Raw genomic sequence first — 55680 nt, forward strand, 5'->3', positions numbered from 1 at the left:
GAGTTTCGGCGGCCATAGCGCGAGGGAAACGCCCGGACACATTCCGAACCCGGAAGCTAAGACTCGCAGCGCCGATGGTACTGCAGGGGCGACCCTGTGGGAGAGTAGGACACCGCCGGACATACTTTGAGGAGTGGCCACCCACTGCGTTCAACAGCGAACGCCGGCGGGTGGCCATTCCGCGTTTAACGCGCCGGTCCGAGCCCGGCAGTACGGTTGAGTCCACGACGGCTCCCCACACGACAGGAAGATTCGTGAGCGATTCGACGCAGCACGGCCCGGGCGACGAGCGTCCCCGGAACGACCGACGACCACGGGACACCGACCAGGGCCGGAACGAGCGGAAGCAGCCCTACCGTCAGCGCCCCGATCGCGACGGCGAGCGACGCGATTCGGATCGGCGTCCGCAGCGCGACGGTGAGCGGAAGCCGTACGGGTCGCGTCCGCAGCGCGATGGTGAGCGCAAGCCGTACGGGTCGCGTCCGCAGCGCGACGGCGAGCGGAAGCCGTATGGTTCGCGTCCGGACCGTGATGGTGAGCGCAAGCCGTACGGGTCGCGTCCGGACCGGGATGGTGAGCGGAAGCCGTACGGGTCGCGTCCGGACCGCGACGGTGAGCGGAAGCCGTACGGGTCGCGTCCGGACCGCGACGGTGAGCGGAAGCCGTACGGGTCGCGTCCGCAGCGCGACGGTGAGCGGAAGCCGTACGGTTCGCGTCCTGACCGCGATGGTGAGCGGAAGCCGTACGGGTCCCGTCCGCAGCGCGACGGCGAGCGGAAGCCGTACGGCTCGCGTCCGCAGCGCGACGGCGAGCGTAAGCCGTACGGCTCGCGTCCGCAGCGTGATGGTGACCGCAGGTCGTCTGACCGGTCGGCTGACCATCGCCCGCGGGAGGATGCCGGCGTCCGTCCCGAGCGGTATGGTGCCGCCGAGCTGCAGGTGCGTCCGCGGCATGACGACCCGGAGGTGCCCGAGCGCATCCAGCCGAAGGACCTCGACCGGAGCGCCCGCGCGGAGCTCAAGACGCTGACGAAGGAGAACGCCGACTGGGTCGCGCGTCACCTGGTCGCGGCGGCGGAGGTCCTCGAGGACGACCCCGCGCTCGCGCATCGGCATGCTCTCTCGGCGTCTCGCCGGGCCGGGCGCATCGCGATCGTCCGTGAGACGCTCGCGATCACCGCCTACGCGACCGGCGACTTCGCGCTCGCACTGCGAGAGCTCCGGACGTATCGCCGCATCTCCGGCAGCGACGAGCAACTGCCGCTCATGGTCGACAGCGAGCGCGGCGTCGGCCGGCCGGATCGCGCGCTCGAGCTCGGCCGCTCCGTCGACCGTTCCACGCTGCCGGCATCCGTGCAGGTGGCCCTCGCGATCGCCATGTCGGGAGCCCGACTCGACCTCGGGCAGCCCGAGCTGGCCCTCGCCGAGCTCGAGATCCCGCAGCTGGACCCCGACCGAGCCTTCTCGTACAGCCCGGCGCTGTTCTCGGCGTACGCCGAGGTGCTGGAGGAACTCGGCCGTGCCGACGACGCGGCCGCCTGGCGGGATCGCGCCCGCCGCGCCGAGGCGGCCCTGGCCGGCGAAGGGCTCGACCTCATCGAGGTGTTCGACCTCGAGGGCACCGAGCCGAGCGGCGTCGACGTTCCGGCGCCGCCGTCCGTGGAGTCCGACGAGCCGGCCGCGGGTGCTGAGGCGGAGTCCGAGGCCGGAGACCCCGCCGACGCGATCGAGCCCGAGGTGGCGGCGGTCCTCGCCGAGACGGCCGACCTCGAGGCGGTTGACGCATCGGACGAGCCCGACGAGGCGGAGCCCGAGCGCGCATGAGTCCCGTGTTCGCGCGGCGCCGCGAGGGCGCCTCGCCGCTCGAGGGCGCCGACGCGATCTTCGCCGATCTCGACGGCGTCGTCTACGCCGGCCCGCACGCCATTCCCCACGCGGTCGACAGCCTCAACCGCGCCGCGGAGTCCCGTCCGGTGGCCTACCTCACCAACAACGCCTCGCGGACCGACGCGCAGGTGGCGGCGCACCTGACGTCGCTCGGGCTCCACGCGACCCCCGACGCGGTCGTGACCTCGCCGCAGGCGGCGATGCGGCTGCTCGCGGCATCCGTCGCCCCCGGCGGCCTCGTGCTCGTGGTCGGCGGGGACGGCATCGTCGCGGAGCTCGAGCGCGGCGGCTACCGCGTCACGCGGTCCGCCGACGACGGCCCCGACGCCGTCATGCAGGGATTCCACCCCGACGTCGGCTGGCGCCAGCTCGCCGAGGCGACGTTCGCGCTGAACGCGCACGGCGGCCCGGGGGAGCCCGGCGGCATCCCGTGGATCGCCACGAACATGGACTGGACGATCCCCGTCGAGCGCGGCGTCGCTCCCGGCAACGGCACGCTGGTCTCGGCCGTGCACACCGCGGCAGGCCGCTTCCCCGAGGTCGCCGGCAAGCCCGAGACGCCGATCTTCGACGTCGCGCGCGATCGCTTCGGAGCGTCCAACCCGCTCATGGTGGGCGACCGGCTGGACACCGACATCCGCGGGGCGAACCGCGCCGGGATCGCGTCGGCGGTCGTGCTCACGGGCATCGACCGGGCCAAGCAGGTGCTCGCCGCGGATGCCGCGAGCCGGCCGGACTTCATCCTCGGCGACCTCCGCGGCCTGCACGAGCCGTACCCCGAGATCCAGCGGCGACGCGGCGCCGTCAGCGTGGGCCGGGCGTCGGTGCGCGTCACCGGACGCACGGTGGAGATCGAGCGCGACGGCGACGACCCGCTCGACCTGCTGCGTGCCGCGTGCCACGCCATCTGGGAGTGCGGCACGGCCATCCATGCACTCCAGGTGCCCGAGCGGCTCTACCGCTGACCTCGCGCCGGCCCGCTGATCGTTCCGTGTCGGCGACCGCCGTGTGGGCGGCGCCGGGTACCGTGGAAGGGTGAGCACCGCAGACCTGGAGCGCGACGCGTCCGAGCACGACCCCGACGCCGTCGAGGCGACGGCCGATGCGCTCGAGGGGATCGAGGCCGCGCCGCTCGAGGAGCGCGCGGGCGGCTACGACGCACTGGCCGAGCGGCTCCGCGCCGAACTCGAGCGGTCCGACCCGGCGCGCGCCGCGGGATGACGGGCGGCGGTGAGAGGCTCGACGCCGCGCTCGCGGCGCGCGGGCTCGCGCGGTCGCGCACGCACGCCGCCGTGCTCATCGCCGACGGCGTGGTGAGCGTCGACGGCCGACCGGTCACGAAGGCGGCCCACCGGGTGGGCGATGATGCGGTGCTCGAGGTCGCGGCATCCGACCACTACGTCAGCCGCGCCGCGCACAAGCTCATCGCCGCGCTCGACGCGTTCGGCGTCGACCCCGCCGGTCGCGTCGTGCTCGACGCCGGCGCATCGACGGGCGGGTTCAGCCAGGTGCTGCTGGAGCGCGGGGCGAGGACCGTGCTCGCCGTCGACGTCGGCCACGGGCAGCTCTCGCCGCAACTGGCCGGCACACCCGGACTCGTCGCCGTCGAGGGATGCAACGTGCGCCACCTCGACCCCGAGACGCTGGCGCGGCTCACCGGCGTCGACGAGCGACCGACCCTCGTCGTCGCCGATCTCTCGTTCATCTCCCTCGCGACCGTGCTCCCGGCGCTCCGCGACACCGCTGACCCGACGGGGGAGTTCGTGCTGCTCGTCAAGCCGCAGTTCGAAGTCGGTCGCAGCAACACGCGAGAGGGCGTCGTCCGCGACCCGGCCGCGCGTGAGGACGCCGTCATGGGCGTGCTCTGGGCCGCCCACGACCTCGGCCTGAGGACCGCCGGCGTGCGCTCCTCCCCAATCGCGGGGACGCACGGGAATCGCGAGGTGCTCGTGCTCCTCAGCCCGACCCGAGGCGGCGATCCGTCAGAATGGTCCGGTCGGGTCAGAGAAGCGACGGGAGGCGTCACGGCGTGAGCGATGCACGGCATTTCCTCGTGGTGTCGCACACGGGCCGGCAGGCCGCCCTCGAGGCGACGGCCGACGTGTGCGGGCAGCTGGTCGCCGCCGGCGCCGTCCCGGTCATCGCCGCCGAGCAGTGGCACGACGTGCTCCGCCAGCTCCCCGAGCTCGAGGGGATGGTGCGTCGTCTCGAGGAGGTGTCGCCCAGGCACCTCGAGCTCGTCATCGTCCTCGGCGGCGACGGCACCATCCTGCGGGCCGCCGAACTCACGCGCGAGCACCCGGTGCCCCTCCTCGGTGTCAATCTCGGGCATGTCGGGTTCCTCGCCGAGAGCGAGCGCGACGACCTCGGCTACACCGTCGGCCGAGCGGTCGCGCGCGATTACACGGTCGAGGAGCGCATGACGCTCTCGGTCCGGGCGAAGGTCGGCGACGACGTCGTCTACGAGGGCTGGGCCCTCAACGAGGCGACCGTCGAGAAGGCCGAGCGCGAGCGGATGCTCGAGGTGGTCATCGAGGTCGACCGGCGCCCGCTGTCGTCGTTCGGCTGCGACGGTGTGGTCATGTCCACGCCCACCGGCTCGACCGCCTACTCCTTCTCGGCCGGCGGACCGGTCGTGTGGCCGGCCGTCGAGGCGCTGCTGCTCGTACCGCTCAGCGCCCATGCGCTCTTCGCCCGACCCCTCGTGGTCGGGCCGGATTCGTCGCTCGCGGTCGAGGTGCTCCAACGCACCGAGGCGTCCGCCGTGATCTGGTGCGACGGGCGACGCATGTTCGAGCTGCCGGCGGGTGCCCGCGTCATCGTGCGCCGTTCGCCCGTGCCCGTGCGGTTGGCACGCCTGCACCAGGCTCCGTTCACCGACCGGCTCGTCAACAAGTTCCAGCTCCCCGTCACGGGGTGGAGGGGGCCGGTCGCCGGTGATTGAGGAACTCGCCATCCGCGACCTCGGCGTGATCGCCGAGGCGACGCTGCCGCTCGGACCGGGCTTCACCGCCGTCACGGGCGAGACCGGAGCGGGCAAGACGATGGTCGTGACGGCACTCGGGCTGCTCCTCGGCGCCCGCGCCGACGCCGCCACCGTCCGGGCCGGCGCCAAGCAGGCGTGGGTCGAGGGGCGCTGGCTCCTCGAGGACCCCGAGACCGTCGCCGAGCGCGTCGCCGACGCCGGCGGCGACCTCGACGGGGGAGAGCTGCTCCTCGGCCGCTCCGTTTCCGCCGAGGGCCGCAGCCGCGCCATCGTGGGCGGACGCAGTGCACCCGTCGGGGTGCTCGGCGAGCTCGCCGACCACCTCGTCGTCGTGCACGGGCAGGCCGACCAGCAGCGTCTCCGCTCGACCGCCGCCCAGCGCGACGCGCTCGACCGGTTCGCCGGCGCCGATCTCGCTGCCGCACTCGAGGCGTATCGCACCGCCTACCGGACCTGGCGATCCGACGCGGACGAGCTCGCGCGCCTCCGCGAGGAGCATGACGCGCGTGCCCGCGAAGCCGAGGAACTCCGCATCGCCCTCGAGGAGATCGAGACGGCCGATCCGCAGCCCGGCGAGGACGCGGCGCTGGCGGAGCGAGCGGACCGGCTGACGAACCTCGAGGACCTGCGACTCGCCGCCGCCCAGGCGCACGAGCTCATCTCCGCCGAAGCACCGGCCGACGACACGCCGGACGCCGTGACCCTCGTCGAAGCGGCCCGCCGCCACGTCGACCGCGTCGTCTCCCACGATCCCGCGCTCGCGCCGATCGCGGAGGCGGTCGCCGGGGCCGGCTTCGCACTCGCGGATGCCGCGGCCGAGCTGTCCGGCTACCTCGCGGGCCTCGACGCCGACGGCGCGGCCGAGCTCGAGACCGTCCAGGAGCGTCGGGCCGTGCTCGCGAGCCTCATGCGCCGGCACGGGTCGCTCGACGAGGTGCTCGCCTTCCGCCATGACGGCGGACTGCGTCTCGTCGAGCTCGACGGCGACGACGACCGCATCGCCGAGCTCGAGCAGGCCGTCGAGCGACGTGCCGCCGAGGTCGGCGAGCTCGCCGACCGGGTCAGCGCGCTCCGGGAGTCGGCGGCCGAGCGGCTCGCGGGCGCCGTGACCGCCGAGCTCGCCGCGCTCGCGATGCCCGACGCCGAACTCACCGTGTCCGTCGACCGCACGGACGAGCCGGGCCCCAACGGCCGCGACCAGGTGTCGATCCTGCTCCGCCCGCACCCCGGCGCCCAGCCGCGTCCGGTCGCGAAGGGCGCGTCCGGCGGCGAGCTCTCCCGCGTCATGCTCGCGATCGAGGTCGTCATCGCCGGCGCCGACCCGGTACCCACCTTCGTCTTCGACGAGGTCGATGCGGGCGTCGGCGGTGCTGCGGCCATCGAGATCGGCCGCCGGCTCGCGCGGCTCGCCGAGCGGGCGCAGGTCATCGTGGTCACCCACCTGGCGCAGGTCGCGGCGTTCGCCACCAACCACCTGAGCGTCGTGAAGGGCACCGACGGCCGCGTCACCGCCTCGAGCGTGCGCCAGCTGCACGGCGCGGACCGCGAGGCGGAGATGGCCCGCCTGCTCTCCGGCCTCGCCGACTCCGAGAGCGGACTCGCCCACGCGCGCGAACTCCTCGAGATCGCCGACGCGGCGGCCTGACCTTCGATCCGCCCCACGGCGGGCACAGGTCGGAGCGGGCCCGCCAGCGGCATCCGTCATCGCGCTTGCCCCGGCGACACGCCCGGACCGCCCGATCGAGCCGAGCGGACTCCGCATGTCGGGGCATTCCCAGCCGGGAGTCGCATAGACTGGGAGCCCGTGGTGGATGATCGCGGCGCAGACATTTCGAACACTGACCTCACGAACGACGTGACCAAGCACATCTTCGTGACCGGCGGTGTCGTTTCCTCATTGGGCAAGGGACTCACGGCGGCCAGCCTGGGCAACCTCCTCACGGCCCGGGGCCTGCGGGTGGTGATGCAGAAGCTCGACCCCTACCTCAACGTCGATCCGGGCACCATGAACCCGTTCCAGCACGGCGAGGTGTTCGTCACCGACGACGGCGCCGAGACCGACCTCGACATCGGGCACTACGAGCGCTTCCTCGACATCAACCTGTCGCAGGCCGCGAACGTGACGACCGGGCAGATCTACTCCACCGTCATCGCCAAGGAGCGCCGCGGCGAGTACCTCGGCGACACCGTGCAGGTCATCCCGCACATCACCGACGAGATCAAGCGCCGCATGCGCCTCCAGGCGACCGAGACGCCCAAGCCGGACGTGATCATCACCGAGATCGGCGGCACCGTCGGCGACATCGAGTCGCAGCCCTTCATCGAGTCCGCGCGCCAGGTGCGCCACGAACTCGGACGCAAGAACGTGTTCTTCGTGCACGTCTCGCTGGTGCCGTTCATGGGTGCGTCGGGCGAGCAGAAGACCAAGCCCACGCAGCACTCGGTGGCCGCGCTGCGCTCCATCGGCATCCAGCCCGACGCGCTCGTGCTGCGCAGCGACCGCCCGGTGACCGAGGGGAACAAGCGCAAGATCGCGCTCATGTGCGACGTCGACGAGGCGGCGGTCGTGAACGCCGTGGACGTGCCATCCATCTACGACATCCCGACGATGCTGCACGACCAGGGGCTCGACGCCTACCTCATCGAGGCGCTCGGCCTGGGCGACCAGGCGGGCGACGTCGACTGGTCCGGATGGCGCGACCTGCTCGAGGTCGTGCACGACCCGAAGCACGAGGTCACCATCGGACTCGTCGGCAAGTACATCGACCTCCCCGACGCGTACCTGTCGGTGACCGAGGCGCTCCGCGCGGGCGGCTTCGCGAACGAGACCAAGGTGCGGATCGAGTGGATCCCGTCCGACGAATGCCGCACGCCCGAGGGCGCCAAGGAACGCCTCGCCCACCTCGACGGGATCCTCGTGCCCGGCGGGTTCGGCGTCCGCGGCATCGAGGGCAAGCTCGGCGCGCTCCACTTCGCGCGCGAGAACGGCATCCCGACGCTCGGGCTCTGCCTCGGCCTGCAGTGCATGGTCATCGAGTACTCCCGCAACGTGGCCGGCCTCCCCGGCGCGTCGTCGAGCGAGTTCGACCCCGACACCGAGTTCCCCGTCATCGCCACGATGGAGGAGCAGGTCGAGATCATCGCGGGCGGCGACCTGGGCGGCACCATGCGCCTCGGCCTCTACCCCGCGAAGCTCGACGAGGGCTCGATCGTCGCCGAGCTGTACGGCTCGACCGACGTGTCCGAGCGCCACCGCCACCGCTACGAGGTGAACAACGCCTACCGCGACCGGATCGCCGAAGCCGGCCTCGTCTTCTCCGGCATGTCGCCCGACCGGCACCTCGTCGAGTTCGTCGAGCTGCCCCGCGAGACGCACCCGTTCTACGTCGCGACGCAGGCCCACCCCGAGCTCCGGAGCCGCCCGAACGACGCGCACCCGCTCTTCCGCGGGCTCGTCGCCGCGGCCCTCGAGCGTCAGCAGGCCAGCCTCCTGTTCGACGTCGAGAATGCCTGAGTCGCAGCCGGCCGACGAGTTCGTCGACCTGCCGCTCCTCGACCGGGAGACCGTGTTCGAGGGGCGGATCTGGGACGTGCGCCGCGACGCCTTCGCCTACGGCGACGACGCGACGCGCATCGAACGCGAGTACGTCGACCACCCCGGTGCGGTCGCCGTGCTCGTGCTCGACGACGAGGAGCGCGTCCTGCTCATCAAGCAGTACCGCCACCCGGTCCGCGCGCGCGACTGGGAGATCCCCGCGGGCCTGCTCGACGTGCAGCACGAGCCCGCGCTCGAGGCCGCGCAGCGCGAACTCGCGGAGGAGGCCGACCTCGTGGCATCCGACTGGGCGGTGCTGGCGGACTACTTCACGACCCCCGGCGGCAGCAGCGAGGCGATCCGCATCTTCCTCGCCCGAGAGGTGCGCGCCACCGACGCCCCGTTCGACCGCGAGCACGAGGAGGCGGACATGGAGCTGCGCTGGGTGCCGCTCGACGACTGCGTCGACGCCGTGCTCGCGCGGCGGCTCGGCAACCCGTCGCTCACCATCGGCGTGCTCGCCGCGGCCGCGGCCCGCGACCGCGGGTGGCGGAGCCTCGCCCCCGCCGACGCGCCGTGGCCGGCCCACCCCGCCAACCGACCGGAGGCCTAGTGGACTCGCGCGCGGTCGACGACTACCTGCGGCACCTCACCGTGGAACGCGGCCTGGCGCGCAACACGCTCGCCTCCTACCGGCGCGACCTCGCGATCTACGAGGCGTGGCTCGACTCGGCCGGCATCGAGGGCCCCGAGCGAGCCACCGAAGCCGACCTGTCGGCGTTCCTCCGCCACCTGAGCGCTGAACGCGAGCCGCGCCTGGCCGTGTCGTCGATCGCGCGGGTGCTCTCCGCGGTGCGGGGCCTGCACCGGTTCCTCGCCGAGGAGGGGCGCACGCCGACCGACCCGTCCCGGGAACTGCGGCCGCCGAAGCAGCCCACGCGGCTGCCCAAGGCGATCCCCGTCGAGCAGGTGGCCGCCATCATCGAGGCCGCGCGCGTCGGCGACGACGTGATCGCCCTGCGCGACGTCGCCCTGCTCGAACTGCTCTACGCGACCGGCGCACGCGTGTCGGAGGCCACCGCGCTGAACGTCGACGACCTCGTCGACGACGAGGTCGTGCGGCTGTTCGGCAAGGGCGGCACGCAGCGCATCGTGCCCGTCGGCAGCTACGCCCGCCGTGCGATCGACGCCTACCTGGTCCGCTCCCGCCCCGTGCTCTCCGCGCGCGGCCCCGCCACGCCAGCGCTCTTCCTCGGCACGCGCGGTCGCCGCCTGTCGCGGCAGGCCGTATGGCAGGTGCTGCAGGATGCCGCGGACCGGGCCGGCGTCGCGGCATCCGTCTCACCCCACACGCTGCGGCACTCGTTCGCGACCCACCTCCTCGCGGGCGGCGCCGACGTGCGCGTGGTTCAGGAGCTGCTGGGACACGCCTCCGTGGCGACCACGCAGATCTACACGCTCGTCACGGCCGATACACTCCGGGAGATGTACACGACCGCGCACCCCCGCGCTCGTTAGAATCGACCAAGCATCGCAGCCGACAACGGGAGAGAGAACCGCACCGTGACCAAGGAGACCTACGACCCGGCGGACGGCACCGCCACGCTGGAGTCGGATCTCGGTCCCACCGGTCGGCCCCTCCGCCAGTTCGCCGAACCGCCGCACCTGGCCTCGCACGGCCCCGCGCGCATCATCGCGCTCTGCAACCAGAAGGGCGGCGTCGGCAAGACCACGACGACCATCAACCTCGGGGCCGCGCTCGCCGACTACGGCCGTCGCGTGCTCGCCATCGACTTCGACCCGCAGGGCGCGCTCTCGGCGGGCCTCGGCGTGCAGACGCACGACGTGCCGACGATCTACGACCTGCTGCTCTCGCGCAACGTCCAGCCGCGCGACGCGATCCAGGCGACCCGCGTCGACGGGCTCGACGTCATCCCGGCGAACATCGACCTGTCGGCCGCCGAGGTGCACCTCGTGACCGAGGTGGCCCGCGAGCAGATCCTCGCGAGCGTGCTCCGCAAGGTGTCGGGCGACTACGACGTCATCCTCATCGACTGCCAGCCGTCGCTCGGCCTGCTCACGGTGAACGCGCTCACCGCGAGCCACGGCGTGATCATCCCGCTCGAGTGCGAGTACTTCGCGCTGCGCGGCGTCGCGCTGCTCATCGAGACCATCGACAAGGTGCGCGACCGCCTCAACCCGGCGATCACGCTCGACGGCATCCTCGCGACCATGTACGACGCCCGCACGCTGCACTCGCGCGAGGTGCTCGAGCGCGTGGTCGAGGCGTTCGGCGACCAGGTGCTCGAGACCGTCATCACGCGCACGGTGAAGTTCCCCGACGCGACCGTCGCGGCGACGCCGATCACCGAGTTCGCGCCCGAGCACCCGGCCTCGCGCGCGTACCGGCAGCTCGCCCGGGAGCTGGTCGACCGTGGCGCGGTCGCCTGAGCCGAGCGCGGCGGCGATCGACGGCGCGGCGGGCGCCGCGATGACGGATGCCGCGGCGCCCGCGCCCGTCGACGGCGCCGCCGAGTCCGCGCCCGATGCCGGGTTCCGCGTGGCCCTGTCGAACTTCGAGGGCCCGTTCGACCTGCTGCTCTCGCTCATCGCCAAGCACGAGCTCGACATCACCGAGGTGTCGCTCTCGGCCGTGACGGACGAGTTCATCGCCTACCTGCGCGGCATCGAGACGAACGAGGACCTCGATCGCGCGAGCGAGTTCCTCGTCGTCGCGGCGACGCTGCTCGACCTGAAGGTCGCCGGGCTCCTGCCGCAGGGCGAGCTCGTCGATGCCGAGGACGTGGCCCTGCTCGAAGCGCGCGACCTGCTCTTCGCCCGCCTGCTGCAGTACCGCGCGTTCAAGGAGGCCGCGCGCTGGTTCGGCGGGCGGATCGAGGCGGAGTCGTTGCGGCACGCCCGCACGGTGCGGCTCGAGGAGCGGTTCCGCCAGCGCGAGCCCGAACTGCGCTGGACCCTCGGCGCCGACGACTTCGCCGCGCTCGCGATGCTCGCGCTCACGCCGCGCGAGATCCCCGTGGTGGGGCTCGACCACCTGCACGCACCGCTCGTGTCCATCCGCGAGCAGGCCGCCCACGTCGTCGCCGTGCTGCGGCGCGGCGACCCCGTCACGTTCCGGCAGCTGATCGCCGGCGTCGACCGCCCCGGCATCGTCGTCGCGCGGTTCCTCGCCGTGCTCGAGCTCTACCGCAACGCCGCCATCGGGTTCGAGCAGCTCGAACCGCTCGGCGAACTGACGCTGCGGTGGGCGGCCGGGGACGGCTGGTCCGACGACCGACTCGAGAGCCTGGGAGCCGACTATGACGACTGAGACCTCCGACGCGAGGGAGACCGCCGCGGTCGGCGAGGGACCGGAGGTGTCGGTGTCGACCCCGCTCGACGTGCCCGGCCAGCCACGGCTCGACCTCGACCGCGCCCTCGAGGCCATCCTGTTCATCGCCGACGAACCGCAGTCGCTCGTGCACCTCGCCGCGGCGGTCCAGCGTCCGCTCGCCGAGGTCCGTGCGGCGATCGCGCGGCTGCGCGCCGACTACGACGGGGGAGCCCCCTCGGGCGAGCCTCGCACCGACGCGGGGGAGTCGGCCCCGGCCGGCGGCATCCGTCGTGCCTTCGAACTGCGCGAGGTCGGCGGCGGGTGGCGCTTCTACGCGCGCGCCGAGTACGACCGCCTCATCACCGACGTCGTCACCGTCCAGACCTCGACCCGGTTGTCGCAGGCCGCGCTCGAGACGCTCGCGGTGATCGCCTACAAGCAGCCGATCTCCCGGTCGTCCATCGCGTCCATCCGCGCGGTCAACGTCGACTCCGTGGTGCGCACGCTGCTCGGCCGCGGCCTCATCACCGAGGTCGACACGGACGAGGAGACCGGCGCCATCCTGTACGGCACGACCGACGTGCTGCTGACGAACCTCGGCGTCTCGTCGCTCGACGAGCTGCCGCCGATCTCGCCGCTGCTCGACGGCGGCCAGGAGGGATTCGAACGTGACCACGCCTGACCAGCCCGGCGGCGCCCCCGAGGGGGTGCGGCTCCAGAAGGCGCTCGCTGCGGCGGGCGTCGCGAGCCGGCGCGTGGCCGAGCAGCTGATCGTCGAGGGTCGCGTGGAGGTCAACGGCCGCGTCGTGACCGAGCTCGGGTCGCGGATCGACCCGGTCGCCGACAAGGTCGCCGTCGACGGCACGGCGGTGCAGCTCGACCAGGAGAAGCGCTACTTCATGCTCAACAAGCCGCGCGGCGTCGTCTCGTCGATGCGCGACGAGCAGGGCCGGCCCGACCTCCGCACGTTCACCGACGCGCTCGACGTGCGCGTGTTCAACGTCGGCCGGCTCGACGGCGACACCAGCGGACTGCTGCTCCTCACCAACGACGGCGAGCTCGCCCACGTGCTCGCGCACCCGTCGTTCGGCGTCGAGAAGACCTACATCGCAAAGGTGAAGGGCCGGATGACCCCGCAGACGCTGCAGCAGCTGAAGCGCGGCATCGACCTCGAGGACGGCCCCATCCGCGCCGACCGGGCGAAGATCCTCCAGACGCAGGCCGGAGCCGGCCACACCATGGTCGAGGTGACCCTCCACTCCGGACGCAACCGCATCGTGCGCCGTATGCTCGACGCCGTCGGACACCCCGTCGTCGAGCTCGTGCGCCGCCAGTTCGGGCCGCTGCACCTCGGCACCCTGAAGTCGGGCGCCCTGCGCGAGTTGACTAGAGTCGAACTCGGCGCGCTGCTCACGATCGCGCGGGCCGCGGACGAGCAGCGGAAGGGGAACGGCTGAGGTGGTCGAGTCACGACTGGTCGGGCCGGTCCGCGTCGTCGGCACCGGCCTGCTGGGCACGAGCATCGCACTGGGACTCCGGGGCCGCGGCATCGACGTGATCCTCGCCGACGCGTCGCCGACGCACGTGGCGCTCGCCGTCGACCTCGGCGCGGGGCGCCCGGCCCTGCCCGACGATGCCCCGCAGCTCGTCGTCGTGGCCGTCCCGCCCGACGTCACGGCCCGCGTCGTGGCCGACGAGCTCGCCGCGTTCCCCGACGCGATCGTGACGGATGTCGCAAGCGTCAAGGCCGGCATCCTCGCCGAGCTCGAGTCGACCGGCGCCGACGTCGCCCGCTACATCGGCTCGCACCCCCTCGCCGGTCGCGAGCGCGGTGGGCCCCTCGCCGCCCGCGCCGACCTCTTCGCCGGACGACCCTGGGTCGTCGCCGCGCACGACGAGATCAGCTACCAGCGCGCGAGCGCCATCGACGACCTCATCCTCGACCTCGGTGCGACGCTCGTCGAGATGACCCCGGAGGAGCATGACCGCGGCGTCGCGCTCATCTCCCACGTGCCGCAGGTCGTCGCGACGATCATGGCGCGGCGGTTCATCGACGCGCCGAACGCCGCGCTCGGGCTCGCCGGACAGGGCGTGCGCGACGTGACCCGCATCGCGGCGAGCGACCCCGACCTGTGGGTGCAGATCCTCGGCGCCAACGCCGGGTCCGTCCGCGACATCCTGCTGGCCTACCGCGACGACCTCGACCGGTTCATCGAGGCGCTCGCCGACCCTGCCGCGCCCGGCGCCCGCCGCCGCGTCGCCGAGGAGCTCACGGGCGGCAACACGGGTGTCGAGCGCCTGCCCGGCAAGCACGGCACCGACAAGCGCTTCACGACCGTCATCGTCATGGTCGACGACCGGCCCGGCCAGCTCGCCCGGCTGCTCGCCGAGGTCGGCGAGATCGGCGTGAACCTCGAAGACCTCCGCCTCGAGCACTCGCCCGGCCGCCAGGTCGGCCTCGCGGAGATCGCGGTCGTGCCCGAAGCGGCCGACCGACTCACCACCGAGCTGGCCGCACGCGGCTGGCGGATCGCAGGATAGAACGTGCCCCACCCACCCCAGTCCACCCACCCCGTCGAATACCCCGTCGTCGTCGCCATCGACGGCCCCGCCGGCAGCGGCAAGTCCAGCGTCTCGAAGGAGGTCGCGCGCCGGCTCGGCTGGGGGTTCCTCGACACCGGTGCGGCCTACCGGGCGCTCGCCTGGCACGCGAGCGCGTCGGGCGTCGACACGGATGACGCGGCATCCGTCGTCTCGTGCCTCGACTCGTTCGACTACCGCATCGGCACCGACCCGCACGGGTACGCCGTGCACGTCGGCGACACGGACGTGACCGAGGCGATCCGCGAGCCGGGGATCTCGGCCGTCGTGAGCGCGGTCGCGCGCGTGCCCGAGGTGCGAACGCACCTCATCGAGGTGTTCCGGGCGATCATGGCCGCCGAGGAGCGGCCGGGCATCGTCGTCGAGGGACGCGACATCACCACCGTCGTCGCCCCCGACGCCCCGGTCCGGATCCTGCTCACCGCCTCCGAGGCGGTGCGCATGGCGCGTCGTTCGGCCGAGCTCGTCGGCCACTCGGCCGCCGCGACCGGCGCCCAGTTGCGCGCCCGGGATGCCGCTGACTCGAAGGTCGTCGACTTCATGAACGCCGCGGAGGGCGTCACCACGGTGGACTCCACCGACCTCGACTTCGACGCGACCGTGGAGGCGGTGCTCGCCGTCATCCGCGATGCTCAGGTTCGTACTGGTTGAATAGACAGGTTGTGCGCTCGCGCGCGACCCCCGAGACCTTCCAGGAGCTGACATGACCGACCGCGACGACGAGTTCGACGCCCCCGACGACGATCTCGCCGAGCGCCTCGCCGGCGTCGACGAGGAACTCGCCGAGCAGCGCGCGGCCGCGCTCCGCTCGGGCCTCGAGGAGTACGACCTCGACGAGGAGGACCTCGACCTCCTCGAGCTGTCCGACGAGGGCGAGGAGGGCATCCGGTTCCTGCCGGCGCTGCCGGTCATCGCGATCGTGGGCCGCCCGAACGTCGGCAAGTCCGCGCTCGTGAACCGCATCCTCGGCCGCCGTGAGGCGGTCGTCGAGGACACTCCCGGCGTCACCCGCGACCGCGTCTCCTACAAGGGCGAGTGGCTCGACCGCCGGTTCACGCTCGTCGACACCGGCGGCTGGGAGCCGGACGCCAAGGGCATCGACGCGTCCGTGGCCGCCCAGGCCGAGGTCGCGATCGACCTCTCCGACGTGGTGCTGTTCGTCGTGGACGCCACCGTCGGCGCGACCGCGACCGACGAGCACGTGGTCCGGCTGCTCCGGAAGACCAAGAAGCCCGTGTTCCTCGTCGCCAACAAGGTCGACGACGCCCGGCAGGAGCCCGAGGCCGCCGCGCTCTGGAACCTCGGCCTCGGCGAGCCGTACCCCGTGTCGGCCCTGCACGGCCGCGGCGTCGCCGACCTGCTCGAGGAGGTCTTCACGGTCCTCCCGCAGGTCTCGGCCGTGGCGAAGGAGGAGTTCGGCGGTCCCCGCCGCGTGGCGATCCTCGGCCGGCCGAACGTCGGCAAGTCGAGCCTGCTCAACAAGGCCGCGCGCGAGGAGCGCGTGGTCGTGAACGAGCTCGCGGGCACGACGCGGGACCCGGTCGACGAGCAGATCGAGCTCGGCGGCAAGGTCTGGCGCTTCGTCGACACCGCCGGCATCCGCCGCCGGGTGCACCTGCAGCAGGGCGCCGACTTCTACGCATCGCTGCGCACGCAGGCGGCACTCGAGAAGGCCGAGGTCGCCGTGGTGCTGCTCGACGTCTCGCAGCCCATCTCGGAGCAGGACGTGCGCATCATCGACCTCGTGCTCGAGTCGGGCCGTGCGCTCGTGCTCGCCTACAACAAGTGGGACCTCCTCGACGACGACCGCCGCCGGTACCTCGAGCGCGAGATCGAGCAGGATCTGCACCACGTGGCGTGGGCGCCGCGGGTGAACATCTCGGCGAAGACGGGACGCCACCTCGAGAAGCTCGTGCCCGCCCTTGAGACGGCGCTCGAGTCGTGGGACACGCGCATCCCGACGGGCAAGTTCAACGCGTTCCTCACCGAGCTCACGCAGGAGCACCCGCACCCGGTGCGCGGCGGCAAGCAGCCCCGCATCCTGTTCGGCACGCAGGCCTCCACGCGCCCGCCGACGTTCGTGCTGTTCACGACCGGCTTCCTCGACCCGGGGTACCGCCGGTTCATCCAGCGCCGCCTGCGCGAGATCTACGGCTTCGTCGGCACGCCCATCGTCACGAACATGCGCGTGCGCGAGAAGCGCCAGCGCTAGGCGGCCTGCCGGCGAGCGGATGCCGCAGCGCCGAGGGTCCGCCCGCGTGGTCAGGCCGGCGCGGGGCGATGCGCTCCGAGCGCCGGGAGCGCCCACGCGCGCGTCCGGATCGCACGCGGGCGGCTGAACGCCGTGCGCACGCCGGTCGAGGCCAGGACCGAGTCGGGCAGTCGATCGGCCAGGTCCGGGAAGCCGCTCGCTGCGAGGAGTTCGTCGTCGAGCTGGAGGAGTTCCGCACGCTGGAGCGGCCACGGCGCATGCGTGTTCCGCGCCCACATCGTGCGGCCGAGGTGCCGCTCGTGGTGCCCCCACCGGTCGGTGAGGAAATGGGCGAGCGCCGCATCGGGCGCGTGCTCCGGGAGCGGTTCGCCCAGGCGCGCACGGATTCGGGTGGCCGGCCCGCCGGGGCCGTGACGGCGGCTCCGGAAGTCGAGCTCGAAGCCCGCGGCATCCGCTCGCCTCGTGACGCCGGCGCGTGCCCAGTGGTACGGCAGGCCGAAGCCGACCCGCGCGGCGATCACGGGCAGCAGGCGCCCGGCCTCGAGCGTGCGGAACACGACCCCGTGTCGACCCGACGCGTCGCGCGCGTACAGCCGCACGTTCACCTCGACGAACGTGCCGAGGCGGTGCAGCGGGGGCAGGGGCGGGAACCGGGTGTCGGCGAGCACGAACGGGATGAGCCCGACCCAGGTGGTGCCGTCGACGATGTCGGGTCGCGTGCCCTTCGGAAGGAACCGCTGCACGCGAGACGGCTCCACCCGCCAGTGCAGGAACAGTAGGTCGCGCCAGTGCTGCTCGACGACCACGCGTCCCGGCAGCGGGGGTGCGGTGCGCGGCAGTCCGTCCACGCAGTCCATCCTGCCGCGACCGCCCGTCCGGACGCGAGGGGGCGCGCCTGCGTAGGCTCAGGGCATGGCATCATCCGGCGGCGTGCTCGGCGACCGAGGGCTCGCGGTGCTCGCAGGCGTGCACCGCTGGGTCATCCGGGTCACCGGGGGCCGCCTCGGATGGCGCATCGGACGACTCGTCACCGTCGAACTCCACACGGTCGGACGCCGCACGGGGCGGCCGCGGACCACGATCCTCTCGGCGCCGATCGCCGAGCCGGACCGGGTGGTCCTGGTCGCGTCGAGGGGTGGAGACGACCGGCATCCGGCCTGGTACCTGAACCTCGTCGACCATCCCGACGTGGTCGTCGACTTCCGTGAGGGGAGCCGGCCCATGCGGGCGCGCACTGCGACGCCCGCGGAGAAGGCGGAGCTCTGGCCGCGGATCACCGCCGCCTATCCCGGCTACGAGCACTACCAGCGTCGTACCCGTCGCGAGATCCCGGTGGTGATCTGCGAACCCGTGCAGTGAGCGACCCCGTCCGACGGTTGACGGGACGAGCGCTGACCCCGAGCATGGGCGGATGGGGGAGCGCGACGAGGACGCGGGGACGGTCGTGCTGTGGGCGCTCGTCGACGTGCGGGACCGCCTCGAGGAGTACCGGCCCCTCGCGCTCGCGGACGAGCCGGACGCGCTGCACCAGATGCGCACGAGCGTGCGTCGCCTGCGCAGTCTGCTCGCCGCCTACGGGCCGGTGCTCGACGCCGGCGTGGTGACCGGGCTGCGGCGCCGGCTCCGCGAGCTCGGCCACGAGCTCGGCACCGTGCGCGACCTCGAGGTGCGCGTCCAGGTCGCCGAGGCCGCGCTCGCGGACGCCGACGAGGCGGGGCGCTTCGCGACTCCCGACGAACGGGCGCGCGTGCGCAGCATCCTGATCGACGACGAGACCGCCGCCCACGATCGTGCGCACGCGCGGTTCGCCGAGCGGCAGCGGTTGCCGCGGGCCGTCGCCAGGCTGGAGGAACTGGATCGCGTGCTGCGCGACCCGCCCCTCGTCGAGCGGGCGGGACGGCCGGCGCACCGCGAGCTCGCCCGGCTGCTCGACCGCGAGGCCCGTCGCGCGGCGAAACGGGCCCGTCGGCTGCCGGATGGCGCGGGAGCCGAGGACCTGCACGACCTGCGGAAGGCCGCTCGGCGGCTGCGCTACGCCGCGGAGGCGGTGACGCAGCCGCCCGTCGAGCTGTTCGGCGAGCGGGCCGTGGCGCTGGCCGAGGCGGGCGACGAGATCCACGACGTGCTCGGCGATCACCGCGACGAGCTGCTCTTCGCGGAGCACCTTCGGCGTGCGGCCGCGCATGAGGCGCACGCGGGTCGACCGGGCGACGCGCTCCACCGGCTCGCCGACGACGCCGACGCTCGCGCCGACCGCCACCTGGGGCGCCTGGCCGATGCGGTCGACGACCTGCTCGATGCGGCACGGAGGTGGCACGCGAAGCACGGGTAGCGGGTCGGGCTCCGACCGCTCACTCGGCGAGGCGCCGCTGCATCACGACCCGGTGCGGCTTGGGCCTCGCGACCTCGGTGAAGCCCGCCGCCTCGAACATCGAGACGGTGCCCGGGAACAGCTCGGCGGCGGGCGGCTTGTCGCGTTCGGCCGGGTCGACGGCGTAGGCCTCGACGATCCGTGCGCCGTGCTCGCGGGCGGTCTCGACGGCTGCAGCGGCGAGGGCGGTCGCGACGCCCTTCCGGCGGAAGCGTCGCGGGATGACGAAGCAGGAGACCGACCAGATCCCGGCGTCCGCGAAGTCCGGTTCGGTGGTGGCGGAGCCGACGGGGCTGTGCTGCAGGCGGACGAGTGCCGGGCGTGGTTCGACCGCGCACCATCCCACGGGGGTCGCACCGTCGTACGCCAGGAGGCCGGGACCCGGCCCGGGCTCGGCCAGTTGCGCGGCGAGCCGCTCGCGGAGCTCGGCCGGCGTCGCCTCCCGCCAGTCGGCACCGCGCACCTTGTACCACTGGCACCAGCAGCCGGCCGGGTCCCCGCGCGTGCCGAACACCGCCTCGACGTCGGCGAAGGGGACCGTGGCGGCGGGGACGATGCGCAGGCTCGTCGCCGGCGGCGCGTGGTCGTGGTCGGGTCGGTCCATGGGGTGACCGTATCGCCATGCGGCGACATCCGCCTACCGTAGTGAATGTGGGTAATGATGAAGTAACATCACGATATGACCCCCGGCCCCACCGTGCTCGACCGGCTGCTCGAGATCAGCGAACTCTTCCAGCGCGATCTCGCCCGCGAGTTCTCCGGCACGTCGCTGACCACGGCCCGCACCCGCGTCCTCTGGGACCTCGTGCATGCCGGGCCGTCCACGCAGCAGGCCCTCGCGACCCGCCTCGAGGTGAGCGCCCGCAACGTCACCGGCCTCGTCGACGCGCTCGAGCAGGCCGGCTACGTCGAACGCTCGCCGCACCCGACCGACCGCCGGGCGACGCTCGTGACGCTCACCCCGCCGGCCGAGGAACTCATGCGCGAGATGCAGCGCGACCACCACGAGCTGTCGGCGACCCTGCTCGAGGCCGTGCCGGCGGCCGACCGAGACGCGTTCCTCCGCGGCATCGACGCGGTCGCCGAACGCCTCCGGGGACTCGTCGCCGCCTCGGGTGCCGGCCGAACCGCAGCGCCGCCGATCGAGCCGGTCCCATGAGCGCCGACGTCCAGCCGGCCACCCGGCCGTCCGCCGCTCGTCGCCTCGGCGTCTTCGCGCTGCGCGCGCTGAAGCTCGAGCTCCGCATCTACGCGAGCATCGGTCGACTCGTCGCCCGCCGTCCCGCCGTCGCGCCCGGAGCCACCGGATTCGCCTACCACGCCCCGGTGTTCACGATCCTCATGGTGTTCATCGTGCTCTCGGCGGTCGAGATCCCGATCATCGACCTGATCGTGCACCGGTGGCCCGTCGTGCGCATCTCGTTCCTGATCCTCGGCATCTGGGGGCTCACCTGGATGATCGGCCTCCTCGCGGCCTACCTGATGCGCCCGCACACCGTCGGACCCGACGGGATCCGGGTGCGCGAAGGCCTCGAGATCGACCTGCCGCTGTCCTGGGACGACATCGCGTCCGTCGCGCTCGACCGACGCACCGACGAACCCAAGTCACCGCGGGTGACCGAGGCGGACGGCACCCGCATCCTGTCGCTCCGGATGCAGGACCGGACCGTGATCACCATCGAGCTCGAGCGGCCGACGGTCGTCGCCCTGCCCGGCACCGCGCCCAAGGGCGGCCGGCAGGCGGTCGACGAGGTTCGCATCTGGGTCGACGACCCGAGCGGGTTCATGGCCGCCGTGCGCCGGCACATCTGAGCGGACCACGGCCACCGCCGACCGGATGCCGCGGCGGTCCGCGTGTGCACGAGCACCCCCTCCGATGCCGCTATGATGGTCGAGTTGTCTTCTGCGGGAACGCGGAGGACATCGGGCTGTGGCGCAGCTTGGTAGCGCACTTGACTGGGGGTCAAGGGGTCGCAGGTTCAAATCCTGTCAGCCCGACCGGAGAGGCCCGGAACCACGCGGATCACGCGAGGTTCCGGGCCTTCGTCGTCCCTCCCGCGCCGCCCGGCACGGCGCCCGAGGCCGTACGGTGAAGGACATGGACACGGTGCTCGCGGTCGGCGCGGTCATCACCGACGCCGACGGTCGCGTGCTCCTCGTCCGGCGGGCGCACGAGCCGCAGCGCGGACGGTGGTCCGTCCCCGGCGGCCGCGTCGAACCGGGGGAGACGCTCGAGGCGGCGGCGGCGCGCGAAGCGCTCGAGGAGACCGGGCTGCGCGTCCTGGTGGGCCGGGAACTCTGGACGATCCGCGTCCCCGCCGGGACCGGCATCGAGTACGAGGTCCACGGCTTCGCCGCAGCCGTCCTCGGCGGGACGCTCGACCACGGCGACGACGCCGACGATGCGCGCTGGGTCCCGTCCGGCGACCTGCCGGGGATGCCGCTCACCACCGACCTGCTCGAGCTGCTGCGATCCGCGGGCATCGCCTCGATCGACGCTCCGGTGGCGGCCGACGCCCCGGCGACCGCGTCGCACGACGGGGACCGGCACTGATGGGGTTCACGCGCGCCGAGCTCGAGTCGTTCCGGGGCCGGAGCGTCGACGACCTCATGCCCGAGCGTCCCAGGCTCGTGTTCGTCGGCATCAACCCCGGCCTCTGGACCGCCGCCACCGGCACCCACTTCGCCCACCCCGGCAACCGGTTCTACCCCGCCCTCGTCGCGGCGGGCATCATCCCGCGGATGCCGCGCTTCGCCGATGGATTCACCGAGGAGGACCGGCGGATGTTCCTCGACGCCGGCATCGGCATCTCCAACCTCGTGCACCGGGCCACCGCCCGGGCCGACGAACTCGACCGCGCCGAGCTGCGCGCCGGAGCGGCGAGGCTCGCCGCCGACGTCGCTGCGTGGCATCCGCTCGTCGTCGCGATCGTCGGCCTCACCGCCTACCGGCAGGGTTTCGACCGGCCGAAGGCCACGGCGGGGCGGCAGGAGGAACGGCTCGCCGACGCCGAGCTCTGGGTGGTGCCCAACCCGAGCGGGCTCAACGCGCACGCGACGGTCGCCGACCTCGCGGCGGCGTACGCCGAACCGGCGAGCGCCGCGGGGATCGAGCTGCACCCTCCGGCGCGCTGAGCGCATCGTCGACCGGGCCGTCCGGGCGGCGTGGCGAAGGTCCTGCGGACGACACGGGAGCAGGAGCGCATAATGGATTGATGAATCCGTCAATCCATTAGGGGAGTGCATGTTCTCGGACGCCAGTCGCCCGCTGTACGAGGTCAAGGCCAACCTCTTCAAGGGCCTCGCGCACCCGCTCCGGGTGCGCGTGCTCGAGGTGCTCGCGTCATCCGCCGGCGAGACGCCCGTCTCCGACCTGCTCGAGGCGACCGGACTCGAGGCCTCCCACCTCTCGCAGCACCTCGCCGTCCTCCGCAACTACGGGCTCGTCACCGCCGAGCGCCGCGGCAACCAGGTGCGCTACCGGCTCGCCTACCCGCAGGTCGCCGACCTGCTGCGCGTCGCGCGGGCGCTGCTCGCCGAGGTGCTGCAGACCACCGAACGGCAGCTCCTCGAGCAGTCCGCGCTGCCCGACCTCGCTCCGCCCGAGACGGCCGACGCGACGACGAATGCCGCAGCGACCCGGGCCGGCGCATGACCGCCGCGCCCATGCCGCGCGCCGCACGCGCCATCCGCTCGCTGCTGCCCGGCGCCGCCGACTACCGCGACGTGCGTCGCACCTGGAAGGGCGACCTCGTGGCGGGGATCACGGTCGGCATCGTCGCGCTGCCGCTCGCCCTCGCCTTCGGCGTGAGCTCGGGCGCCGGGGCGGCGAGCGGCCTGGTCACCGCCATCGTCGCGGGCGTCGTCGCGGCCGTGTTCGGCGGATCGAACGTGCAGGTGTCAGGTCCGACCGGAGCGATGGTGGTCGTGCTCGCGCCCATCATCGCCGCGCACGGACTCGGCGCGCTCGCGATCGTCGGCGTGCTGGCCGGGCTCATGGTGCTCGCCGCCGGCATCCTCCGGCTCGGCCGGGCCGTCACGTTCATCCCCTGGCCGGTCATCGAGGGCTTCACCCTCGGCATCGCCGTCATCATCCTCCTGCAGCAGGTGCCCTCCGCGCTCGGCGTGCCCGCGACCGAGGGCGTCAACGCCATCGTCGGCGCCGTCGACGCGGTGACGCGCACGTCATGGCCGGATGCCGCGTGGGCCCTCGCCGTCGTCGCGGTCGTCGCCGCGGTCATGCTCGCCGCCCCGCGCATCCACCCGCTCGTACCCGGCTCGATCATCGCGATCGTCGTCGCGACCGTCATGACCACGCTCGCCGCCGCGCCCGTCGCCACGATCGGCGAACTGCCCTCCGGGCTGCCCGCGCCGGTGGTGCCGGCCATCGACCTCGAGACGCTCGGCGCGCTGCTGCTGCCCGCCGCGACCGTCGCGGCGCTCGCCGCCATCGAGTCGCTCCTCTCGGCGCGGGTCGCGGCGACCATCTCCGACACCGGTCCGTACGACGCCGACCGCGAGCTCGTCGGCCAGGGGCTCGCCTCGGTCGCGTCCGCGGTGTTCGGCGGCATGCCCGCGACGGGCGCGATCGCGCGCACCGCGGTGAACGTCCGCTCGGGTGGTCGGACGCGCCTCGCCGCGGTCCTCCATGCCGTGCTGCTCGCCGGGATCGTCGCGATCGGCGCGGCCGTCGTCGCCGCCATCCCGCTCGCGGCGCTCGCGGGCGTGCTCATGGTCACCGCCACCCGCATGATCTCGTTGGCGACCGTCCGCACCGTCATGGGAGCCACGCGGGCCGACGCGATGGTCTTCGTCGGCACCGCGATCGTGACCGTGAGCGTCGACCTGATCACCGCGGTCCTCGTCGGCATCGCCGTCGCCGCGTTCCTCGCCCTGCGCACGCTCGCCCGATCGAGCGGCGTGCACCGCGAAGAGCTGCCGGCTCCCGCGGAGGCCGGCGACGAGCGCATCGCGCTGTTCCGCCTCGAGGGTGCGCTGTTCTTCGGCGCGGCCGAGCGGATGCTGCAGCGGGTCGGCGCGCTGCGCGACGTCGACGTGGTCATCATCCGGATGTCGCAACTCCAACTGCTCGACGCCACGGGCGCCCAGGTGATCACCGAGCTCATCCACGCGCTCGAGCGGCGCGGGGTCACCGTGCTGGTGAAGGGCATCCAGGGCCGCCACCTCGAGCTCGCCACCCGAGTGGGCGTGATCGCCTCCCTCCGGCACCGCAACCACCTCTTCGACGACCTCGCCGCCGCCGTCGAGCACGCCCGCAGCCACGCCCGGCGCACCGCGGAGGCGCACGGCTGAGCGTCTCCGCGGGGCGTTCGGCAAGCCCCTGCCGCGGCATCCGGGGCTCGGGCACGATGGAGGCATGCCCGCCCCTGCGCCCACCGTCTCGGTCGTCATCCCCGTCAAGGACGATGCCGACGTGCTCAGGAGATGCCTCGCCGCACTCGCCGAACAGCAGGTCCGCCCGGACGAGATCGTCGTCGTGGACAACGGGTCGACCGACGACTCCGCCGACGTCGCCAGGGCAGCCGGGGCGCGGGTCGTCGCCGAGCCCGAGGCCGGGATCCCGGCCGCGTCGGCCCGCGGGTTCGATGAGGCGCGATGCGAGATCGTCGCACGGCTCGACGCCGACTCCGTGCCGCCGCCCGGCTGGATCGCGCACATCTCCTCGACGTTCGCCGACGACCCCGAGCTCACCGCCATCACGGGTCCCGCGACGTTCATCGACGGGCCCGTCCGGTGGCGCCGTCCACTCGCGCTGGCCTACCTCGGCAGCTACTTCGCCACGGTCACGCCCGCCCTCGGCCACGTGCCGCTCTTCGGCTCGAACTTCGCCGCTCGGCGATCCGCATGGCTGGAGGTGCGCGACCGGGTGCACCGCCACGACCCGCTCATGCACGACGACATGGACCTGTCGGTGCACCTCGGCCCGCGGCGCCGCATCCGCTACGACCACCGGCTCACGATGGGCGTCTCGATGCGAGCCCTCTCGGGCGACCGGATGCTGCGACTGCGGCGCGGCATGCACTCGATCGTGTCCCACTGGCCGGCCGAGTTCCCCTGGTACCGGTGGTACCGCCGCGCCGTGCGCCCGCGCAGCCGCCCGCGGCGCCCCGTCGTCCGCCCCTCGCGCTGACGTCGCCGGAGCGGCGGCGTACCATGGGAGGCACGCCGGCCGGGGCGCTCTGGAGGGAGCAGCACTGGTCACCTGGCATCCGATCCTCGCCGCCGACGAGCCCGAACCCGGCCGATGGCGCCTGGTCGACACGATGGGTCGCGAGTACGGTCGCGTCACGATCGTCCGCCTCGACGGCGACATCCGCTACCGGGCCGAGTTCGAGGGCCGACTGCTCGGTTGGTCGGCCACGCTCCGCAGCGCCTGCGAACGGGTGCACACGGCCTTCGTGCGCTCGCACGGCCCGGGGGAGTGGCAGGGATACCCGGACTTCTCGCACGCCGGAAGATGAACCGGATCCCACGTGTCCATGAGGAAATGTCGATACCTTTGACGACTTTCACAGGAAACGGGCACGACTCGTGGAGGAAGTCCGTGCAGACTGGCCGCTTCGCCACGGCGACCCCCCTTCACTGCACCGAGACGACAGGAACCTCGGCGCGCCGGCACAGCACGCGCGCGCCGACACGTGACATCTATGCGCAACGAGACGACTTCCCCCAACGCCCCCCAGCACCCCACTCCCGAAGACCTCGCGACGACGCGAACCCGCGTCCGACGCACGCGTCGCAACCGCCGGACGCTGCTCGCCTCCGGCGCGGTCGTGGCCGTCGGCGCGCTCGTCGGTTCCGGCTTCGCCCTGCAGGGCGCCGTCGCCGACGAGCACGCCCGCATCGCGGAGACCGCGGCGCTCGCCGAGGCCCACAACCGCGGCATCGAGCAGCTCGATGCCCACGGCGGCATCCTCCAGGCCCAGGCCGTGAAGTACGCGGAGGACACCCTCACCGTCGCCGGCGACACGCTCGCCGCCGCCGAGGGCAAGGCCGATGCTGCCGAGCTCGCGTCCACGGTCGCGACGCTCGAGCACTACACCTACCTCGCTCCGGAGCGCGTGTTCGAGCTCGTCGACGTCGCCACCGAGCACGCCGACCAGGTCAAGGCCGAGATCGCCGCGTTCGACAAGGCCGCCGCCGAGAAGGCCGCGGCCGAGAAGGCCGCCGCTGAGAAGGCCGCGGCTGAGAAGGCCGCCGCCGAGGCACAGGCGGAGCCGAGCACGCCGTCCTACCCGTCCGGCCCGGCGAACCCGAGCGGTGCGCAGGCGATCGCCCGCGACCTCATGTCGTCCATGTACGGCTGGGGCGACGACCAGTTCGGCTGCCTCGTCGACCTCTGGAACAAGGAGTCGGGCTGGAACGTCTACGCCACGAACCCCTCCAGCGGCGCGTACGGCATCCCGCAGGCCCTCCCCGGCGACAAGATGGCGACGGCCGGTGCCGACTGGCAGACCAGTGCCGCCACGCAGATCAAGTGGGGCCTGGGCTACATCTCCGGCCGCTACGGCACCCCCTGCGGCGCTTGGTCGCACTCGGTGTCGGTCGGCTGGTACTGATCCCCGCCACCCGGTTCGGCCCGGACCTTCGAAGGTCGACGGCCACCGGCTGAGCCCCCGTTCGAGCACCGCCCGCTCGTCCGCGTCCGACGCGGCGAGCGGGCGGTGCTCGTTTGCGCTGCGCGGGTCTCTGCGCCCGCGCCGCCGCCCGTGACGGATGGCCTCCGCACGGCGATCGCGCCGATCCCCGACGCGCCGGTCGACGGGGACCGAAGTCCCGCCGGGCCGCACCGGGCGATGCTAGCGTCCGCGCATGGGGTCGGCGTCGCCGGCCGCTCCGGCAGTGATGATCGGGGGACGCATGCTCCGGGACCGGTGGGCTCGGCGGGGGGATCCCGCCGACCGACGAGGGGAGCCGCTCGTCCCGGACGCCGCGTCCGCTGACTCGGTGCCGCGGGCGCCGCTGCCGCGCGCCACCGTCATCCTGCTCGGCCTCGCCGCCGCCGTCGTGGTCGTGTTCGGACTCGCCGCGGCCCGGAGCGTGGTGGCGCCCGTGGTGCTCGCGCTCGTCCTGACCATCTGCGTGCACCCGATCCGCCGCCGCCTCGAGCGGCGGGGCGTGCCCCGCGGCCTGGCGACGGGCAGTGCGATCGTCGCGGTGTTCGCGCTCCTGACCGGGTTCTTCGCAGCGCTGTTCGTCGCGCTCGCCCAGTTCACCGCACTGCTGCCGCAATACGCGGACCAGATCGAGGCGGGCGTCGCGGCCGTCGCCGACGCGCTCGAGTCGATCGGGTTCGGCGCCGCGCAGGCCGAGACCATCGTCGCCGGACTCGAGCCGTCACGGGCGATCGAGATCGCCACGGGCCTGCTCGGCGGCGTGACCGGCGTCGTGTTCTCGCTCGTGATCGTTCTCACCCTGCTGATCCTCATGGCGGTGGACGCGACCTACGGCCCGGCGATCCTGCGCCAGCTCGAGCCGCGACGGCCCGACCTCGTGGAGGCGCTGGCCGGATTCACCCGCAACGTGCGCCGCTACATGGTGGTCACGACCGGGCTCGGCGTCGTCCAGGGGCTCGTCAACTGGCTGGCCCTCGTCATCCTCCAAGTCCCCGGGGCGCTGCTCTGGGGGCTCCTGTCGTTCATCTGCAGCTTCATCCCGAACATCGGCTACTTCATCGCGATCATCCCGCCGATCGTGTTCGGGTTCCTCGCCGGGGGCTGGCCGACGGCCGTCGCCGTCATCGTCGTCTACGGCCTGGTCAACGCGGTCGTGCAGTCGATCATCCAGCCGAAGGTGGTCGGCGGCGCCGTCCGACTGAGCGAGACGATCACGTTCGTGTCGGTGCTGTTCTGGGCGCTCGTGCTCGGCCCGGTCGGGGCGATCCTGGCCGTGCCGCTCACCCTGCTCGCCCGCGCGGTGCTCATCGACGCCGACCCCGGCACCCGGTGGTGGCGGCCGGCCACCGGTGACGTGCACGAGACCAAGGAGCTCGCCTCCGAGATGTCCGCCGAGGCCCGTGCGGAGGGCCGCGCCGAACGTGCCGCGCGCGCCGGTCGTCGCCGCAGCCGGTGACCCCGGTCCGCCCCGGCGGATCCCCGCCCGCCCCGACGGGTCGGCGTCCGGATCCCGGACCCGTCGATAGCCTGTCGGGATGAGCGAGCGCACCGAATCCGCCCTCGAGCCCGCCCGCGGCGGCATCCGCGCCCGACTGACCCGGATGGTCGAGTGGGCGATGAGCACCAAGCCCGTCCGCGCGTTCCTGCGCTACCAGGAGGCGCACGGCCCGGCGCTGGCGGACTCGGTGACCTACCGCACGCTGTTCTCGGTGTTCGCGGGCGTGTACCTCGGGTTCGCGGTCGCCGGCATCTGGCTGGCGGGCAACCGCGACGCGATCGAGGCCCTCGTCGAGACGGTCGGCACCGTCATCCCGGGACTCGTGGGGGAGGGCGGGGTCATCGACCCCGACGACATCGTGCAGCCGCTCACCCTGAGCATCACCGGTGCGCTCGCGCTGCTCGGTCTGCTCGGCGCCGCGATCGGCGCGATCTCCTCCCTCGACGTGGCGCTCCGCGCGCTCACGGGCCGCCCGGAGCCCGAGCGGTTCTTCCTCTGGACGATCCTGCGCAACCTGGCGATCGCCATCGGGTTCGGCGTGCTGCTGGCGGTCGCCGCGCTGATCACCGTGGTCGGCACGGGCGCCCTCGGCGTCGCGCTCGACTGGCTCGGCCTGCCCGTCGGCGACGCCCTGCTCGACACCGGCTCGCGCACGCTCACGATCCTCGTCACCTTCGTCATCGACACGGTCGTGATCGCCGGCCTGTTCCGGGTGCTGTCCGGCCTGCGGCCGGGAGCCCGGACGCTGTGGGTCGGCGCGCTCATCGGCGGCGCGGGGCTCACCGTGCTGCAGGTGCTCTCGGGACTGTTCGTCGGCGGTGCCACGAACAACCCGCTGGTCGCCTCGTTCGGATCGATCATCGCGCTGCTCATCTGGCTGAACCTCTCCAGCCAGGTCGTGCTCCTCGCGAGCGCCTACATCGTCACCGGCGTGGACGACGAGACCGATCGCGTGGCGTCGCGCTACGGGGCCACGTCGGCCGCACTGCGGCGCCTCAAGCGCGCCGAACGACGCGCAGCGGATGCCGCGGCCGAGGTGGCGGCGGCCCGCGACGCGCTGCCGGGCGTGCACGATCCCGGCGCGCACGCCCGGCAGCGGCGTTCCTGAGGGTCGAGGGTCAGGGCCCGGCGATCCCGTCGCGGCGTCGGTCGGCGTCGAAGTCCGAGTCGGTGTACTCGCCCTCCTCCTCGATGACGACGGCGTCCGCGGCGGCGTCGTCCACGACCACCGCGTCTCCGTCGGCGTTCCAGTCGCCGTCGTTCACGCCGGCGTCGGCGTCCTTCGGGAGGACCGCATCGGCGGGCAGCTCGGAGTCGGTGTACTCGCCCTCGAACGGCTCATCGGATCGGATGTCGGCCATGCTCACTCCGTTCGTCGCGACCGTGGTCCCGCTCGGCGCGGCGGTCAAGGCACACGCTAGGCATCCACGGGCCCGGCGTCCACCCTGTTGACGCGTCGGCGCGGCGCGAGTAGTGCCCGGGCAGGCGGATCGCGCCGACGTCGACGCCGGGCGTCCCTCGACGCCCCGGGAGCGCGGGGTTAGGCTCCCCGCATGTGCAGGAACATCCACCCCCTCCACAACTTCGAGCCGGCGGCGACCGACGACGAGGTCCGGGCCGCCGCGTTGCAGTACGTCCGCAAGGTCAGCGGAGCCACCCGCCCGTCGAAGGCGAACCAGGCCGCGTTCGACGAGGCCGTCGACGCGATCGCGCACGCCACCCAGCACCTCCTCGATCATCTCGTCACCTCGGCGCCGCCGAAGGACCGCGAGGTCGAGGCGGCCAAGGCGAGGGCGCGCGCCGCCAAGCGGTACGCCACGGCGAGCGCCTGAGGCGTCGCGTCGGCGGCGAGGGGTAGCGTCGACCCATGGCCGGCGACGCGGTGACCCTGCACATCCCCGGACCCGACGGCGAGCGCGCCGTGCGGATCTCCAGTCCCTCGCGCGTGCTGTGGCCCGGTCCGGGCATCACGAAGCTCGAGCTGGCCGAGTACCTCGTCGCCGTCGGCGCGGCCTTCGTCGCCGCGAACGGCGGCCGGCCGGTCTCGCTCGAACGCTTCCCCGAGGGCGTCGACGGCGAACGCTTCTTCTCCAAGAACCCGCCCCGCGGCGTTCCGGAGTGGATGCGCGACGTCACCGTCGCCTACCCCAGCGGGCGCCGCCACCCGCAGCTCGTGATCGATGAACCGGCCGGAGCGGTGTGGGCCGCCCAGATGAACACCGTCGTCTTCCACCCATGGGCGTCGCGTGCCGAGGCGACCGACCTGCCCGACCAGCTGCGGGTCGACCTGGATCCCCAACCCGGCACGGGGTTCGCCCAGGCGGTGCCGGCGGCCCTCGCGATGCGCGACCTCCTCTCCGAGGTCGGACTCACCGCGTACGTGAAGACCTCCGGTAACCGCGGCATCCACGTCTTCGCGCCCATCGAGCCCGAGCACGAGTTCCTCGACGTGCGCCACGCCGTCATCGCACTCGCCCGCGAACTCGAGCGCCGGATGCCCGACGCGGTCACCACCGCGTGGTGGAAGGAGGAGCGCGGCGAACGCATCTTCCTCGACTTCAACCAGGCCAACCGCGACCGCACGATGGCGGGCGCCTACAGCCCGAGGCCCCTGCCCGACGCGACCGTGTCGTGCCCCCTCGACTGGGACGAGCTCGAGTCCACGGACCCGGGCGAACACACCATCCGCACCGTGCCCGCCCGCCTGGCGGAGCGGGGCGACCCGTGGGCCGACATGCACGCGGCCCCCGGGCGCATCGACACCCTCCTCGAGTGGTGGCAGCGCGACCTCGACGACGGACTGCCCGAGCTGCCGTTCCCGCCCGACTTCCCCAAGATGCCGGGAGAGCCCACGCGGGTCCAGCCGAGCCGCGCCCGCCGCGACGACGCCGACGACTGACGCCCCCGGTCCGCGGCGCGGCGCAGGTCACACGTGCGTCGGCGCGGTCCTCGTGTGCGGCACCCCGTGCACCGAGCGATGCAGCCGCTCCATGCGCGCGTCGAGTTCGGCGGCCGTCCGCGCGGCATCCGTCAACTGCTCGAGCAGGTCGCCCGGCACGCGTCGGTCGTACTTGTAGTAGATCTTGTGCTCGAGGCTCGCCCAGAAGTCCATCGCGATCGTCCGGATCTGCACCTCGACGGCGACGGCGTGCTCACCGGTCGAGAGGAACACGGGCACCTCGACGATGAGGTGCAGGCTCTGGTAGCCGTTCTCCTTCGGCTGCGCGATGTAGTCCTTCACCTGGAGCACGCGCACGTCCGCCTGCGCCGTCAGCAGCTCCGCGAGCCGGTACGCATCCGAGACGAAGCTGCACGTCACGCGCACGCCGGCGATGTCGGTGATCGTCTCGCGGATCCCGTCGAACGTCGGCTCCACGCCCTTGCGGCGCATCTTCTCCACCACGCTGTCGACCGACTTCAACCGGCTCGAGATGTGCTCGATGGGGTTGTACGCGTGCGCCTGGCTGAACTCCTCCCGCAGGATCGACAGCTTCGTGATCACCTCGTCCATGCCGAACTTGTACCGCTGCATGAACCGCTCGGTCTCGTCCCGCAGTGCTCGCATCTCGTCGAGCGTGCGACCGTCCAGCGCATCGAGCGACCGTTGCGCCCGGGGCGTCAGCATGGGGCCGGTGCGATGGGTGCGCGGGGTTCCGTCGAGCGGGGTCACGGATGCCACGGTAGGGCGCCGAGCTTCGGGTTCCCTATGGATCAGGTGCCCGTTCGCAGCGACGGGTCACCCCACCGCGTCGACGTACCGCCACCGGTCCTCGCGCACGAACCGGCTCACCTCCGACTGCGCGCCGCGCTCGCCGTCGACGACGTAGCGGGCCACGAACTCGACCAGGCCGTCGCGGTCGAGGGGACCGCCCCGCTCCGAGCGGACGATCTCGAGCGATCGCCACGTGATGTGCGGGTCGAGCTCGAGCGTGCGGGGGCGCGTCGACGGATGCCACGTGGCGAGCAGGTACGCCGCGTCGCCCACGGCGAACGCGGTGTACCGCGATCGCATGAGCTGCACGGCCGTCGGAGCCGCGGCCCGGCCGGAGAGGTACGGCCCGCAGCACTCGCCGAACGCGGCACCGCTCCGGCACGGGCACGCCGACGACGCGGCGGGCCGGTCGACGGGGGTCTGCGGAGGCATCACACCAGTGTGCCGCACCAGCCGCGCGCCGAGCTCGCGCGCCTTCGATCATGGGATGCCCAGCCGGAACCGAGGTTTCATCCAGATTCATAGGGAAGGGTGGGGGACTTGTGCGCCCGGGACCGTGACGGCCCGGGCGATCCCATGCCCCCGCTCGGAGGGCCCCCGACCTGAGTGATCCGAGCGCCCCCCCAGACTATGCGCAACGAGATCCAGCAGACCGAGAACCAGCACACCGACACCCGGCAGACCACCCCGTTCGCCACCCCCGCCGCCACCCGCCGGGCCGCCCGCCGCCGCCGGGTCGGACGACGCCGGCTCATCGCCGGCGGCGCCGTCCTCACCGCCGGCCTCGTCGCCGGCACGGGCTTCACGATGCAGTCCGCGCTCGCCGCCCAGGAGCGCGTCCAGGCCACCGCGGCCATCACCGACGCCGCATCGCGCGACGCCCTCCAGCTCGGCGCGTACGCCGGCATCGCCGAGGCGAAGACCCACGCCCAGGCCCAGGACACCCTCGCGCTCGCCGAGGACACGCTCGCCGAGGTCGAGGGCAAGGTCGACGCCGGTGGGCTCGAGGCGTCCGTCGCCTCCCTCGGCGACTACGAGACCCTGCCGCTCGACGAGGTGCGCGAGCTCACCGCCGAGACCAAGGTCCGCATCGCCGAGGCGATGAAGGCCGCGGAGGCGAAGGACCGCGCGGCCGCCGAGCAGGCCGCCGCCGCGGCGGCGCTCGCGCGCGCCAACACCCCCGAGGGCGCGAAGCAGTCGGCACGCGAGATCATGTCCTCGCAGTACGGGTGGGGCGAGGACCAGTTCCAGTGCCTCGACTCGCTCTGGACCAAGGAGTCGGGCTGGAACTACCAGGCCGTGAACCCCTCGAGCGGCGCGTACGGCATCGTCCAGGCGTGGCCGGCCGACAAGCTCGCCACCGCGGGCGCGGACTGGCGCACCAGTGCGGCCACCCAGATCAAGTGGGGCCTGCAGTACATCGCCGCGAGCTACGGCTCGCCGTGCGCGGCCTGGGGCCACTCGCAGTCGGTCAACTGGTACTGATCGGCGCACGCACCGAGCCGAGGCGGCCGCGCGGGGGAGTCCTCGTGCGGCCGCCTCATGCCGTCCGCGGGTCGAGCAGGTGCCGGCGCTCCGGATGCCGGTCGAACCACTGCTCGACGTACCAGCAGCTCGGCACGATCCGCCGGCCCGTGCCCTGCTCCACGTCGTCGACCGCGAACCGCGTGAGCTCGGCGGCGAGTCCGGCGCCGCGGTAGGGCGGGTTGGTGAACGTCCGGACGAACGCGACGGCGTCGCCGAGCTCGCGGTAGTCGAGCACGCTCGCGATGACGCCGTCGACGCGCACGACGTAGCGCCGCAGGTCCGGTTCGTGGGCGAAGTCCTTCGTCACCGTCTCAGGCTACGCCGCAGCCGCACGCTGCCCGCCGAGGCCGCGACGGCGTGGCCCCACGTCGAGGACGGCGGCTGACCTCACGGCGTCAGCGGCCGCGGAGCCGATCGAGGTCGCGCCGCTCCCGCTTGGTCGGCCTGCCGGTCCCGCGGTCGCGGACCGGCACGGTCGGGACCGCCTCGCGCGGTGGGGGCGGCGGCGTGCGATCCTCGACGGCCGTCGCCGCGACCTCGGCGGAGACGCGCTTCACGATCGGCCGCCGCACGATGAGGATGCGGTCGAAGCCGTGGAGTCGGACCCTGACCTCGTCGCCGGGGCGGACGGGAAGCGCCGCCTTGGCGCGATCGCCGTTCACGCGCACGTGGCCGGCGCGGCATGCGGCCGTTGCGGCCGAGCGCGTCTTGCAGACGCGAACGGCCCACAGCCACGCGTCCACGCGCGCCGACTCGAGCTCTGCCATCGTCCCAGCCTTCCGCAGGCGGTCAGCGCACGAGCGCCCACCAGATCATGAGCAGCGTCACCGCGAACCCGACGGCGTAGTTGATGAGGATGAACCGGCGCCAGCCGCGGTTCGACTCGCCGGATGCGGCATCCGTCACCGAACGGTACGGCCACGCCGCCCGCAGGTACGGCAGGACCAGCAGCGCGGCGAGCGGCCCGGGCCACTCCGTCGCGAGCATGAGCAGCCCGGCCGCGGTCCAGAAGGCCAGCGCCATCCGCACCGTCGCCGCCGCGCCGAACGCCGTCGCCACCGAGGCGATGCCCGCCTCGCGATCCGGGATCACGTCCTGCACGGCGCCGAAGGCGTGGCTCGCGATGCCCCAGAGGAAGAACGCCGTGAGGAGCGCCACCAGCGGCCACGTGAACTCCGCACCGGCGACCGCGAGGCCGTACACGGCGGGACTCACGAAGTGGGTGCTCGACGTGACCGAGTCCAGCAGCGGCCGCTCCTTGAACCGCAGGCCCGGCACCGAGTAGGCGAAGACGGCGAAGAGGCTGATCGCGAGCACCACCCACGACGACGGATGCGACGTGCCCGCCAGCCACAGCATGGCCGCCACGAGCGGTGCGGCCGTGACGACCCCCGCCCACACCACGGCGCGATGCAGGCCGGGATCGAGCAGCGCCCCCTCGGCCCCGCCCTTGCGCGGGTTGCGGAGGTCGGATTCGTAGTCGAAGACGTCGTTCACGCCGTACATCAGGAGGTTGTACGGGACGAGGAAGAACAGCGTGCCGACCACCAGCAGCGCATCGACCTCGCCGGTCGTGAGCAGGTAGGCGGCGGCGAACGGGAAGGCCGTGTTGATCCAGCTGATCGGCCGCGACGAGAGGAGCACCTGGCCGACTGCGTGGCGCGTCCGCCGTGCCGTGCGCGACGCCTCGGGACCCGTCATGCGCGTTCCTCCGTGTCGTCCGTGCCGTCGCCCGCCGTCTCGGCCACCGCCCGTGGCGACCCGCCGGGCCAGCGGCGCACCGCGAGCCCCCACACCGCCGGCAGCAGCAGCACGCCCGCGAGCGGGTACAGGAAGTCCTCGATCGGTGCGAGCCCGATCGTCAGGCCCGAGCGTTGTCCGTCATCGTACGCGACGATGCCGGTGCCGATGATGAGGGAGTCGAACACCGCGGTGAGCACGAACAGCGCGACCGCGGCCACGAGCATGGCGATCCGTCGGCGGCGTGCGGCCGCCGCGTCCCGGGGGCGCCAGGCCCACGCGGCCAGGACCGCTGCCGCGACGAACGGGAGGCTCATGAGCGTGTAGGTCATCCGGCCGCTCCCGTCTCGCGGTCGCCCGGCACGGATGCCGCGTGGCCGAGTGCCCTCGTCCGCAGCATCCGCTCGACCCCCAGCACCAGCACCAGGGTCAGGTAGCACAGGAAGAAGAGGAAGACCGGCTCCTCGAGCGGCAGCTCGGGCGCGAGTTCGATGCCCGTGACGATCTGCGACTCGCCCCGGAAGAACACGCCGAGCACGATGCCCGCCGCATCCCACAGCAGGAAGAAGGCCAGGCCGACGCCGATCGTGACGGCTGCCGCGATCGGCGCACGCCAGAACACCAGGCGCCAGCGCGCGTCGATGAGCGCCATGCAGCCGATGACGAGGAGCAGGCCGCCGAGGTACGCGAACGCCGTCATGCGAGGGATGCGCCCGGACCGGCGGCCCCCACGGCATCGGACGACTCCGGCTCCGGGATCGGGCCGGCCGACCGGTCGCCGCGCACGCGCTTGACGACGTTCTCGGCACTGATGAGGCACATCGGCAACCCGATGCCGGGGACCGAGGAGCCGCCAGCGTAGTAGAGCCCGTCGACCCGCCGGGACTGGTTCGTGCCGCGCAGGAACGCGCTCTGCCGGAGGGTGTGCGCGGGTCCGAGCGCACCGCCCTGCCACGAGTTCAGGTCGTCGGCGAAGTCGGCCGGACCGATGGTGCGGCGGACGACGATGCGCTCCGCGAGGTCGTGGACGCCGGTCGCCTCGGCGATCCGCGCGATGGCGCGGTCGGCGGTCTCCTCGACCAGCCGGTCGCCGGCGCCGTCGAGTCCGCCGTTGCCGATCGCGACGTCGGCGGGCACCGGGATGAGGATGAACAGGTTGGTGTCGCCCTCGGGTGCCACCGTGGGATCGGTCGCGCTCGGCATGCACACGTAGAACGACGCGGGATCGGGCACGTGCGGGTCGGAGCCGAAGATCGCCCCGAAGTTGTGCTTCCAGTCCTCGGTGAAGAAGAGCGTGTGGTGCTCCAGGCCGGGCACGTGTCCGCGGATGCCGAGCAGGGCGAGCACCGCTCCCGGACCCGAGGTCCGTCGGCGCCACCAGGTCTCGGGGTAGGTCTGCGCCTGCCGCGGGAGCAGTTCGGTCTCGGTGTGGTGCAGGTCCGCCGCCGAGACCACCCGATGGGCCGGGGCGACGACGCTGCGGCCCGACGCGTCGCGGAAACGGGCGCCCGCGACCGCCGGCTTGGCGTCGCCGGACAGCTCGATGGACTCCACCCGCGCGCCGGTCACGATGTCGACTCCGGCCGCGGTCGCGACCGCCGCGATCCGGTCGATGAGCTCGGCGAAGCCGCCCTGCGGGTAGAAGACGCCCTGCTGCAGGTCCATGTGGCTCATGAGGTGGTACATCGCCGGCGTGGCATCCGGGGAGGAGCCGAGGAACACGGCCGGATAGCCGAGCACCTGCTGCAGGCGCCGATCGCGCACGGCCTGCGCGGCGAACCGGTCGAGCGGCGTCGCGAGCAGCCTCGCCAGACGGCCCGACTGGCGCAGGACCTCGCCCGTGAGCAGCTCGCGGGCATCGTCGAAGTTCGTGTAGAGGAATCGGCGGCGGGCGATGTCGTACGCCGACTCGGCCGAGTCGAGGTAGCGCTCGAGCGCACGGCCGGCGCCCGGCTCGATCGACTCGAACAGGGCGACGTTCTCTTCCCGCGTCGGGCGGATGTCGACTGGATCGGCGAAGCCCTCCGCGTACACGCGGTAGCCCGGATCGAGGCGGACCAGGTCGAGCTCCTGCTCGGCACTCGTGCCGAAGAGGCGGAAGAAGTGGTCGAACACCTCCGGCATGAGGTACCACGAGGGGCCGGTGTCGAACCGGAACCCGTGCCGCTCCCAGCGGCCGGCCCGCCCGCCGATCTCGTCGCGCGCCTCCAGCAGGGTCACGCGGTGCCCGTCCCGGGCCAGCAGCGCGGATGTGGCGAGCCCGGCGATGCCTCCGCCGATCACCACGATGCGCTCGGATGCGCCGATCATCGTCGATTCCCTCCCGTGCCCAGTGCGGAGCGGACCGCGATGGCGAGCTTCTCGCCGTCGGGCACGCGGATCCGCGTCGCCATGATCTCGGATGCCGGCGTCGTCCGGCAGCGTGCGGTGAGGCTCGCGAAGAGCCCGTGCGCGGTCGCGACCGCCGATCGCGCCCGGCGCGGCAGCTCGGGCAGCGCGCTCCTCGCGATCTCCAGGTCGCGGTCGATGTCGTCGAGGATCGCGGTCTTGTCCTCTTCGGTGAAGGCCTCGGGATCGACGCCGGGGAAGTAGTTCCGGCCGAGGGTCCGCCAGTCGACCGCGAGGTCCCGGAGGAAGTTGATCTTCTGGAACGCCGCACCGAGATGGATCGCGCCGCGCTCGAGCCGCGCACGGCGGGCCTCGTCCGCGGGCTCGTCGACGAGGAACGCGGCCAGGCACATGAGGCCGACCACCTCGGCGGAGCCGTGGATGTACGGACCGATCTCCTCGCTCGTGAACGGCGCCGGATCGAGGTCGCGGCGCATCGACGCGAAGAACGGCCGCGTGAGCTCGACGCCGAACCCGGTCTCCCTCGCCACCTTGGCGAACGCGTGGACCACGAGGTTCGCCGAGTAGCCGAGTCGCATGGCGCGCTCGGTGTCGGCCTCGAGCCCGTCGAGGACCTCGTGGAGCTCGTCCGGGCTGAGCCCGGCCTCGGCCGCCGCGCCGTCGACGATCTCATCGGCGACCCGCACGAGGGCGTACACCGAGCGGATGCGGCGACGCGTCTCGGCGTCGAGGAGCTTGGCCGCGGCACCGAACGAGGTCGAGTAGCGGGCGATCACGGTCGCCGAACCGGCCTCCGCGGCATCCGTGTACCGGTCGAGCAGCCCCAGCATCGAGCGACGGCTCATCGCACCCGCTCCATGGCGCGCTGGGCGAATTCGTGCAGCTCGACGCGCAGTTCGGCGGGCAGCTCGGCCGAGTCCAGCTCGTACCGGGCGAGCGTCACGTGCTCCTCGGCCAGGGCCGTCGCGGCCTCGCGAGCGCCGCACTCGAGCAGCTCGGCGCGCAGCTCCGCTGCGGCATCCTCGTCCAGCGCGGGGTCGCCCAGCCGCTCGGCGATCCGAGGCCAGGCGGCCGTGGTCGCCGCGTGCGCGATGAGCGCCGTCCGCTTGCCCTCGCGGAGATCGGCCGAGGCGGACTTGCCCGTGATCGCCGGGTCGCCGAACACGCCCAGCACGTCGTCGGTGATCTGGAAGGCCACGCCGACGAGCCGGCCGAAGCGGCAGAGGGCCGAGACGATGTCGGGGCCCGCGCCGGCCAGCACCGCGCCGGCCGCGAGCGGCGCCTCGAACGAGTAGACCGCGGTCTTCTGCTCGAGCGTCGAGAGCACGGCCTCGAGTGCCGGCGTGGTCCCGCGCAGCGAACCGGTGACGTCGGCCAGCTCACCGGCGGCCGAGATGAACACGGCGCGATCCAGGATGTCGAGGAGCGCCTCGCGGCGTTCGGCCGGGATCGGCAGCATCGCGATCTCGCGATGCGCACGGCTGAGCGCGAGGTCGCCCGCGAGGACCGCGGCGGTCTCGGCCCACACCGCGCTCGCGCGCTCGTCGGCACCGTGCTCGAGCGCGCGCGCCGCGAAGCGTCCCGCGACGTTGGGCGCGCCGCGCCGCACGGTGTCGCGATCGATGAGGTCGTCGTGGATGAGGAACGCGGTGTGCAGCAGCTCGAAGGCGAGGGCCACGCGGGTCGCCATCGCCCGGTCCGCTCCACCGAATCCGCGGTAGGCCGACCACACCAGGCGCGGGCGCACCCGCTTGCCGCCCGAGCTCTGCTGCTCGATCGACTCCCACAGCGCCGCGTAGTGGGCGCCGTACGCGCCGGCTCGGATCCGCGCCTCCGTGAAGAAGGTGCGGAGTTCCTCGTCGATCGCGGAGTCGAGCAGTTCAGGCACGGAACAGCTCCAGCTCCCGTGCCTGGAGGACCAGCCACGGGCTGAACGCCCACGGCGCCGCCTGGACCGCGGTGGCGAGCGAACGCGGGTCCACCCAGCGGTACTCCGCGACCTCGCGCGGGTTCGGGTCGGGCTCGCCGTCGGTCGTGGCCACGTACACGGGGCACACCTCGTTCTCGACGATCCCGCTGGCATCCGTCGCCCGATACCGGAACAGCGGCAGCGCCAGCTCCACCGACCCGATCTCGAGCCCGAGCTCGAAGTCGGCGCGGCGGTGGACCGCGTGGAGCAGCGGCTCGGCCGGCTTCGGGTGGCCGCAGAACGAGTTCGTCCACACGCCCGGCCAGGTCTGCTTGCCGATCGCCCGACGCGTGATGAGCACCTCGCCGATGGGGTTGACCACATGGCAGGAGAACGCGAGGTGGAGCGCGGTGTCCGGGCCGTGCACGGCGCTCTTCGGCGCCCGACCGATCGGCGTGCCCGACTCGTCGAGGAGCACCACCTCGTCTTCGACGGTTCTGGTCGTTTGCGGCATCGTGCCTCCTCCTCGCTGCGGGCGATGTGCGCTGACCCGTGCGGATCGTGGGATCGAAGCTAGCAGCGAGACGGATGGGGGTGGAACAACCGAAAGTTGGACCGGCGCGCCCGCCGCAGGTCCGTCCTCGTGGGGCATGCTGGAGGGATGACGGGCGAGAGCGGCGACGGATGGGTGCACGGGCCCGACGGCTCCCGCTACTGGGGGCGCTTCGGCGCCGCGGGACTCCTGCTCGTCGACCCGCACGGCGCGGTCCTGCTGCAGCACCGCGCGGAATGGAGCCACTTCGGCGGCACGTGGGGGATCCCGGGCGGTGCGCGGCACCTCGGCGAGTCGGCGTTCGACGCGGCGGTGCGCGAGACGACCGAGGAGGCGGGGCTGCCCCCGGAGCTCGTCGTCCACCGGTTCGAGAGCGTGCTCGACCTCGGATTCTGGTCGTACACCACCGTGGTCGCCGACGCCGTCGAGCGATTCGAACCGCGGATGACGGATCCCGAGAGCATCGCGCTGAGCTGGACCCCGATCGACGACGTCGACGCCCTGCCGCTGCATCCGCGATTCGCCGAGGCGTGGCCGGCGTTGCGGGCACGCGTCCGACCGGGCGTCGATCGATAGGATCGACACGTGGCGGGGCAGAGCGTGGGGGCGCAGGTCTGGACGATACCGAACGTCCTCTCGATGCTGCGGCTGCTCCTGGTCCCCGTCTTCCTCGTCCTCGTGGTCCGTGGCGCCTACGTGGCCGCGCTCGTCGTCCTCGTCGTGGCGAGCCTCTCCGATCTCCTGGACGGCTACCTCGCGCGACGGTTCGACCAGGTGACGCGCCTCGGTCAGCTGCTCGATCCCGCGGCCGACCGGCTGTACATCTTCGCCGCACTCGTGGGGCTCGCCGCCAACGGCCTCGTGCCGTGGTGGATCGTCGTGGTCATCGTCGCGCGCGACGTGATGCTCCTGGTGCTGGGCGTCGTCCTCGCCAATCACGGCTTCGGTCCGCTGCCCGTGCACCAGCTCGGGAAGGCCGCGACCTTCGCGCTTTTCTTCGGCGTCCCGGTCATCATGCTGGGGCTCGCGTTCCCCGCCGCCCAGCCGGTGAGCGAACCCCTCGGCTGGTCGGTGACGCTCTGGGGCGCGTTCCTCTACTGGTGGGCGGGGATCATCTACGCGATCGAGACCGTGCGCGTGGTGCGGATCCCGCGTGCATCCGGGCCCGCCGCATCCGATACGCTGGAGCAGGGAGGTTAGCGGTGGCGGATTCCGACATGACTCAGGCCGGTGCGAACGGTGAGGAGCGGGAGCCCTCGACCGCGACCTCGGCGCACGAGTTCAACGGCGCGAACGACACGACGATGGGGTTCAGCCGTGAGGCCGCCGCGCAGTTGAGCGCGCTCGACGCCGACATCAGCGCGGCCGAGCAGGAGGCGATCAACGCCCTGCCGTCCGGCTCCGCGCTGCTGATCGTCCGTCGCGGACCGAACGCGGGCGCGCGATTCCTGCTCGACACCGACGTCACGACGGTCGGCCGGCACCCCGACGCCGACATCTTCCTCGACGACGTGACCGTCTCGCGCAAGCACGCGGAATTCGTCCGGCACCGCACCGCGTTCGAGGTCCGCGACCTGAACTCGTTGAACGGCACCTACTTCGACGGCGTCCGCATCGAGACCGCGCTGCTCAGTGACGGCGCCGAGGTCCAGATCGGCAAGTACCGGCTCACCTTCTACGCGTCGCGTCGCGACCTCTCGCCGGCGGGCACCGGGTGACCGAGGGCGCCGCGACGCGGCGTCAGGTCCACGCCCCGCCGCTGTTCGGCATCGGTCAGGTCCTCGCGAAACTCCAGCCGGAGTTTCCGGAACTGACGCCGTCCAAGCTGCGCTTCCTCGAGGAGCAGGGGCTCGTCACGCCCGCGCGCACGGCCGCGGGCTACCGCAAGTTCTCGCCCGACGACATCGAGCGACTCGGCGTCGTGCTGTCGATGCAACGCGACCACTACCTTCCGCTGAAGGTCATCCGGGCTCACCTCGAGGCGGTCGACCGGGGCGAGACGCCCGCGCTCCCCGGAGCCACCAGCGGTGCCACCGTGCGCGCGACGGCGAACCGGTTCACGCGCAGCGAACTCGTGCAGGCGGCCGGCGCGACGCCGAAGCTGCTCGACGAGGCGATCGCGTCCTCGCTCATCCGTCCCGCCGACGTCTACGGCGAGGAGGCGCTCCAGCTGCTCCGCTCGCTCGTCGCCCTCGGCGGCGTGGGCATCGAGCCGCGGCACCTCCGCGGACTCCGAGGGGCGGCGGAACGCCAGGCCGCACTGATCGATCGGGCGATCGCGCCGGAGCGTCGCCGCGATGCGGCCGGTCGGGCTCGGAACGACGAGCGCGCGGGCGAGCTGGCCGGCCACCTGGCGTCCGTCCACGCGAGCGTCCTGCGGCAGTCGCTCGGCCGTTCGTCGGACTGACCACGACACGCCGTGACGTTCGGCCCGATGTCCTCGACTCCGATGCCCGCCGTGGGTAGCGTGGAATCCGCGCCGCTGCGGCGCCGACGACAGTGAGGGGCGATGGGATGACCGAGCTCGATCGGAGCGAACGCGCACGCTACGACCTCGGCCTGCTCTTCACCGACGGCCTGCCGGAGCACGACGACGGCACGGGGTATCGCGGTGCGGTCGCCGCTCGGGCCGCGGGCATCAGCTACCGCCAGCTCGACTACTGGGCGAGGACCCAGCTGGTGGAGCCGACGGTCCGCGGCGCGGCGGGCTCCGGCTCCCAGCGGCTCTACGGTTTCCGCGACATCCTCGTGTTGAAGCTCGTGAAGCGCCTGCTCGACACGGGCATCTCCCTCCAGCAGATCCGCATCGCCGTGACCCAGCTGCGTGAGGCCGGCATCGACGACCTGGCGCAGACCACGCTCATGAGCGATGGCGCGAGCGTCTACCTGTGCACCTCCGACGACGAAGTCATCGACCTCGTCAATCGCGGACAGGGCGTGTTCGGCATCGCGGTCGGCAAGGTCCTGCGCGAGGTCGAGTCCACGCTCGTCGAACTCGACACCCAGTCGGCCGACCAGGTCGACGAGCTCGCCGCTCGGCGAGGCCGCGCGGCGCGCAAGATTTCGTAACCCGGCGTCATCAGCCGACGGATGCCGCGCCGCGGCGCCATCCGTCATCGAATGCACCGCGACGGCGGCCGTCACGGCCGGACGCGGGTGGGGACCCGACGGTCAGCGCGAGGTCGAGTCGATCTCGAGCCGCTGCGGCTGGGCGGCGCCGAACTCGCCGATGCGGGCGGTGCGGAGCACGCGCTCGAGCAGCTGGTCGAAGTGGTGCGACATCTCCTCGGCGCTCTCGCCCGGCCACATGTGGAGCGGCTTCGCCGCACCCTGCGCCTGCTGGAGCGACGTGCGCTCGGGCAGCTGCGGCGAGAGCACGAGCGGACCGAACATGTCGCGGAGTTCCTTGATGCGGAACTGGTGCTCGAGCGACTGCACGCGGGCGCGGTTGACGATGATGCCGAGCGGCTGCAGTCGGGGGGAGAGGCCGCGGCGGATCTCCTCGATCGCGCGCAGGGCCCGATCGGCCGCGGCGACGGAGAACAGCCCGGGCTCGGTGACGACGGCGACGCGGTCACTGGCCGCCCACGCGGTGCGCGTCAGGGCGTTCAGCGACGGAGCGCAGTCGATGAGGACGAGCTCGTAGTCGGCCTCGACGTTCGCGAGCGCCTCCTCGAGCTTCCAGATGTCGCGGATCGACGGGTGCGGCCCGTCGTAGTTGATGGCCGACGGGCTGCCGATCATGACGTCGATCGTCGACTGCGGGTTGGACCGGGCCCAGCCGCTCGGCGCGATCGCCGAACGGACGATCTTCTCCTTGGGGGAGGCGAGCACGTCGGCGACGTTCAGGTGGCCGGCGACCTGGATGTCCATGCCGGTCGAGACGTCGGACTGCGGGTCGAGGTCGACGACCAGCGTGCGCACCCCGCGAGCGAAGGCCGCGGAGGCCAGCCCGAGCGTGACGGTCGTCTTTCCGACGCCGCCCTTCAGGGAACTGACCGAGAGAACGTGCACGAGCGAATACGTTACCGTTACTCGCACGGCGATACCTAAATGTTCGCTGTGCGGAGAACCCCCACCCGGAAAGGCCTGCATGTTCGAGAAGATCCTGGTCGCCAATCGCGGTGAGATCGCCATCCGGGCGTTCCGAGCCGCCGTCGAGCTCGGTGCGAAGACCGTCGCCGTCTTCCCGTATGAGGACCGCAACTCGCTGCACCGCCTGAAGGCGGACGAAGCGTACCAGATCGGCGAACCGGGGCACCCGGTGCGCGCCTACCTCGACGTGTCCGAGATCATCCGGGTGGCCAAGGAGTCGGGCGCCGACGCGATCTACCCCGGCTACGGGTTCCTCTCCGAGAACCCCGAGCTCGCACAGGCCGCGGCCGACGCGGGCATCACCTTCATCGGCCCGCCCACCCGAGTGCTCGAGATGGCGGGCAACAAGGTCACGGCGAAGGAGCAGGCGATCGCCGCGGGCGTGCCGGTCCTGAAGTCGACCGAGCCGTCGCGCGACGTCGACGCCCTGCTCGCGCAGGCCGACGAGATCGGGTTCCCGATCTTCGCCAAGGCCGTCGCCGGCGGCGGTGGACGCGGCATGCGTCGCGTCGACAAGCGGGAAGACCTCCGCCGCGCGCTCGAGGAGGCCATGCGCGAGGCCGACAGCGCCTTCGGCGACCCGACGATGTTCCTCGAGCAGGCCGTGCTGCGGCCCCGCCACATCGAGGTGCAGGTGCTGGCGGATGCCGCGGGCGAGACCGTGCACCTCTTCGAGCGCGACTGCTCGGTGCAGCGCCGCCACCAGAAGGTCGTCGAGATCGCGCCCGCGCCGAACCTCACGGACGAGATCCGCCAGTCCCTCTACCGCGACGCGGTGGCGTTCGCGAAGTCCATCGGGTACGTCAACGCGGGCACGGTCGAGTTCCTGCTCGACACGGCGGGCGAGCGCGCCGGCCAGCACGTCTTCATCGAGATGAACCCGCGCATCCAGGTCGAGCACACCGTCACCGAGGAGGTCACCGACGTCGACCTCGTCGTCGCCCAGATGCGCATCGCCGCGGGGGAGCGGCTCGCCGACCTCGGGCTGACGCAGGACCGCATCCACCTGCGCGGTGCGGCGATCCAGTGCCGCATCACCACCGAGGACCCGACGGCGAACTTCCGCCCGGACACGGGCAAGATCACGACCTACCGGTCGCCGGGCGGTGCCGGCATCCGCCTCGACGGCGGCACGGTGAACCCCGGTGCGCAGATCAGCCCGCACTTCGACTCGATGCTCGCGAAGCTCATCTGCCGCGGCCGCGACTACCAGCAGGCGGTCACGCGCACCAAGCGCGCCCTCGCCGAATTCCGCATCCGCGGCGTCTCGACCAACATCCCGTTCCTCCAGGCCGTGCTGGAGGACGCGCAGTTCATGTCGGGCGACCTCAGCACCTCGTTCATCGACGAGCGCCCGCAGCTCATGCGCGGGCGGGTCTCCAAGGACCGCGGCACCAAGATCCTCAACTGGCTCGCGGATGTCACGGTCAACCAGCCGAACGGTCCCGCACCGACGACGGTCGCGCCGGTCGACAAGCTCCCCGAGCTCGACCTCGGACGACCCGCGCCGAGCGGCTCGCGGCAGCGCCTCCTCGAGCTCGGACCGGCCGGGTTCGCGGCGGCGCTGCGGGCCCAGACTCCGTTGGCGGTCACCGAGACGACGTTCCGCGACGCCCACCAGTCGCTCCTCGCGACGCGCGTCCGCACGCGCGACCTCGCGGCGGTCGCCCCGTACGTCGCCCGGATGACGCCCGAACTGCTCTCGGTCGAGGCGTGGGGCGGCGCGACGTACGACGTCGCGCTCCGCTTCCTCGGCGAGGACCCGTGGGAGCGGCTCGCCACCCTCCGCGAGGCGCTGCCGAACCTGAACATCCAGATGCTCCTGCGCGGGCGCAACACGGTGGGCTACACGCCGTATCCGACCGAGGTGACCGACGCCTTCGTGCAGGAGGCGGCCTCGACCGGCGTCGACATCTTCCGCATCTTCGACGCGCTGAACGACGTCTCGCAGATGCGGCCGGCGATCGACGCGGTGCTCGCGACGGGCAGCTCGGTCGCCGAGGTCGCGGTCTGCTACACCGGTGACCTGCTCGACCCGGCGGAGGACCTCTACACGCTCGACTACTACCTGCGCCTCGCCGACGACATCGTCTCGGCCGGCGCGCACATCCTCGCGATCAAGGACATGGCGGGGCTCCTGCGTCCGGCGGCGGCCGAGAAGCTCGTCGCCGCGCTGCGCGAGCGGTTCGACCTGCCCGTGCACCTGCACACCCACGACACCGCCGGCGGGCAGCTGGCCACGCTCCTGGCCGCCAGCCGCGCCGGTGTCGACGCGGTCGACGTCGCGAGCGCCCCGATGGCCGGGACCACGAGCCAGCCCTCGGCGTCCTCGCTCGTCGCCGCGCTCGCCCACACCGAGCGCGACACGGGCATCTCGCTCGAGGCCGTCTCGGACCTCGAGCCCTACTGGGAGGCCGTGCGCCGCCTGTACCGCCCGTTCGAGTCGGGCCTCCCTGGGCCCACGGGTCGGGTCTACCACCACGAGATCCCCGGCGGCCAGCTCTCGAACCTGCGGCAGCAGGCGATCGCCCTCGGCCTCGCCGACGACTTCGAGCTCATCGAGGACATGTACGCCGCGGCGAACAAGATCCTCGGCCGCGTCCCGAAGGTGACGCCGTCGTCGAAGGTCGTCGGCGACCTCGCCCTGCACCTGGCTGCGGTGAAGGCCGACCCCGCCGACTTCGAGGCGAACCCCGAGAAGTACGACGTGCCCGACTCGGTCATCGGCTTCATGGCCGGTGAGCTGGGCGACCTGCCCGGCGGGTGGCCGGAGCCCTTCCGCAGCAAGGTGCTCGCCGGCCGGGACGTGCGCGTCGGCGTCACGGAGCTGACGCACGCGCAGCGCCGGGGTCTCGAGTCGCCGGGGCGCGAGCGCCAGGAGCTCCTGAACTCGCTCCTCTTCCCGGCGCCGACCCGTCAGTTCGAGCAGATCCGCGAGCTGTTCGGCGACCTCTCGGTCGTGGACACGGCCGACTACCTCTACGGCCTCCGACCGGGTGCGGAGCACGTGGTCGAGATCGCGAAGGGCGTCCGTCTGTACGCCGGCCTCGAGGCCATCGGCGAGGCCGATGACAAGGGCATGCGGACCGTCATGACGATCCTGAACGGGCAGCTGCGCCCGGTGTTCGTCCGCGATCGCAGCATCACGGTCGAGGCGCGCGCCGCGGAGAAGGCCGACCAGTCGCAGCCGGGGCACGTCGCCGCGCCGTTCTCGGGCGTCGTCACGCTCCAGATCGAGGCCGGAGCCGAGGTCGCCGCCGGTCAGGCGGTCGCCTCGATCGAGGCCATGAAGATGGAAGCGGCGATCACCTCGCCCATCGCCGGCGTGGTCGAGCGGGTCGCGATCCCGAAGACCCAGCAGGTCGAGGCGGGTGATCTGCTGGTCGTCGTCCGCCCGGCGGTAGGCTGACTGCGTCCCGCACTGGTGAGCGTTCCGCACTGACGAGGAGGGGTATCGGTGGCTGAACCCGACGAGAGCAGGTCAGCCGAGCGTCGGCCGGGTTCGCGTTCCGCCGGTCGACGGCGGTCCGGCGCCGACGCCGCGGGCGAGGCGGGCGAACCCGTCGACGTCCGGGTCGACCTCCCGCCCCCGCCGCCTCCGCGGATGCCCGATGACGAGGTCGCCGTCGCCATCGACGACGTCGCCGTCGACCCCGGGGACCTCTCGGGCTCCGCCGGGACCGTCTCGATCGAGCTGCGCGATCCCGCGATCGCTCCGGGCGGGCGCGGTCGGAACGCGTCGCCGTACGGCGCGCTCCTCGCGGCCGACGCGTCGAGGCTCCGCCGCGAGCGGGTCGCCACCGACACCGGTGCCCACGTCGCCATCGTCACGGATGCCGCGACGGAACTCGTGCCCGCAGGCGGGCCGGAGTCCGCGGACGCCCTCACCGCCGATCGGCTGATCGACGCGACCAGGACCATGCGGCCGGCGCCGCAGGGCGGGTTCAACCGGTTCCTGTACGACGCCACGTTCCACCTCGTGAACCTCGGCGACTCCGCGAAGGTCCGCGCCCACCGTGCGATGACCGAGCGGATCCAGCGCCGCTTCGAGGGCGGTGCGCGATTCGTCCCGGTGCTCACGCGCAAGGGCGGCGTCGGGAAGACCACCGTGACGACGCTCCTCGGCATGGCGCTGGCGGATGCGCGCGACGATCGGATCATCGCCATCGACGCGAACCCGGACCGCGGCACGCTCGCGGAGCGCGTCGACCGCCAGACCCGCGAGACGGTGCGTGATGTCGTCGCACGGGCGGCATCCATCACGGGCTACACGGAGTTCTCGCAGTTCGTGTCCCGCGACGAGACCCGGCTCGACATCCTCGCGTCGGACACCGACCCGAACCTCGCCGAGGCGTTCGACGCCGACGACTACTCGGTCGTCGCCGACCTCGCCGCCCGCTACTACTCGCTCGTGCTCACCGACTGCGGGACGGGCATCGTCCACTCGGTGATGCGCGCCACCCTCGAGCGGGCGGACGCCATCGTCGTGGTGTCGGGCGGCAGCGTCGACGAGGCCCGGCTCGCGAGCGAGACCCTGACGTGGCTCGAGGCGAACGGCTACGACGAACTGGTGAGGAACGCGGTCGTCGCGATCAACCTCGCCACCCAGGGCACGCATCTCGTCAAGGTCGACGAGATCGAAGCCCACTTCCAGTCGCGCGTGCGCGAGATCGTGCGGATCCCGTACGATCCCCAGCTCGCGGCGGGCTCCGTGGTGCACTGGCGCGACCTGCGCCCGGTGACCCAGCACGCGGCCCGCGAACTCGCCGCCCTCGTGGTGGAAGGCCTGCCCGCCGACCGCGGGCACTGATCTCGGAGCACCATTGCCGGAACGTCCCATTCGCCTGTTCGGCGATCCCGTCCTGAAGACCGTCTCAGCACCCGTCGAGCAGATCGACGATCGCGTGCGCGCCCTCGTCGACGACCTCGTCGACAGCGTCCGGCTGCCCGGGCGCGCGGGGGTCGCCGCGCCGCAGATCGGCGTGAACCTGCGCGTGTTCAGCTACAACGTCGACGGCGAGGTCGGGTACATCATCAATCCGCGCGTCGTCGAGGTGTCGGGCGAACCTGAACTCGTCGACGAGGGCTGCCTGTCCGTGCCCGGACTGTGGCACAAGACCCCGCGGCATCCGTTCGCACGGGTGCAGGGCATCGACCTGGACGGCAACGAGATCGAGCTCGCCGGCGAAGGCCTGATGGCGCAGGCGCTGCAGCACGAGGTCGACCACCTGGACGGCCTGCTCTACCTCGATCGGCTCGAGAAGGACGAGCGCCGGGCGGCGATGCGCGCCGTGCGCGAGTCCGACTGGTTCTGACCCGCGCACCGAGACGACGACGGGCCCCGCGGATGCCGCGGGGCCCGTCGTCCGGTCGGAGCGACCGACGGATCACTGCACGATCGAGTGCCCCTCGGTGGCGGGGGCGCCGGTGTACATGCCCTCGATCTGCGCGCTGAAGTCCTCGAGGATCACGTTGCGCTTGATGCTCATCTTGGGCGTGAGGTGGCCGCTGGCCTCGGTGAACTCGAGCGGGAGGATGACGAACTTGCGGATCGACTCCGCCCGCGAGACCGTCTCGTTCGCGGCGTCGATGGCCCGCTGCACCTCGGCGAGGACCGCCGGGTGCTTGGTCGCCTCGTCGAGGCTCATGCCGGCATCCTCGCCGTGGGTGTTCAGCCACACGGGGAGCATCTCGGGGTCGAGGGTGACGAGCGCCGAGATGAACGGCTTCTTGTCGCCGACCACCACCACCTGACCGACCAGCGGGTTGGCGCGGATCGGGTCCTCGAGCGCCGCCGGGGCGACATTCTTCCCGCCCGCCGTGACGATGATCTCCTTCTTGCGGCCCGTGATGGTCAGGAACCCGTCGGAGTCGAAGGTGCCGATGTCGCCGGTCTTGAACCAGTCGCCGTCGAACACGTCGGCCGTCGCCTCCGGGTTCTTCCAGTACTCCTTGAACACGTTGATGCCCTTGACCTCGATCTCGCCGTCGTCGGCGACGCGGACGGCCACGCCGGGCAGGGCCGGTCCGACCGTTCCGATCTTCGACTTGGTGACGAGGTTCACCGTGGCCGGCGCCGTGGTCTCGGTGAGGCCGTAGCCCTCGAGGATCGTGATGCCGAGCGCGTGGTAGAAGTGGCCGAGGCGCGGACCGAGGGGAGCGGAGCCGGAGACGGCGTACTTGACGTTGCCGCCCATCGCGGCGCGGAGCTTGGAGAAGACGAGCCGGTCGAACAGCCGGAACTTCAGCTTGAGTCCGAGGGGGATCTTGCCGCCGGACTCCTGGGCGGTCGAGTACGCGACCGCGGTCTCGGCGGCCGCGTGGAAGATCTTGCCCTTGCCGCCGGCCTCCGCCTTCTGCTCGGACACGTTGTAGACCTTCTCGAAGACGCGGGGCACCGCGAGGAGGAAGGTCGGCTTGAAGCTGCCGAGCGACGGGAGCAGCTGCTTGGTGTCGGGCTGGTGGCCCACGCGGACGCCCGCGTGCACGCACAGGACCGAGATGAAGCGGGCGAAGACGTGCGCCGTGGTGATGAACAGCAGCGTCGATGCGCCGTTGGGGTCGAGCACGACCTCCTTCAGCGCCACCGCCGAGTTGCGCGACAGCTCGACGAAGTTCGAGTGCGTGAGGACGCAGCCCTTCGGACGGCCCGTGGAGCCGGACGTGTAGATGAGCGTGGCGATGTCCGAACCGACCGCGAGGTTGCGCCGGCGCTCGATCTCGTCGTCGGGCACGTCGGCGCCTGCGGTGGCCAGCTTGTCGAGGTCGCCGAGGTCGATCTGCCAGACGTTGCGGATCGCCGGGAGGTCGGGGTGCACCTCGTCGAAGCGGGCGAAGTGGTCGGCCGTCTCGACGATCACGGCGATCGAGCCGGAGTCGCCGAGGTTCCACTTGACCTGCGACGGCGAGCTCGTCTCGTAGATCGGCACGAGCACGGCTCCGGCGAACCACACCGCGAAGTCGATGAGGGTCCACTCGTAGCGCGTCTTGCACATGAGGCCGATCTTGTCGCCGGGCTGGATGCCCGCGGCGACGAGGCCCTTGGCCAGCCGGACGACCTGGTCATGGAACTCCCGGGTCGTGACCGGGGACCAACCGCCGTCGGCGGTCGGCAGGGAGAACAGCACGGAGTCGGGCGTCGCCTTGAGGCGGTCGACGAGCAGGTCGGTGGTGTTCGCGTCCGGGTCCGCGGGGACCAACGGTGCTGTGGCGAATTCGGTCACGGTAGCTCCTTCGGCACCGGGAGGTCGCACACGCTTCGGGGCCGCGCGAACCTCGGCATTGGGGTTGACTACACTCTAGTCGGTGCTGCGCGGTGCGTCCGCTGCGGTTCCGCTTCCCCGCCCCCATCCGAAAGGCAGTCGCACGTGCACGCGATCGGCATCGACATCGGCGGCACCAAGATCGCCGGGGCAGTCGTCGACGAACTCGGCGCCATCGTGCGCAGTGAGCGCGTCCCCACGCCCGCCGGCGACTCGGTCGCGCTCGAGGATGCCGTGGTCGGCATGATCCGGAGCCTGTCCGAGGGCGAGCCGGTCGGCGCGGTCGGCGTGGCTGCGGCGGGCTTCATCGATGCGGCGCAGTCGACGGTGTACTACGCGCCGAACATCGACTGGCGCAACGAGCCCTTCCGCGAGAAGCTCGAGGCCCGCGTCGGCACGACCGTGATCGTCGAGAACGACGCGAACGCGGCCGGATGGGCCGAGTTCCGCTTCGGCGCCGGTCGGATGGTGAGCGACATGGTCATGCTCACCATCGGCACCGGCGTCGGCGGTGCGATCGTCGCCGGCGACCGGCTCTTCCGGGGCGGGTTCGGTGCGGGCGCCGAGCTCGGCCACCTCCGTGTCGTCCCGGGCGGCATCGCCTGCGGCTGCGGCCAGCACGGATGCCTCGAGCAGTACGGGTCGGGACGCGCGCTGATGCGCATGGCCAACGAGATCGCCGACGCGGGCGGCATCGGCCAGGCGCTCGCGCGGGCTCGCGACGAGCACGGCGCGCTCGACGGCGCCATCGTGGGCGGGCTCATCGCCGAGCACGACCCGGGCGCCCTCGCAGCGCTCCGGCAGCTGGGCCGGTGGCTGGGCGAGGCGTCCGCGAGCCTCTCGGCGGTGCTCGACCCCCAGCGCTTCGTCTTCGGCGGGGGCGTCGCCGTGGCCGGGGAGCTCCTGCTGGCGCCCGTTCGCGAGGCGTTCCTCGAGCACCTGCCCGCTCGCGGGTACCACCCGGAGCCGGACTTCGTCATCGCCGAACTCGTCAACGACGCCGGCGTCGTCGGCGCGGCCGACCTGGCGCGCCTGTGGGTCGAAGAACACGCCTGACCCGGGGATAGGCTGTGCTGGCGGGAGCGACGGACGGAGGAGACCGGTGTTCTACTGGATCATGAAGCACATCGTGATCGGGCCGATCCTCCTCGCCGTGTTCCGCCCGTGGGTGGTCGGCCTCGAGCACGTCCCGAAGCAGGGTCCGGTGATCCTCGCCTCGAACCACCTCTCGTTCATCGACTCGATCTTCCTCCCGCTCGTGGTCGACCGCCCCGTGGTGTTCCTCGCGAAGAGCGAGTACTTCACCGGCAAGGGCCTGAAGGGCTGGGCGACCCGACTGTTCTTCCAGGCGGCGAACCAGCTGCCGATCGATCGTTCCGGCGGGAAGGCCTCCGAGGCGTCGCTCAACACCGGCCTCCGCGTGCTGGGCGAGGGGCGGATCCTCGGGATCTACCCCGAGGGCACCCGCAGCCCCGACGGCCGCCTCTACCGCGGACGCACCGGCGTCGCCCGCATGGTGCTCGAGGCCGGCGTCCCGGTCGTGCCCGTCGCCATGATCGGCACCGCGGAGGTCATGCCGATCGGGACCCGAGTGCCCAAGGTGCGCCGCGTCGGCATCGTCTTCGGCGAGGCGCTCGACTTCAGTCGCTTCGAGGGAATGGAGGGCGACCGCTTCGTGTTGCGCTCCGTGACCGACGAACTCGTCTACGACCTCCGCGCCCTGAGCGACCAGGAGTACGTGGACGTGTACGCGAGTTCGGTCCGGGAGCAACGCGCCACGCAGTCGCGGTAGGCTGGCGAGACGGCGTCGCGACCCGGCGCCGGTTTCCGTTCCCTCCCCGCGCCCCGCGCGCCCAACCCTCCAGGACACCAAAGTGGTACAGCTCGTCGAGCCCATCGTGAACGCAGATCCCTCCGTGATCGCGGGCCTCGACTATTGGCGCACGCTGCCGATCAAGCAGCAGCCCGCTTGGCCCGACCCGGAGGCGGCGCACGCGGCATCCGCTGAACTCGCGGCGCTGCCCCCGCTCGTCTTCGCCGGCGAGGTCGACATGCTGCGCGATCGGCTCGCGTCCGCGTCGCGCGGCGAGGCGTTCCTCCTCCAGGGCGGCGACTGCGCGGAGACCTTCGCGGGTGCGACGGCCGACCAGATCCGGAACCGCGTCAAGACCGTGCTCCAGATGGCGGTCGTGCTCACCTACGGCGCCTCCATGCCGGTCGTGAAGATGGGCCGCATGGCCGGGCAGTTCGCCAAGCCGCGTTCGAGCGACACCGAGACGCGCGGCGACATCACGCTGCCCGCCTACCGCGGCGACATCGTCAACGGCTACGACTTCACCCCCGAGTCGCGGGCGGCCGACCCCTCGCGGCTGCTGCAGGGCTACCACATGGCCGCGTCCACGCTGAACCTCATCCGGGCCTTCACCCAGGGCGGGTTCGCCGATCTCCGGCAGGTCCACGCGTGGAACCAGGGCTTCGCCGCCAACCCGGCCAACGTCCGCTACGAGAAACTCGCGCGCGAGATCGACCGCGCGGTGAAGTTCATGGACGCGTGCGGCGCCGACTTCGACGAGCTCAAGCGCACCGAGTTCTACACCGGCCACGAGGGCCTGCTCATGGACTACGAGCGGCCCATGACGCGGATCGACTCCCGGACCGGCACGCCGTACAACACCTCGGCGCACTTCATCTGGATCGGCGAGCGCACCCGCGAACTCGACGGCGCGCACGTGGACTTCCTGTCCCGCGTGCGCAACCCGATCGGCGTGAAGCTCGGACCGACGACGACGCCCGAGGTCATGATGGAGCTCGTCGAGAGGCTCGACCCGCACCGCGAGCCGGGCCGGCTCACGTTCATCACGCGCATGGGCGCCGGGAAGATCCGCGACGCGCTGCCGCCCCTGCTCGAGGCGATCAAGCGCAGCGATGCCAATCCGCTCTGGGTCACCGACCCCATGCACGGCAACGGCATCACCACGCCGACCGGCTACAAGACGCGTCGCTTCGACGACGTCGTGGACGAGGTCAAGGGCTTCTTCGAGGCGCACCGGGCGGCGGGCACGCACCCGGGCGGCATCCACGTCGAGCTCACGGGCGACGATGTCACCGAGTGCCTCGGCGGTTCCGAGCACATCGATGAGGACACGCTCGCGACCCGCTACGAGTCGCTGTGCGACCCGCGACTGAACCACATGCAGTCGCTCGAGCTGGCATTCCTCGTGGCCGAGGAGCTCGCCGCGCGCTGATCGGCGCGCGCCTCCGACGACCTTTGACGGGCGGTCGCGGTGTCCCACGGATGCCGCGGCCGCCCGTCGGCGTCCGGAGCTGCGGGGCCCGTGGGAGCGCGTCGGTGGGTCGTCAGGGCTGGAAGTTGACCGTGATCTCGGTGCCGCGCTTCACGCGTTCGCCGGCGGCCGGGCTCTGCACGGAGGCGACGACCGCGCCCTCGAGGAACTGCGGGACGTTCGACGTGACCGCGAAGCCCAGCTCCTCGAGCTGGGTGCGCGCCTGCGCCACCGTCTGGCCGGTCACGACGTTCGGCACCTCGACGAGGTCCGGCCCCTTCGACACCGTGAGCCGCACGGTGTCGCCCGGGTTCATCGGGTCGTCGAGCCAGTCCGCCGTGATGACCACGTCGACGGGGACGTTGTCGTCGAAGGCCGGGTCGGCGAACTCGACCCGGAGGCCCGCGCCCTCGAGCCTGGCCTGCGCATCGCCGACGGCGAGCCCCTCGACGGGCGGCACGGGGCCGGCGGACACGACGAGCGAGAGCGCACCGCGTTCCGGGTAGGTCGCCGGCACCGCCGCACCGTCGGCGTCGAGCACCGCGATGACGAGGCCGGCCTCGACCTCGCCGGAGAACTGGAGCGTGGCCTCGTCGGCGACGGTGAAGAACTCGCCGAGCTGCGCCCGGGCATCGGCCTCGGGCAGTCCGATGACCGCCGGGACGTCGAGGAACTGGGGCCCGATCGAGACGAACAGCTGCACGGTCGAGCCGCGCCGCGCTTGGGCGCCGGCCTCCGGATCGGTTCCCGAGACCTGCCCCGGCGGCACGACGGGATCGTTTCGCTCGGCGAGCTCGACCTCGAAACCCGCCTCCTGGAGCACCTGGGTGGCGCTGTCGGGCATCAGGTTGACCGTGTCGGGCACCACGGCGAGCGAGCCCGGTCCGGCCCCGAAGTACCAGCCGGTTCCACCGGCGAGTCCGGCGAGCACGAGCACGAGCGCGAGCAGCCAGTAGCCGCGGCGGCGCCGGCGGTCGGTCGTGCGGGTGAGGACGGCCGCGTCGTCGTCGGGCTCCGCGGCATCCGTCTCGGCCACCGCGAGCGCGCCGCCGCCGAGCACGCGCGTCTCGGCGGTGGGCAGGTGATCGCCGGCCGCGATGACCATGGTGTCGCCGGCCGCCACCACGGGCTGCGACGGGCGGAGGTGCGGTTCCATCTCGCGCAGGCGCTCGAGCATCGCCCGGGCGTC

The 55680-nt window shown here is 72.5% G+C and carries 60 protein-coding genes, 1 tRNA gene and 1 rRNA gene (1 of these 62 only partly in view); 45 read left to right on the top strand and 17 right to left on the bottom strand.

Going from position 1 to position 55680, the window contains the following annotated elements:
* The first annotated feature begins 4 nt into the window (after positions 1-4).
* The 17 genes from rrf (at position 5) to der (ending at position 16554) form a co-directional block, all read left to right on the top strand.
* A 5S ribosomal RNA gene (rrf, locus tag AVP42_RS00905) occupies positions 5-121 on the top strand.
* Positions 122-254: 133 nt separating this feature from the next.
* A complete protein-coding gene (locus AVP42_RS16820) occupies positions 255-1823 on the top strand; it encodes a hypothetical protein (protein WP_067945218.1) in 1569 nt (522 codons plus the stop codon).
* Positions 1820-2851 (top strand): HAD-IIA family hydrolase, encoded by a 1032-nt coding sequence (locus AVP42_RS00915; RefSeq protein WP_067945220.1) that lies wholly within the window; start codon positions 1820-1822, stop codon positions 2849-2851. Before AVP42_RS16820 ends, AVP42_RS00915 begins: the two co-directional genes overlap by 4 nt.
* A 70-nt stretch (positions 2852-2921) precedes the next feature.
* Positions 2922-3107, top strand: coding sequence for a hypothetical protein (locus AVP42_RS00920; RefSeq protein WP_067945222.1), 186 nt, complete (start codon positions 2922-2924; stop codon positions 3105-3107).
* Positions 3104-3919, top strand: coding sequence for a TlyA family RNA methyltransferase (locus AVP42_RS00925; RefSeq protein ID WP_067945224.1), 816 nt, complete (start codon positions 3104-3106; stop codon positions 3917-3919). The genes AVP42_RS00920 and AVP42_RS00925 overlap by 4 nt, the downstream gene beginning before the upstream one ends.
* Positions 3874-4830, top strand: a complete 957-nt coding sequence (locus AVP42_RS00930; RefSeq protein WP_067945226.1) for an NAD kinase — start codon at positions 3874-3876, stop codon at positions 4828-4830. Before AVP42_RS00925 ends, AVP42_RS00930 begins: the two co-directional genes overlap by 46 nt.
* Positions 4823-6517, top strand: coding sequence for a DNA repair protein RecN (gene recN, locus AVP42_RS00935; protein WP_067945228.1), 1695 nt, complete (start codon positions 4823-4825; stop codon positions 6515-6517). Before AVP42_RS00930 ends, recN begins: the two co-directional genes overlap by 8 nt.
* Before the next feature lie 210 nt (positions 6518-6727).
* A complete protein-coding gene (locus tag AVP42_RS00940) occupies positions 6728-8386 on the top strand; it encodes a CTP synthase (RefSeq protein WP_197466913.1) in 1659 nt (552 codons plus the stop codon).
* Complete coding sequence (locus AVP42_RS00945) at positions 8379-9020, top strand: NUDIX hydrolase (RefSeq protein WP_067945230.1); 642 nt, start codon at positions 8379-8381, stop codon at positions 9018-9020. The genes AVP42_RS00940 and AVP42_RS00945 overlap by 8 nt, the downstream gene beginning before the upstream one ends.
* Positions 9020-9925 carry a site-specific tyrosine recombinase XerD gene (xerD, locus tag AVP42_RS00950; protein ID WP_067945232.1) on the top strand — a complete coding sequence of 302 codons (906 nt, stop codon included), beginning with the start codon at positions 9020-9022 and terminating at the stop codon, positions 9923-9925. The genes AVP42_RS00945 and xerD overlap by 1 nt, the downstream gene beginning before the upstream one ends.
* A gap of 45 nt (positions 9926-9970) precedes the next feature.
* The gene (locus tag AVP42_RS00955) at positions 9971-10858 is read left to right on the top strand and encodes a ParA family protein (protein ID WP_067945234.1); all 888 of its coding nucleotides are present in this window, start codon (positions 9971-9973) and stop codon (positions 10856-10858) included.
* Positions 10859-10898: 40 nt separating this feature from the next.
* Positions 10899-11738: a ScpA family protein gene (locus AVP42_RS00960; RefSeq protein ID WP_067945468.1), complete on the top strand. Its 840-nt coding sequence runs from the start codon at positions 10899-10901 to the stop codon at positions 11736-11738.
* Positions 11728-12423 carry an SMC-Scp complex subunit ScpB gene (locus AVP42_RS00965; RefSeq protein ID WP_067945236.1) on the top strand — a complete coding sequence of 232 codons (696 nt, stop codon included), beginning with the start codon at positions 11728-11730 and terminating at the stop codon, positions 12421-12423. Before AVP42_RS00960 ends, AVP42_RS00965 begins: the two co-directional genes overlap by 11 nt.
* Positions 12410-13198 carry a pseudouridine synthase gene (locus AVP42_RS00970; RefSeq protein ID WP_067945238.1) on the top strand — a complete coding sequence of 263 codons (789 nt, stop codon included), beginning with the start codon at positions 12410-12412 and terminating at the stop codon, positions 13196-13198. Before AVP42_RS00965 ends, AVP42_RS00970 begins: the two co-directional genes overlap by 14 nt.
* Before the next feature lies 1 nt (position 13199).
* Positions 13200-14282, top strand: a complete 1083-nt coding sequence (locus AVP42_RS00975) for a prephenate dehydrogenase (RefSeq protein ID WP_067945240.1) — start codon at positions 13200-13202, stop codon at positions 14280-14282.
* A 3-nt stretch (positions 14283-14285) separates the two neighbouring features.
* Positions 14286-14993 (top strand): (d)CMP kinase, encoded by a 708-nt coding sequence (gene cmk / locus AVP42_RS00980; RefSeq protein ID WP_067945241.1) that lies wholly within the window; start codon positions 14286-14288, stop codon positions 14991-14993.
* A gap of 52 nt (positions 14994-15045) precedes the next feature.
* A complete protein-coding gene (gene der / locus AVP42_RS00985) occupies positions 15046-16554 on the top strand; it encodes a ribosome biogenesis GTPase Der (RefSeq protein ID WP_067945243.1) in 1509 nt (502 codons plus the stop codon).
* Between the two features lie 50 nt (positions 16555-16604).
* On the opposite strand, the gene AVP42_RS00990 is transcribed toward der, so the two are convergent.
* Positions 16605-17411, bottom strand: coding sequence for a YqjF family protein (locus AVP42_RS00990; protein ID WP_067945245.1), 807 nt, complete (start codon positions 17409-17411; stop codon positions 16605-16607).
* A gap of 55 nt (positions 17412-17466) precedes the next feature.
* Here AVP42_RS00990 and AVP42_RS00995 point away from each other — a divergent pair, with 55 nt between their 5' ends.
* Both AVP42_RS00995 and AVP42_RS01000 read left to right on the top strand, forming a co-directional pair.
* Positions 17467-17913: a nitroreductase/quinone reductase family protein gene (locus tag AVP42_RS00995; RefSeq protein WP_067945247.1), complete on the top strand. Its 447-nt coding sequence runs from the start codon at positions 17467-17469 to the stop codon at positions 17911-17913.
* Positions 17914-17965: 52 nt separating this feature from the next.
* Positions 17966-18886: a CHAD domain-containing protein gene (locus AVP42_RS01000; protein WP_067945249.1), complete on the top strand. Its 921-nt coding sequence runs from the start codon at positions 17966-17968 to the stop codon at positions 18884-18886.
* A gap of 19 nt (positions 18887-18905) precedes the next feature.
* On the opposite strand, the gene AVP42_RS01005 is transcribed toward AVP42_RS01000, so the two are convergent.
* Positions 18906-19529: a GNAT family N-acetyltransferase gene (locus AVP42_RS01005; RefSeq protein WP_067945251.1), complete on the bottom strand. Its 624-nt coding sequence runs from the start codon at positions 19527-19529 to the stop codon at positions 18906-18908.
* A 75-nt stretch (positions 19530-19604) separates the two neighbouring features.
* On the opposite strand from AVP42_RS01005, the gene AVP42_RS01010 reads away from it, so the two are divergent.
* The 12 genes from AVP42_RS01010 to AVP42_RS01065 all read left to right on the top strand — a co-directional run bounded on the left by AVP42_RS01010 (position 19605) and on the right by AVP42_RS01065 (position 29168).
* Positions 19605-20084: a MarR family winged helix-turn-helix transcriptional regulator gene (locus AVP42_RS01010; RefSeq protein WP_067945252.1), complete on the top strand. Its 480-nt coding sequence runs from the start codon at positions 19605-19607 to the stop codon at positions 20082-20084.
* Entirely contained in the window at positions 20081-20737 is a 657-nt protein-coding gene (locus AVP42_RS01015; RefSeq protein ID WP_067945253.1) for a hypothetical protein, read from the top strand. The genes AVP42_RS01010 and AVP42_RS01015 overlap by 4 nt, the downstream gene beginning before the upstream one ends.
* A gap of 112 nt (positions 20738-20849) precedes the next feature.
* Positions 20850-20923: transfer RNA gene (locus tag AVP42_RS01020), tRNA-Pro, on the top strand.
* Between the two features lie 100 nt (positions 20924-21023).
* Positions 21024-21479 (top strand): NUDIX domain-containing protein, encoded by a 456-nt coding sequence (locus AVP42_RS01025; RefSeq protein WP_082846886.1) that lies wholly within the window; start codon positions 21024-21026, stop codon positions 21477-21479.
* Entirely contained in the window at positions 21479-22060 is a 582-nt protein-coding gene (locus tag AVP42_RS01030; protein WP_067945255.1) for a mismatch-specific DNA-glycosylase, read from the top strand. Before AVP42_RS01025 ends, AVP42_RS01030 begins: the two co-directional genes overlap by 1 nt.
* A 109-nt stretch (positions 22061-22169) precedes the next feature.
* The gene (locus tag AVP42_RS01035) at positions 22170-22580 is read left to right on the top strand and encodes a helix-turn-helix transcriptional regulator (protein WP_067945257.1); all 411 of its coding nucleotides are present in this window, start codon (positions 22170-22172) and stop codon (positions 22578-22580) included.
* Positions 22577-24238, top strand: a complete 1662-nt coding sequence (locus AVP42_RS01040; RefSeq protein ID WP_067945259.1) for a SulP family inorganic anion transporter — start codon at positions 22577-22579, stop codon at positions 24236-24238. Before AVP42_RS01035 ends, AVP42_RS01040 begins: the two co-directional genes overlap by 4 nt.
* A gap of 64 nt (positions 24239-24302) precedes the next feature.
* Positions 24303-25076: a glycosyltransferase family A protein gene (locus tag AVP42_RS01045; protein WP_067945261.1), complete on the top strand. Its 774-nt coding sequence runs from the start codon at positions 24303-24305 to the stop codon at positions 25074-25076.
* Positions 25077-25209: 133 nt separating this feature from the next.
* Complete coding sequence (locus AVP42_RS01050; protein WP_082846887.1) at positions 25210-25407, top strand: hypothetical protein; 198 nt, start codon at positions 25210-25212, stop codon at positions 25405-25407.
* 186 nt (positions 25408-25593) lie between these two features.
* Positions 25594-26505 (top strand): hypothetical protein, encoded by a 912-nt coding sequence (locus AVP42_RS01055; protein WP_067945263.1) that lies wholly within the window; start codon positions 25594-25596, stop codon positions 26503-26505.
* 388 nt (positions 26506-26893) lie between these two features.
* Complete coding sequence (locus AVP42_RS01060) at positions 26894-28018, top strand: AI-2E family transporter (protein WP_067945472.1); 1125 nt, start codon at positions 26894-26896, stop codon at positions 28016-28018.
* A gap of 79 nt (positions 28019-28097) precedes the next feature.
* Positions 28098-29168: a YihY/virulence factor BrkB family protein gene (locus AVP42_RS01065; protein WP_067945265.1), complete on the top strand. Its 1071-nt coding sequence runs from the start codon at positions 28098-28100 to the stop codon at positions 29166-29168.
* Between the two features lie 10 nt (positions 29169-29178).
* Here the strand turns inward: AVP42_RS01065 and AVP42_RS01070 are convergent, their stop codons facing one another.
* Positions 29179-29421, bottom strand: a complete 243-nt coding sequence (locus AVP42_RS01070; protein ID WP_067945267.1) for a hypothetical protein — start codon at positions 29419-29421, stop codon at positions 29179-29181.
* A gap of 192 nt (positions 29422-29613) precedes the next feature.
* Between AVP42_RS01070 and AVP42_RS01075 the strand changes: the two genes are divergently transcribed.
* Positions 29614-29892 (top strand): DUF2277 domain-containing protein, encoded by a 279-nt coding sequence (locus tag AVP42_RS01075; protein WP_067945269.1) that lies wholly within the window; start codon positions 29614-29616, stop codon positions 29890-29892.
* 35 nt (positions 29893-29927) lie between these two features.
* Positions 29928-30959 carry a non-homologous end-joining DNA ligase gene (gene ligD / locus AVP42_RS01080; RefSeq protein ID WP_067945271.1) on the top strand — a complete coding sequence of 344 codons (1032 nt, stop codon included), beginning with the start codon at positions 29928-29930 and terminating at the stop codon, positions 30957-30959.
* Positions 30960-30986: 27 nt separating this feature from the next.
* On the opposite strand, the gene AVP42_RS01085 is transcribed toward ligD, so the two are convergent.
* Positions 30987-31625 carry a GTP pyrophosphokinase family protein gene (locus AVP42_RS01085; RefSeq protein ID WP_369798123.1) on the bottom strand — a complete coding sequence of 213 codons (639 nt, stop codon included), beginning with the start codon at positions 31623-31625 and terminating at the stop codon, positions 30987-30989.
* 171 nt (positions 31626-31796) lie between these two features.
* The gene (locus tag AVP42_RS01090) at positions 31797-32204 is read right to left on the bottom strand and encodes a YchJ family protein (protein WP_067945273.1); all 408 of its coding nucleotides are present in this window, start codon (positions 32202-32204) and stop codon (positions 31797-31799) included.
* Positions 32205-32402: 198 nt separating this feature from the next.
* Here AVP42_RS01090 and AVP42_RS01095 point away from each other — a divergent pair, with 198 nt between their 5' ends.
* A complete protein-coding gene (locus tag AVP42_RS01095; RefSeq protein WP_067945275.1) occupies positions 32403-33257 on the top strand; it encodes a hypothetical protein in 855 nt (284 codons plus the stop codon).
* Positions 33258-33312: 55 nt separating this feature from the next.
* Here the strand turns inward: AVP42_RS01095 and AVP42_RS01100 are convergent, their stop codons facing one another.
* From AVP42_RS01100 to idi, 9 genes are all read right to left on the bottom strand, one after another.
* Complete coding sequence (locus tag AVP42_RS01100; RefSeq protein WP_067945277.1) at positions 33313-33606, bottom strand: GNAT family N-acetyltransferase; 294 nt, start codon at positions 33604-33606, stop codon at positions 33313-33315.
* An 88-nt stretch (positions 33607-33694) separates the two neighbouring features.
* Positions 33695-34066: an RNA-binding S4 domain-containing protein gene (locus AVP42_RS01105; protein WP_067945278.1), complete on the bottom strand. Its 372-nt coding sequence runs from the start codon at positions 34064-34066 to the stop codon at positions 33695-33697.
* A gap of 22 nt (positions 34067-34088) precedes the next feature.
* Positions 34089-35000, bottom strand: a complete 912-nt coding sequence (locus tag AVP42_RS01110) for a prenyltransferase (protein ID WP_067945281.1) — start codon at positions 34998-35000, stop codon at positions 34089-34091.
* Positions 34997-35371: a lycopene cyclase domain-containing protein gene (locus AVP42_RS01115; RefSeq protein WP_082846889.1), complete on the bottom strand. Its 375-nt coding sequence runs from the start codon at positions 35369-35371 to the stop codon at positions 34997-34999. Before AVP42_RS01115 ends, AVP42_RS01110 begins: the two co-directional genes overlap by 4 nt.
* On the bottom strand, positions 35368-35739 hold the full coding sequence (locus tag AVP42_RS01120) for a lycopene cyclase domain-containing protein (RefSeq protein WP_067945283.1): 372 nt from the start codon (positions 35737-35739) through the stop codon (positions 35368-35370). Before AVP42_RS01120 ends, AVP42_RS01115 begins: the two co-directional genes overlap by 4 nt.
* The gene (gene crtI / locus AVP42_RS01125) at positions 35736-37349 is read right to left on the bottom strand and encodes a phytoene desaturase family protein (protein ID WP_067945285.1); all 1614 of its coding nucleotides are present in this window, start codon (positions 37347-37349) and stop codon (positions 35736-35738) included. The genes AVP42_RS01120 and crtI overlap by 4 nt, the downstream gene beginning before the upstream one ends.
* The gene (locus AVP42_RS01130) at positions 37346-38233 is read right to left on the bottom strand and encodes a squalene/phytoene synthase family protein (RefSeq protein WP_067945287.1); all 888 of its coding nucleotides are present in this window, start codon (positions 38231-38233) and stop codon (positions 37346-37348) included. Before AVP42_RS01130 ends, crtI begins: the two co-directional genes overlap by 4 nt.
* Entirely contained in the window at positions 38230-39276 is a 1047-nt protein-coding gene (locus tag AVP42_RS01135) for a polyprenyl synthetase family protein (protein WP_067945289.1), read from the bottom strand. Before AVP42_RS01135 ends, AVP42_RS01130 begins: the two co-directional genes overlap by 4 nt.
* On the bottom strand, positions 39269-39811 hold the full coding sequence (gene idi / locus AVP42_RS01140) for an isopentenyl-diphosphate Delta-isomerase (RefSeq protein ID WP_067945291.1): 543 nt from the start codon (positions 39809-39811) through the stop codon (positions 39269-39271). Before idi ends, AVP42_RS01135 begins: the two co-directional genes overlap by 8 nt.
* A gap of 147 nt (positions 39812-39958) precedes the next feature.
* On the opposite strand from idi, the gene AVP42_RS01145 reads away from it, so the two are divergent.
* The 5 genes from AVP42_RS01145 to AVP42_RS01165 all read left to right on the top strand — a co-directional run bounded on the left by AVP42_RS01145 (position 39959) and on the right by AVP42_RS01165 (position 42919).
* Entirely contained in the window at positions 39959-40426 is a 468-nt protein-coding gene (locus tag AVP42_RS01145) for an NUDIX domain-containing protein (RefSeq protein WP_067945293.1), read from the top strand.
* Between the two features lie 9 nt (positions 40427-40435).
* Entirely contained in the window at positions 40436-41050 is a 615-nt protein-coding gene (locus tag AVP42_RS01150; protein WP_082846890.1) for a CDP-alcohol phosphatidyltransferase family protein, read from the top strand.
* A gap of 17 nt (positions 41051-41067) precedes the next feature.
* Positions 41068-41568, top strand: coding sequence for an FHA domain-containing protein (locus tag AVP42_RS01155; protein WP_067945295.1), 501 nt, complete (start codon positions 41068-41070; stop codon positions 41566-41568).
* Positions 41565-42257: a MerR family transcriptional regulator gene (locus tag AVP42_RS01160; RefSeq protein ID WP_067945297.1), complete on the top strand. Its 693-nt coding sequence runs from the start codon at positions 41565-41567 to the stop codon at positions 42255-42257. Before AVP42_RS01155 ends, AVP42_RS01160 begins: the two co-directional genes overlap by 4 nt.
* 107 nt (positions 42258-42364) lie before the next feature.
* Entirely contained in the window at positions 42365-42919 is a 555-nt protein-coding gene (locus AVP42_RS01165; protein WP_067945299.1) for a MerR family transcriptional regulator, read from the top strand.
* Positions 42920-43021: 102 nt separating this feature from the next.
* On the opposite strand, the gene AVP42_RS01170 is transcribed toward AVP42_RS01165, so the two are convergent.
* Positions 43022-43864, bottom strand: a complete 843-nt coding sequence (locus tag AVP42_RS01170) for a ParA family protein (RefSeq protein ID WP_067945301.1) — start codon at positions 43862-43864, stop codon at positions 43022-43024.
* Between the two features lie 79 nt (positions 43865-43943).
* Here AVP42_RS01170 and AVP42_RS01175 point away from each other — a divergent pair, with 79 nt between their 5' ends.
* Genes AVP42_RS01175 through def form a run of 3 tightly spaced genes read left to right on the top strand, consistent with a single transcriptional unit; the run spans position 43944 to position 49260 of the window.
* Positions 43944-47354 (top strand): pyruvate carboxylase, encoded by a 3411-nt coding sequence (locus AVP42_RS01175; protein WP_067945303.1) that lies wholly within the window; start codon positions 43944-43946, stop codon positions 47352-47354.
* Between the two features lie 48 nt (positions 47355-47402).
* Positions 47403-48755, top strand: coding sequence for a MinD/ParA family protein (locus AVP42_RS01180; protein ID WP_067945305.1), 1353 nt, complete (start codon positions 47403-47405; stop codon positions 48753-48755).
* A 13-nt stretch (positions 48756-48768) separates the two neighbouring features.
* Positions 48769-49260, top strand: coding sequence for a peptide deformylase (gene def, locus AVP42_RS01185; protein ID WP_067945307.1), 492 nt, complete (start codon positions 48769-48771; stop codon positions 49258-49260).
* 72 nt (positions 49261-49332) lie between these two features.
* On the opposite strand, the gene AVP42_RS01190 is transcribed toward def, so the two are convergent.
* Positions 49333-51168 (bottom strand): long-chain fatty acid--CoA ligase, encoded by a 1836-nt coding sequence (locus tag AVP42_RS01190; protein ID WP_067945309.1) that lies wholly within the window; start codon positions 51166-51168, stop codon positions 49333-49335.
* A 144-nt stretch (positions 51169-51312) separates the two neighbouring features.
* Here AVP42_RS01190 and AVP42_RS01195 point away from each other — a divergent pair, with 144 nt between their 5' ends.
* The 3 genes from AVP42_RS01195 to AVP42_RS01205 all read left to right on the top strand — a co-directional run bounded on the left by AVP42_RS01195 (position 51313) and on the right by AVP42_RS01205 (position 54452).
* Positions 51313-52263: an ROK family glucokinase gene (locus AVP42_RS01195; RefSeq protein WP_067945311.1), complete on the top strand. Its 951-nt coding sequence runs from the start codon at positions 51313-51315 to the stop codon at positions 52261-52263.
* Between the two features lie 46 nt (positions 52264-52309).
* Positions 52310-52999, top strand: coding sequence for a 1-acyl-sn-glycerol-3-phosphate acyltransferase (locus AVP42_RS01200; protein WP_067945313.1), 690 nt, complete (start codon positions 52310-52312; stop codon positions 52997-52999).
* 124 nt (positions 53000-53123) lie between these two features.
* On the top strand, positions 53124-54452 hold the full coding sequence (locus tag AVP42_RS01205; RefSeq protein ID WP_157356672.1) for a class II 3-deoxy-7-phosphoheptulonate synthase: 1329 nt from the start codon (positions 53124-53126) through the stop codon (positions 54450-54452).
* A gap of 112 nt (positions 54453-54564) precedes the next feature.
* Here AVP42_RS01205 and pknB read toward each other — a convergent pair whose 3' ends face one another.
* Positions 54565-55680: the 3' portion of a Stk1 family PASTA domain-containing Ser/Thr kinase gene (gene pknB, locus AVP42_RS01210; RefSeq protein WP_067945478.1), read on the bottom strand. The gene runs 768 nt beyond the window's last position; the window shows 1116 of its 1884 coding nt (coding positions 769-1884); the start codon falls outside the window, past its right edge; its stop codon occupies positions 54565-54567.

This window comes from Agromyces sp. NDB4Y10, from assembly GCF_001620055.1.
Lineage (GTDB): Bacteria > Actinomycetota > Actinomycetes > Actinomycetales > Microbacteriaceae > Agromyces > Agromyces indicus.

Excerpts from the sequence above, each read along its gene's own strand:
- AVP42_RS01000 (WP_067945249.1), top strand. The coding sequence starts at position 17,966 with ATGGGGGAGCGCGACGAGGACGCGGGGACGGTCGTGCTGTGGGCGCTC.
- AVP42_RS01165 (WP_067945299.1), top strand. The coding sequence starts at position 42,365 with ATGACCGAGCTCGATCGGAGCGAACGCGCACGCTACGACCTCGGCCTG.
- AVP42_RS01015 (WP_067945253.1), top strand. The coding sequence starts at position 20,081 with ATGAGCGCCGACGTCCAGCCGGCCACCCGGCCGTCCGCCGCTCGTCGC.
- AVP42_RS01130 (WP_067945287.1), bottom strand. The coding sequence starts at position 38,233 with ATGAGCCGTCGCTCGATGCTGGGGCTGCTCGACCGGTACACGGATGCC.
- AVP42_RS00995 (WP_067945247.1), top strand. The coding sequence starts at position 17,467 with ATGGCATCATCCGGCGGCGTGCTCGGCGACCGAGGGCTCGCGGTGCTC.
- AVP42_RS00925 (WP_067945224.1), top strand. The coding sequence starts at position 3,104 with ATGACGGGCGGCGGTGAGAGGCTCGACGCCGCGCTCGCGGCGCGCGGG.
- AVP42_RS01115 (WP_082846889.1), bottom strand. The coding sequence starts at position 35,371 with ATGACCTACACGCTCATGAGCCTCCCGTTCGTCGCGGCAGCGGTCCTG.
- AVP42_RS00915 (WP_067945220.1), top strand. The coding sequence starts at position 1,820 with ATGAGTCCCGTGTTCGCGCGGCGCCGCGAGGGCGCCTCGCCGCTCGAG.
- AVP42_RS00960 (WP_067945468.1), top strand. The coding sequence starts at position 10,899 with ATGACGGATGCCGCGGCGCCCGCGCCCGTCGACGGCGCCGCCGAGTCC.
- AVP42_RS01045 (WP_067945261.1), top strand. The coding sequence starts at position 24,303 with ATGCCCGCCCCTGCGCCCACCGTCTCGGTCGTCATCCCCGTCAAGGAC.
- AVP42_RS01025 (WP_082846886.1), top strand. The coding sequence starts at position 21,024 with ATGGACACGGTGCTCGCGGTCGGCGCGGTCATCACCGACGCCGACGGT.
- idi (WP_067945291.1), bottom strand. The coding sequence starts at position 39,811 with ATGCCGCAAACGACCAGAACCGTCGAAGACGAGGTGGTGCTCCTCGAC.
- der (WP_067945243.1), top strand. The coding sequence starts at position 15,046 with ATGACCGACCGCGACGACGAGTTCGACGCCCCCGACGACGATCTCGCC.
- AVP42_RS00930 (WP_067945226.1), top strand. The coding sequence starts at position 3,874 with ATGGTCCGGTCGGGTCAGAGAAGCGACGGGAGGCGTCACGGCGTGAGC.
- AVP42_RS01040 (WP_067945259.1), top strand. The coding sequence starts at position 22,577 with ATGACCGCCGCGCCCATGCCGCGCGCCGCACGCGCCATCCGCTCGCTG.
- AVP42_RS01175 (WP_067945303.1), top strand. The coding sequence starts at position 43,944 with ATGTTCGAGAAGATCCTGGTCGCCAATCGCGGTGAGATCGCCATCCGG.
- AVP42_RS01070 (WP_067945267.1), bottom strand. The coding sequence starts at position 29,421 with ATGGCCGACATCCGATCCGATGAGCCGTTCGAGGGCGAGTACACCGAC.
- AVP42_RS01005 (WP_067945251.1), bottom strand. The coding sequence starts at position 19,529 with ATGGACCGACCCGACCACGACCACGCGCCGCCGGCGACGAGCCTGCGC.
- ligD (WP_067945271.1), top strand. The coding sequence starts at position 29,928 with ATGGCCGGCGACGCGGTGACCCTGCACATCCCCGGACCCGACGGCGAG.
- AVP42_RS01075 (WP_067945269.1), top strand. The coding sequence starts at position 29,614 with ATGTGCAGGAACATCCACCCCCTCCACAACTTCGAGCCGGCGGCGACC.
- AVP42_RS00965 (WP_067945236.1), top strand. The coding sequence starts at position 11,728 with ATGACGACTGAGACCTCCGACGCGAGGGAGACCGCCGCGGTCGGCGAG.
- AVP42_RS01030 (WP_067945255.1), top strand. The coding sequence starts at position 21,479 with ATGGGGTTCACGCGCGCCGAGCTCGAGTCGTTCCGGGGCCGGAGCGTC.
- AVP42_RS01145 (WP_067945293.1), top strand. The coding sequence starts at position 39,959 with ATGACGGGCGAGAGCGGCGACGGATGGGTGCACGGGCCCGACGGCTCC.
- AVP42_RS01105 (WP_067945278.1), bottom strand. The coding sequence starts at position 34,066 with ATGGCAGAGCTCGAGTCGGCGCGCGTGGACGCGTGGCTGTGGGCCGTT.
- AVP42_RS00945 (WP_067945230.1), top strand. The coding sequence starts at position 8,379 with ATGCCTGAGTCGCAGCCGGCCGACGAGTTCGTCGACCTGCCGCTCCTC.
- AVP42_RS01035 (WP_067945257.1), top strand. The coding sequence starts at position 22,170 with ATGTTCTCGGACGCCAGTCGCCCGCTGTACGAGGTCAAGGCCAACCTC.
- AVP42_RS01050 (WP_082846887.1), top strand. The coding sequence starts at position 25,210 with ATGGGTCGCGAGTACGGTCGCGTCACGATCGTCCGCCTCGACGGCGAC.
- AVP42_RS01155 (WP_067945295.1), top strand. The coding sequence starts at position 41,068 with ATGACTCAGGCCGGTGCGAACGGTGAGGAGCGGGAGCCCTCGACCGCG.
- AVP42_RS01055 (WP_067945263.1), top strand. The coding sequence starts at position 25,594 with ATGCGCAACGAGACGACTTCCCCCAACGCCCCCCAGCACCCCACTCCC.
- AVP42_RS00990 (WP_067945245.1), bottom strand. The coding sequence starts at position 17,411 with ATGGACTGCGTGGACGGACTGCCGCGCACCGCACCCCCGCTGCCGGGA.
- AVP42_RS01120 (WP_067945283.1), bottom strand. The coding sequence starts at position 35,739 with ATGACGGCGTTCGCGTACCTCGGCGGCCTGCTCCTCGTCATCGGCTGC.
- AVP42_RS01095 (WP_067945275.1), top strand. The coding sequence starts at position 32,403 with ATGCGCAACGAGATCCAGCAGACCGAGAACCAGCACACCGACACCCGG.
- crtI (WP_067945285.1), bottom strand. The coding sequence starts at position 37,349 with ATGATCGGCGCATCCGAGCGCATCGTGGTGATCGGCGGAGGCATCGCC.
- AVP42_RS01010 (WP_067945252.1), top strand. The coding sequence starts at position 19,605 with ATGACCCCCGGCCCCACCGTGCTCGACCGGCTGCTCGAGATCAGCGAA.
- AVP42_RS01090 (WP_067945273.1), bottom strand. The coding sequence starts at position 32,204 with ATGCCTCCGCAGACCCCCGTCGACCGGCCCGCCGCGTCGTCGGCGTGC.
- AVP42_RS01085 (WP_369798123.1), bottom strand. The coding sequence starts at position 31,625 with ATGCGAGCACTGCGGGACGAGACCGAGCGGTTCATGCAGCGGTACAAG.
- AVP42_RS01065 (WP_067945265.1), top strand. The coding sequence starts at position 28,098 with ATGAGCGAGCGCACCGAATCCGCCCTCGAGCCCGCCCGCGGCGGCATC.
- AVP42_RS01110 (WP_067945281.1), bottom strand. The coding sequence starts at position 35,000 with ATGACGGGTCCCGAGGCGTCGCGCACGGCACGGCGGACGCGCCACGCA.